Genomic DNA, 57,671 nt, shown 5'->3' with positions numbered 1-57,671 from the left:
ACGTCCGCGACGCTTCGGCCGCCGCACCCGGTGTCCTTCTGGAAGGCGGGCTTCACCTGCTCGGTGGCGCAGCCGGAGCCCGGACCGTAGGAGTCCCGCTGCCAGACGGTCTCGGACCAGCCGCGCGCCGTGGCGGGGTCGGCGACCAGGTTCGTACCGCCGACCGCGGTGACGGTGGGCAGGGTGGAGGGGAAGGAGACCCCGTAGCGGTAGTCGCCGCTGGCCGCGACCACGGCGACACCGGGATGGTCGTAGGAGGCGCCGTACAGCGGCTCGTCGGTGTCGGAGTCGCCCGGTCTGCCGTAGGAGTTGGAGACGTACCGGGCGCCCAGGGCGACGGCTCTGTCCACTCCGGCCGCGAGCCGGTCGAGACCGTCGTTGTCCGTCTCCACGAGCAGGATGTGTGCCTGCGGGGCGGCCGCCGACACCATGTCGAGGTCGAGGGCTATCTCACCGGCCCAACCCTCGTTGGACGTGGGGTAGTCCGTGCCGCCCCGCTGGTCCACCTTGCTGAAGCAGCCGTTCTCGGTGGTGCAGGGCGGCAGACCGTACTGCGCGCGGTAGACGGCGAGATCCTCCTCGGCGTTCGGGTTGTCGTACGCGTCCACGATCGCGACGGTCTGCCCCGCGCCGCCGTCGGCCGGCAGGTTGTAGGCACTCTGGATGTCCTGGGGGCTCAGCCCGGCGGGCTGCTCGGCGGCACCGACACGCGCCGTCGGAGCCGGGCCGGCCGCACGCAGGGCGTAACAGGCCGCGTGCCCCGGGGCGGGATCGCCGCACATGGGGGAGAGGTGAGTGTCCGGAGAGGTGGCACCGGTTCCGGTCGTACGGAGCTTCGTCGGGGAGGACGCGCTCGAAGCCGCGACCGGGTGCGGGGACTCGGCGGTCTGCGCCTGCGCCGAGGACTGGGAGCCGAGCAGTACGGCCACGGTGATGCCCAGGGCCACGACGCCGCGGCGGAGGAGGTGAGGAGTGGGCGGCCCGTTGGTCGCGCTCTTGGATATGGTCACGTAACACCCGTCAAGACATGGCCCGGTAAAGGGCCGGTAATAGGGGACATGTGAATGCGCATGCACAGCGCCCTATTAGCTGTCGCGGATAGTGCGGCTGTCAACGCATTCCTTGTTACGTGTTGGTTATCCCGGTGCCGCGGCTTCAGAAAAAACGGGTGGAGTCCTGGGAGGTGCACACCATGACACCCGTCTAGCTGCGGTTTCGACTGTTTTATAGCTCTTCCGTCGACCTGCGCGAGGTGCGCGCCGGGGGGTTCTCACTTGTGCAGCAGCACTAATTCCCACCACCTCGATCGTTGCCATGCCTGTCTAATCGACTGCATGATCAGCAACGCCTGGCGAATATGCTGGGCGCCGCGAAAATCGTTCGGAATTGGCGCGGGGCTGTTTTGCGGAGTCCCGGCCCGCATGACGCGGAAAGCCGCGGGATCGGGTCGGCGGTGTGGCGCATCGCATCACCCCGGGCACCGCAGCGGGGCACGCCGGGAAGGCCCGTCCGTCGCGGTCGACCTGGGGCGGGCAGGGCTGCGACGAGTGGGTTCCGCCGATCGCGGTAGCGCCTACGGACCGCACGTACGTGGCAACCAAAAGCAGGACGGGCGCGCGGCGGCTGGCCGGCCGGCTCAGGTGACGGTCGCCACGGGATCAGGTGGTCGTGGCCGGGAGGGTGGCGATGAAGTCGGCCTGTTCGCCGGTGACGAGGTAGACCACACGACGGGCGAGGGAGACGGCGTGGTCGGCGAAGCGTTCGTAGTAACGGCCGAGCAGGGTGACGTCGACGGCGGTCTCGACGCCGTGGTGCCAGCGGTCGTCGAGGAGGTGCTGGAAGATGCCGCGGTGCAGCTCGTCGATCCGGTCGTCGTCCTGTTCCATCCGCAGTGCCGCGTCGACGTCGTGCGTGACCAGGACGTCGGCCGCCTGCGCCATCAGACGCTGGGCGAGCTGGCTCATCTCCAGGATCGTGCTGCGCAGGTCCTGCGGGACGGCAGGCCGGGGATGGCGCAGCCGGGCCACCTTGGCGACGTGCTGGGCGAGGACGGAGCAGCGCTCCAGGTCCGCGCTCATCCGCAGTGAGGTGACGACCAGGCGCAGGTCGGTGGCGACGGGCTGCTGGCGGGCCAGGACCGCGATCGCGCGGTCCTCCAGGTCGCGTTGGAGGTCCTCGATGCGTCCGTGGGTGCCGATCACGCTCTCCGCGAGCGCGAGATCGGCGTCCAGGAGGGCGCTGGTGGCCCTGCCCATGGCCGAACCGGTCAGGTTCGCCATGTCGACCAGGCCTTCGCCGATCGAGTCCAGTTCCGCGTGATAGGCGTCCCGCATGTCGGCCCCACCCTCTCCAGCTGTCCGTCGTCCTGCATCCGCCACGATCCCACACCGCCTGAACGGCAGACGCCCCGGGCGCGGGACGGAAGCCGCCCGCGCCCGTGTGACCGGGTCAGTCTCGGCGGCCCCAGTCCAGGCGGTCGGCCAGACCCGCGGCGGCGAAGGCCGCCGCGAGGTCGTCGCGGCCCTCGGTGAAGTGGGCCCAGCTGTCGTAGTGGACGGGTACCACGCGGCGGGCGCCGAGGAGGTGGGCGGCCTCGGCGGCCTGGGCGCTGTCGAGGACGAGCACCTGGTTGTCGAAGAGTGCGGCGAAGCGGGGGGCGCCGGCGAAGAGGAGGGCGGTGTCGACGGGGGCGAAGCGCTCGGCGATCTCCCTGACCGCGCCGAGGGAGGCGTTGTCGCCGCTGACGTAGACGGTGGGCAGACCCTCTCCGGTCAGGACGAAGCCGACGACCTGGCCGGTGATGGGCTCGACCTGCTCGCGCGGGCCGGGACCGTGGACGGCGGGGACGCCGGTCACGGTGATCGTGCCGCCGTCGGGTCGGTTCAGCTCGACCGACTCCCAGTCCGCCAGGCCCTTGGCCTGCCCCGCGAGGCGCCGGGCGCCACCGGGAGTGGTGAGGGTGAGCGGGACGTCGGCGAGCAGCGCGCGGCCGGAGGTATCGAGGTTGTCGGGGTGCTCGTCGTGCGAGAGCAGGACGACGTCGACGGGACCGAGGTCGGCGCGGGTGCCGCTGGAAGGGGCGGTCTTGGTCAGGAACCGGCCGTCGGGACGGCCGTAGTCGCCAGGGGCGTCGAAGGTGGGGTCGGTCAGGAAGCGCAGGCCGCCGTAGTCGAAGAGGGCGGTCGGGCCGCCGAAGACACGGACGGGGAACTGGATCGGGGGCAGAGCGGACACCGGGCACCTCACGGATAGGCAGCGTCTAAACGTGAGACGAACGTAACTGCTTCTCACGGATACCTGCAACCCGTACCATGAGGAACATGAAGGTGCCCGTGATCGGACAGCCCGGACCGCCGCCCGCGCGGGGCGAGGAAGCACACCCGTCCCTCGCACTCGCCAACAGCGCGATCACGCTGCCGGGCGGGCACACGGTCGACCTTCTGGGCGCTCCCGCGCAGGCGAACGGCTGGCTGGCGGAGCGCGGTCTCGCTCCGGTCGACGCCGGCATGCGGGAGATGTGCGCGGCACAACTGCGCGCGCTGCGTGAACAGATCCGCTCGCTGTTCGCCGCCCGCGCCGAAGGGCTGGCCGCCCTGCCCGCCGCGGTCAGCGCCGTCAACGACGCGATGACCCGCGTTCCCACCGCCCCGCTGCTGCGGTGGGACGACGAGACAGGCCCCCACCGCGCCACCGTCCACCCGACCACCGCGATCGTGGACCACGCCCTGGCGTCACTCGCGGCTGACGCCGCCGACCTGCTCACGGGCCCCGACGCGGACCGCCTCACCGCCTGCGGCTCCGCGCCCTGCAACCGCTACCTGCTCCGCCACGGCCGCCGGCACTGGTGCTCCACGCGCTGCGGCGACCGGGCCCGCGCCGCCCGCGCCTACGCCCGCCGCACCGCCGCTCACTGACACTCGGCCGACCAGGGGGGCACCCCCGGTGCCGTCGCGGACTCGGCGACCGCACCGGACTGCTGACACCCGCGGAAAGGTCTCAGGCGCGGCGCCCGGCCTCCGCGAGGGCGTCGCGGACCTGCCGGGCCACGCGGGCCGCGTCCTCCGGGCTGTTCACCACGTCGGTGTCGTCCATGTCGATGATCAGGACGTCACTGGCCGAGTAGTGCTCGTGCACCCAGTCGTCGTAGCCGGACCACAGCGCCCGGTAGTACTCCACGAGGGCGGCGTCCTGCTCGAAGTCACGGCCGCGCAGCCCGATGCGGCTCATCACCGTCTCGAAGCTCGCCTTGAGATAGACCATGAGATCGGGTGCCTTGCGGTAGGGCAGGCCGTCGATCTCGCGCATCATCTCGTCCAGCAGCCCCTCGTACACCTGCATCTCCAGGGCGCTGATCCTGCCCAGGTCGTGATTGACCTTGGCGAAGTACCAGTCCTCGTAGATCGACCGGTCCAGAACGTTGTCGTTCTGCCGGTACGCCTCCTTGATCGAGGCGAACCGGGTCCGCAGGAAGTAGAGCTGAAGGAGGAAGGGGTAGCGCTTGGCCCGGATCTCCTCGGGGCTCGCCGTGTAGAACAGCGGAAGGATCGGGTTGTCGTCCACGCTCTCGTAGAAGACCTTGCTGCCGAATTCCTCGGCGAGCAGTTCGGCGACGCTCGTCTTGCCGATCCCGATCATGCCTCCGACGACGATCACCGACATGCCTCACTTCTCCAGGGGTCTCATGGTCGTGAGCGAGGTCCGCCGACGACCCTCAACAAAACCACGAGGCGCCACACGCTCACAAAGCCACCCCCGGGTACGCGACCGGATCAGCGAGAACGAGAGGACGGAGAGGCCGGTGCGGCGCGGGTCGGGCCGCACCGCACCGGCGGTCAGGAGGCCGCCTCGGCGGAGCGGGGGCGGGCGTCGGTGCCGGTGACCGCGGCATCGAGGTGGTCACCGCCTGAACCGTCCCCTCGCGTGCGGTGGCCGCCACCTGCGGGTGCGCGACGCTCGGGAGGACGTCGGGAACGTCGGGAGCGACCGGGGGTCGGGTCCACCGCCGTACGCCGGGGGCGGATATCGGCCCGGCACGCGTGGCGAGGGTCCTCGCCACGCCCGTGGCCGCGATCGTCACCGGCGCCGCGAGCATCAGGGCGGGCCCGTCACCCGGTTCGAGCAGGTGCAGTTGGAAGCCGGGCGTCGCGGCCGTCATGGGAGCGCCCAGCTGCGCCGCCTGCCTCCCCCCGGGACCCGGTCGCCGGGCGGACGCCACAGAAACGGCTGGCCCGGTGCGCGACACAGCCGTCGTACGAGCCGGCGCTCGGCAGTCTTGCGACGGCCGGGTGGGGGATCGCGCAGCTGCGGCGGGCCACTGCCCGGCCGACCGTCTGCGCGTCGGCCCGGCAGCGGGACGCGGTCCTCGTCAGATCGGACCGGCGACTCGCCTGCTTGCGGAGGGGGCGGAACGGCGGCGCGGGCCGGCGAGTTCGCAGTCCACCGCGACCACTCCGTCGAGGCTGCGTACCCATCCGACGGCCACCGGGATCAGCCGGACGTCCTCGACCTGCCCGGCCAGAGTCACGACGCCGTCACGGACGCTCACGCGGAGGGGTTCGGACGGGTCGCCGAAGAGGCGGGGAGCGATGGTGCTCCGGATCTCGCCTGCGATGTCCTCGTCCGTCCGCAGGAACACCTTCAGCAGATCGGAGCGGCTGACGATGCCCTTCAGCTTCCCGTCCGGGCCGACCACCGGCAGCCGTCTGACCCCATGCCGCGCCATCGCGCGCGCGGCCTCGGGCAGAGTGGCGTCAGGGCCTACGGTGACGGCCGGAGCCGTCATCAGCCCGTTCACGGTGACCGCGGCGGCCTTGCTGGTGGCGGGCTCCGGGCGGATACGGCCGTACCGGACCGGGGCGCCGTCGTACGCCTGCTCCTTGCGGAGCAGATCCGCCTCGGAGACCATTCCGACCACACGGCCCTCGTCGTCCAGGACAGGGGCCGCGCTCACCCGCCACTGGTGCAGGGCCTTCACGATTTCCTTGAAGGCCGCACTGTGGCGCAGGGCGAGGACGGTCGGGGTCATCACGTCACGCACGAGATGCGGGCTGCCGGTCATGGCGACCTCCAGGGCTCTGCTGTCGTGGTCCGACACACCCAGACTCGGTCACCCGCCCCCGCCGGTCTTGGGCCGAACGGTCCCGTTCTGGGGCCGGTCTTCCCTCAGGCCGGAGTGCCGGGGCCGTGTCGTCGGCTCACCATGGGCATGGCCGGCGGGACGGCCGGGCCGCGACCGGGGTTGACCGGCGCCTCCTCCCGCGACGGCGCGGCGCCGCCTGCCGCGCCGCGCCCGAGGTCCCGTCGAAGGCGTGGTCGCCGTGCACTGCTGCCTGGTCCGGGCACCGCGCGGAGCGAGCCGTGACGACCGGCTCGGGGCCGGTCGGCCGCGGGGGACCGGACGCGGCGCCTTCCGCGAGGCCGGGTGGACGAGCACGGGCTCGGTGACCGCGGGTACGAGCCGAAGAGCCCGCGCCCGGCCCGGGTGGCCCATGGTGCGTGCTGCCGAAGCGGCGCACGCTGGAATCCACAGCCCAGGAAAGGGAGCCGGGGCGATGACCCCCACCACCATGAGCGCGGCGTTCGAGCCCGCGCACCGCGAGCGGTTGATGAGCCTCGCCCGCGAAGCCTCCTTCGACGGCGGGACCCGTCTCTTCGAGGAGGGCCGCCGCGCCGACCGGTTCTGGATCGTACGCACCGGGACCATCGACCTCGACATGCGCGTCCCCGGTCGCCGATCGCCCGTCGTGGAGTCGCTCGGGCACGGTGAACTGGTGGGCTGGTCCTGGCACTTCCCGCCGTATCTCTGGCATCTGGGGGCCGAGGCGGTGACCCCGGTTCGGGCCTGGGAGTTCGACGCCGATTCTGTCCGCGCGCTGTGCGCCGCCGACCCCGTGTTCGGAAGGGCCGTCGCGGTGTGGGTGGGACGAGTGGTCACGCAGCGGCTGCACGCCACCCGGGTCCGGCTGCTGGACCTGTACGCCCCCTACGGCAGCGGCGACCTGTGGTGACCCGGCCCCGTCCGACGTCCTGGACGTGGTCTTCCCGGCCCCGCATGAGCCTGTGCATGGGGTGGTCAGTGACCGCCGCGACCCTGACGAGCGCGACGCCTACGCCTCGCTCGTTCCGCTGGCCGTACGCCTGGTCCAGGGCGTGGAAGGGGTCGTCCGGGTGGACTGTCCGGTCGCCTCTTGGAGTGCGACCAGCCTGGCACAGGTCACCGACGGCCTCGGCCGCCCGCCGGACAGCGGCTCGTCAACCGGGTCCCGGTGTCGGCACCGGAAGGCGCGGGGACGCGGGTCCCTCCGGGCCGCATCCGGCACGTATCACCATCTGTGCGTGTCGGGGCCCACCGCCGACCGGCGGGACCAGCCGCTTCCGCAGATCGGGCCATTCCAGGGCCTGGTGGAGCAGCGACGCCCGTACCCCGTGCACGGTGACGACCAGCAGGACGTGTTCGAGTGCCTGCCCCGCCCGCAGCCAGTCGGCCCGGTGGTCGTGGTCGGTCGACAGGACGAGGAGATGCGGATGGCTCTCGAACGGTACGGCGGTCGGTGCGCCCGGACGTCGGCGGGCGGAGAAGTCCCGCATCGGGATGCGTCCAAGGGAGTCCTGGGGACCGACGACGTCGGGGAGGAGACCGTCGGCCGCGGGGTAGGTCGCGCGAACCCAGCGGCGGCTTTCCGCCGCTCGGTCTGTGTCGGCGTCGTTGCGGTGTTCGGCCTCGCCGATCAGTCGGAGCAGAGCACCCGCGTCCGTGGGCGGTACGAGGTGGAGATCGACGCCGTCGGCACGGGCGGCGTCCTGGAGTTCCGTGACCACGGTCGTCGGCAGCGCACGGTCCGAGAAGGGCAAACGGCTGCTGTGGCGCCGCCAGAGCGCTTCGTACAGGGCCATGGGTGCCGGCGTCCTCACCGCACCGGCCAGACGCACCGTGGCCAGCAGGTCCGGTTGGTCAGGCCGGGGCAGCAGCCGGGGCACCGGCTCCCAGCCGAAGTGCGCGGCCGCGACCCGGAGGTTGAAGAGAGCGCAGCCGACCGAGACGTGCAGGGCTCTGCCGGTGGGGTCGGTGTGCCGCAGGGCTCTGTCGGTGGCGGCGCGCATCTGGAGGGTGAGGGTGCCGAGGTCCAGGCGGAAGCGCCACGGCTGCGTGTTGTGGATCGACGGCGCGGCCACGGCGGCGCCGATCAGCTTCTCCAGGGTGAACGCGTCGAGAGCCGTGGCGGGCATGGTGACTCCTTCCCCGGCCGCTCGCGGCTCACCTCGCCGTTCGGTCCCCGGTCTCGGGCTGGTCGAGGTGGGAGGCGAGGACGGCGGCCTGGACGCGGCGCTGGACGCCGAGCTTGGCGAGGAGCCGGGAGATGTGGTTCTTGATGGTCTTCTCGGAGAGGTAGAGCTTCTTGCCGATCTCACGATTGGTGAGGCCGTCGCCGATGAGGGCGAGGATGTCCCGCTCGCGAGGCGAGAGGCTCGCGAGCTCGGGCGGCACGGACGGCATGTCGGCGGGGTCCGCGCGCAGGGTGCGCATGAGGCGGGCCGTCGTCGCCGGGTCCAGCATCGACTGGCCCGAGGCGACCGTGCGGACCGCGGAGACCAGGTCGGAGCCCTTGATCTGCTTGAGGACGTAACCGGAGGCCCCGGCCATGATCGCGTCGAGGAGGGCGTCCTCGTCGTCGAAGGAGGTGAGCATCAGGCAGGCGAGATCTGGCATCTGGTCGCGCAGTTCCCGGCAGACCGTGATGCCGTCGCCGTCGGGCAGGCGGACATCCAGGACGGCGACGTGCGGGCGCAGGGCCGGGCCGCGGGCGAGTGCGTGCTGGACGGTGCCGGCGTCGCCGACGACCGCGATGTCGGGTTCGGCGTCCAGGAGGTCGGTGATGCCACGCCGGACCACCTCGTGGTCGTCCAGCAGGAACACACGGATGGGGTACTGCTCCGAGAAGCTGCGCGGCTCTGTCATTGAGGTCCCCTTGTTCCCCGAACGAAAGGCGGGCGGCGTGGCGCCCGGGACGATCATCGCTGTCCGGGGGGCGGCCGCACTAGGGCCGACCGGCCCCACTTGCCTCCTCCGGACGGTCACCCGTCAGCTCGAACTCCACGTCCACCACTCCTTCCACGGCACGGACCAGCCGCGCCGCGACGGGAACGAGAGCGGTGTCCCGGATCCGGCCGACCAGCTTCACCGCTCCCTCCCGCACGTCGACGCTCAGCAGGGAGGAGGGCGGCGGGAAGAGGTACGAGACGATCTCGCGCCGTACCTCCTCGGCGATCTCCTCGTCATCGCGCAGGAAGACCTTGAGCAGGTCGGCCCGGCTCACGACGCCCTGGAGCAGACCGAGGCCGTCCACCACGGGGAGCCGCTTGACCTTGGCGTGAGCCATCGTGCGGGCGGCTTCGGCGAGGGTGGCGTCCGGGCGGGTGGTGAGGGCGGGGGCCGTCATCAGCTGTTCCGCCGTCGCCGCACCGGCCTTCGTCAGGTCGGCGATCCGGCTCGGCCTGGCGTACGGGTCCGTGTCGCCGTCCCGGACCTCCTCCTTGTGCAGGAGGTCCGCCTCGGAGACGACGCCGACGACGCGGCCCTCGCCCTCGACGACCGGCAGGGCGCTGACCTGCCAGTCCCGCATGAGCCGCACGAGTTCCTTGAACGGTGCCCGCCGTCCGACGCTGACGACGGTCTGGGTCATGACGTCGCTCACGATGTGCGGTGTGCCGTGCATGGTCACTCCCGAGAGAACCGAGGGTGCCGGATCAGGCCGTCAGACGCCGGCGCCGTGATCCTGAACCCGTGCGCGCCGGCCGTTCCCGGTGTCCGCCGGGAAGCGTGCGCGGCACGGGTGGGCGTCGGTGTGGTGATCATGGTCTGCTCGCCGGCCGGGTGACTGACTCCTACCGTCCAGCATGCGGCGTGTGCCCGGGGCCGGAGAGGGGCCGACGGTCCCGGCAACCGGGGACCTTCAGCCCGTCCGTGAGCCCCGTACGGCCGCTCCCAAAACCCCGTCGTGGGGCGAACGATCGATCCCGCACGGCCCGTCCGCTGCGCCACGCACGAGGAGCACCGCCATGTCGAGGACCCCGGAGAGCGGCAGGGGAGCCGCGCGCGTGCCGCCTCCGCCCGCGTCCGTGCACGGCCGTCCGCCGCCCGTGCCGTGCGAGCCGCCCGCACCGCCCGCGTTCGGTCCCGTCACCCTCGCCGCCGGTTCTCGGTTCTCGGTTCTCGGTTCTCGGTTCTCGGTTGTCGGTTCGCGGGCCGGGCGGACCACCGCGAGGAAGAACCGGCTGTACCCGTTCGGAGCCTGCCCGTCGCCACCGTGAAGGACTGAGCCATGCGTATCGTCGTCGCCCTCGGCGGCAATGCCCTGCTGCGCCGCGGTGACCGCCCCGACGCGGCAGTCCAGCGAGAGAACGCCGAGCGGGTCGTCACCGCGCTCGCCGCGCTCGCCCATGACCACGAACTGGTCATCACGCACGGCAACGGCCCGCAGATCGGCCTGCTGGCCGTGGAGAGCGCGGCCGACCCGGCCCTCAGCACGCCCTATCCGCTCGACGTACTGGGCGCCGGGACCCAGGGCATGATCGGTGCCCTGCTGGCCCGAGCCCTGCACAACGCCCTGCCCGGCCGCCCTGTGGTCACCCTGGTCACCCACACCGTCGTCCGGGCCGACGACCCGGCCTTCGCACATCCCACCAAGGACGTCGGGAGGGCCCTGGCACGGCACCGCGGCCGACGCACGGGAGTGGACGCCACACCACCGCGTCGTGTCGTGCCCTCCCCGTCCCCGCGGGGCATCGTGGAGATCGCGACCGTCCGTGAACTCCTCGACGGCGGCTCGCTGGTGATCTGCGCCGGTGGCGGGGGAGTCCCCGTCACCGTCGACCAGGGCACCGGGGCACTGACCGGCGTCGAGGCGATCGTCGACAAGGACCTCACGGCCGCCCTGCTCGCCGAGGAGCTGAAGGCCGACTTCCTGCTCGTCCTCACCGACGTGCCCTGTGTGTACGAGCGCTTCGGCACCGCGGACCAGAAGCCCTTGCCGGACGCCGGGCCGGCACGGCTGCGCCGCGCCCGCCTGCCCGAGGACACCATGGGGCCCAAGGCGGAGGCGGCCGCGCGCTTCGTGGAGCGGACCGGGGGACTGGCCGCCATCGGGGCTCTGGACGCGGCGTACGAGATCGTCCACGGCCGCTCGGGCACGCTGGTCCGCCCGGACCTCGACGGCGGGTGACGGCCCCGGCAGGGTCGCTCGGCCCTGCCGGAACGGACCGACCGGCACTTCCACGACGCGAGCTGAGCTGCGAGCATCTCAGGTGAGAAGGGGTCCGAGGTCCATCACGACGCGCGGGGCCGCGGGCCCGCACCGTCGGGGCCCCGTGACTTCGGCACCCACCGCGGGACCCGGCCCCGGACCGACCTGGGACCGCCTCGCGGGACCTCCGACGGTGTCCCCGGGACCTCCCGCAGCGCGTGCTGGGGCTCGAACCGGCGGACGTGGACGTGGACGTGGAGGTGCGTGAAGGGTCCTGAGTACCTGTCACGAAGGAGGTCGGTCATGACAGTCGACGCCGACGCCTCCACGGCCACCGCCTCCGACGGCCTTGTCATGGGCAAGGACGGCATGGCAGCGCTGGTCGCCGAACTGACCGGACGCGGGTTCACGGTGGTGGGGCCGACGGTCCGGGACGGTGCGATCGTACTCGCGGAGCTGCGGTCGGCCGACGAGCTGCCGTACGGCTGGGGCGTCGAGCTGGAGGCGGGGCGGTACCGGTTGCGTGAGCGGTCCGACGGCGCGGCCTTCGCGCATGCCGCGGGCCCGCAGGCCTGGAAACCGTTCCTGCACCCGCCACGGGTGCGGGAGTGGAGTGCCGATCGGACGCCAGACGGACTGGTTCTCACGGCCGACCGGCCCGCGCCGCCGCGCTACGCCTTCCTGGGGGTGCGCCCCTGCGACCTGCGGGCCGTCGCCGTCCAGGACCGGGTGCTCACGGGTGGGACATACGCGGACGCCGGTTACGCGGAGCGGCGCACCGGGGCACTGCTGATCGTGGTCGAGTGCACGGAGCCCGGCGCCACCTGCTTCTGCGTCTCCATGGGTACCGGACCCGCGACCGGCCCCGGCTACGACCTGGTCATGACCGAGGTGGTGGACGACGCCGGGCACCGGTTCTGGATCCGCGACGGCAGCGCGGAGGGAGCCGAGATCCTGGCCGAACTGCCCACCCGGCCCGCCGGCGCGGACACCCGTGAGAGGGCCCGCGACGGTGTCACCGCGGCGGCGGGCCGCATGGGACGGACCATGCCTGAGGCCGACCTTCGTGAACTGATGGCCGGAACGCTTGACGCGCCCCGCTGGGACGACGTCGCCGGGCGCTGCCTGACCTGCGGCAACTGCACCATGGTGTGCCCCACTTGCTTCTGCACCACCACCGAGGACGTCACCGACCTCACCGGCGACCACGCGGAGCGCTGGCGGCTGTGGGACTCGTGCTTCGACCTGGACTTCTCCCAGCTGCACGGCGGCCCGGTCCGCACCTCCCCGCGCAGCCGCTACCGGCAGTGGATGACCCACAAACTCGGCACCTGGTACGACCAGTTCGGCTCGTCCGGCTGCGTGGGCTGCGGCCGCTGCATCGTCTGGTGCCCGGTCGGCATCGACATCACGGAGGAGGCCGCCGCTCTCCATGACTGGACCCGGTCCGAAGAAGCGGGACCGCCGTGACCACCGTGGCGCCTCCGCTGCCGTATCGGGTCGCCGGCTCGTGGGCCGAGACCGCCGACACCCGGTCGATCGAGCTGGTGCCGACCGGACGCGGGCTCCCGCCTTTCGCGCCGGGGCAGTTCGCGATGATCTACGCCTTCGGGACCGGCGAGATACCCGTATCGGTCAGCGCCCTTCGCGGACCCGGGGGCGGCCTCGTGTACACCGTGCGCGCGGTGGGCGCCGTCTCGGCGGCACTGTACCGGCTGCGCCCGGGTGACGCCGTAGGGCTACGCGGGCCGTTCGGCGTCGGCTGGAACCTCGCGGCGGCCGGGCAGGATCTGCTGGTGATCGCCGGAGGCATCGGGCTGGCGCCGCTGCGGCCGGTCGCGCATGCCGTCCTGGAGCGGTCGGCCGGCTACGGCCGGCTCACCGTCCTGGTGGGCGCCCGTACCCCGGCCGACCTGGTCTACCGGGACGAGATCGAGAGCTGGCGCGGCGCGGCCGAGGTCGCGGTGACCGTGGATCGTCCCGGCCCCGGCCCGCACGCGGCGGTCGGCGTGGTCACGAGCCTCCTCAACCGTCTCGACCTGCGCCCCGAACGGACCCTCGCGCTGGTGTGCGGGCCCGAGGTGATGATCCGTCACACCGCCCGCGAACTCGTCGTCGTCCGCGGCTTGGCCCCGGACCGTGTCCAGGTGTCCCTGGAACGGACCATGCGCTGTGCCACCGGCCATTGCGGCCACTGCCAGCTCGGCCCGCTCCTGCTGTGCCGGGACGGTCCGGTCGTCGGCTACGACCGCGCGGCGCACCTGCTCATGGTGAGGGAGTTGTGACATGACCACCGGACCCGCATCCGGCTTCGGACCGGCCCGCCGTCCCCGGCCCACGCTGGCCGTGTGGAAGTTCGCCTCCTGCGACGGCTGTCAGCTGACCCTGCTCGACTGCGAGGACGAACTGCTCGCCCTCGCGGACCGGGTACGGATCGACCACTTCGTGGAGATGACCTCGGCCGAGGGCGGCTCTGGCGGGGAGCCCGTGCGCCACGCTGGCCGGGGGCCGTACGACCTCTCCCTGGTGGAAGGGTCCGTCACCACCGCGGAGGACGCCGAGCGGATCCGGCACGTCCGGCGCGTCTCCCGGTACCTGGTGACCATCGGCGCCTGCGCCACCGCCGGGGGCATCCAGGCGCTGCGCGACTTCGCGGACGTCGACGAGTTCCGCGCGGCCGTCTACGCCCGCCCCGAGTACATCTCCACGCTCGGGACCTCCACACCCATATCGGCCCACGTCGCGGTCGATTTCGAGCTGCGCGGCTGTCCCGTCGACCGCCGTCAGCTCCTGGAAGTCATCACCGCACACCTTGTCGGACGCAGACCCCGGATTCCGAGCCACAGCGTCTGCTTCGAATGCAAGAGGCGCGGCACCACCTGCGTCACGGTGGCCCACGGCACCCCCTGTCTCGGCCCGGTCACCCATGCCGGATGCGGCGCGATCTGCCCCGCGTACGGACGCGGCTGCTACGGCTGCTTCGGACCCGCGACCCAGCCCAATCTGCGGTCCATGGTCGACCAGCTGCACCGCGACGGGATGACCGAGCGGGACATCCAGCGTGTCTTCCACACCTTCAACGCCACGGCCCCGGAACATGCCTCCGTACCCGAACTCGCGGCCGAGAAGCGGCACAGCTCGCCGACCGCCTCGGAAAACCGCCCTGAAAGGCCCGCATGAACCGTCGCGGAACCCGTGTCCTGCGTCTGGACGCGCTGGCAAGGGTGGAGGGCGAGGCAGCCCTCCACCTGCACGTCCGGGACGGTTCGGTCATCGCGACCAGGCTGCGCATCTACGAACCCCCGCGCTTCTTCGAGGCCCTGCTGACCGGACGCGGGCACGCCGAGCCGCCCGACATCACCTCCCGCATCTGCGGCATCTGCCCTGTCGCCTACCAGATGAGCGCCTGCCGGGCGATCGAGGACGCCTGCGGAGTCACGGTGGACGGCCCCCTCGCCGACCTGCGGCGCCTGCTGTACTGCGGCGAGTGGATCGAGAGCCACGCCCTGCACATCCACCTCCTGCACGCGCCGGACTTCTTCGGTCTCTCGGACGTGGTGGAACTCGCCCGCGACCACCGTGCGGCCGTCGAGCGTGGACTGCGGATCAAACAGACCGGCAACGCGATCGTCGAACAACTCGGCGGCAGGCCCGTCCACCCGGTGAACGTCCGGATCGGCGGCTTCTACCGGACCCCCGCGCCCGAGGAACTCCGGTCCCTGGCCGACCGGCTGCGGCGGGCCCAGGAGGACGCGCTGGAGACCGTCCGCTGGGTGGGGGCCTTCGAATTCCCCGACGCCGTGTGCGACCACGCCCTGTTCGCGCTGCGCGCTCCCGGCCGCTACGCCATCGACTCCGGGACGCCCACGGTGATGGACCCGGTGCCCCGCGAGATTCCGCTGTCCGCCTTCGAGGAGCACGTCAAGGAGGAGCAGGTCCCCCACTCGACGGCGCTCACCGCCTCCCTGGACGGCCGCCGCTTCCTGACCGGCCCGCTGGCCCGCTACGCGATCAACGGCCGATGGCTGCATCCGGTGGCGGCCGACGCGGCCCGGGACGCCGGGCTGGGCGACCCGGCCACGGGAGCGGTCTGCGACAACCCCTTCCGGAGTGTCGTCGTACGCGCCGTGGAGATCGTGCACGCCGTCGCGGAAGCCCTGCGGATCATCGACGGATACGAGCGGCCGCACCTGCCCGCCGTCGAGGTCCCGCCGCGCGAGGGGACCGGCGTGGGAGCCACCGAGGCGCCGCGCGGTCTGCTGTACCACCGCTACGCGCTCACCGGCGAGGGCACGCTCACCGGAGCCCGCATCGTCCCGCCCACCGCCCAGAACCAGACGGCCATCGAGGAGGACGTCCGCAGAGCGGTCCAGGCCCGTCTGGACCGGGGCGGACCCCCGGCCGACGACGACGAACTCACCCGCCTGTGCGAGCGGATCGTCCGCAACCACGACCCCTGCATCTCCTGCGCCGCCCACTTCCTCGACGTGACCCTGGACCGCGCGTGAGCGGCCGGATCGTGGTGACCGGTGTCGGCAACCCCCTGCGCGGTGACGACGGGATCGGCCCGGCCGTGGTGGAGGCACTCCGGGGCCGGGTTCCCGGCGGCACCGAGCTGGCTGTCAGCGACGGCGAGCCCGCGAGACTGCTCGACCTGTGGCGGGACGCGGACGCCGTGATCATCGTGGAAGCCCTTCGTGCCGACCCGGCCAGGCCCGGTGCGCTGCACACGCTGACCTCGGCGCAGGCTGCTGTCCGCGCGCGGGGCGGAGCGAGCACGCACGCCTTCGGCCTGGGGGAGTGCCTGGCCCTCGCGGAGGCCCTCGGCCGCATGCCGCCGAGGCTCGTGGTGCACGCCGTGGAGGTCGCGGACATCGGACTGGGCGATCGGCTGAGCGCACCCGTGCGCTCAGCCCTCCCGGCCCTGACCGACCGCGTGATGGCTTCCGTTCGCGAGGCGTTCGGGAGCATCCGCGAGTCGTAGGGCCGTCGGTCGCTGCGCGCGGTCGGCTCCTCCGGACCTCTCGTCGGCCGCGATCGTCTCCCATGACGTTCTTGCGTTCAGGGCCGATCGGCCCCTCCTCAGGCCCCGGTCAGCCCATGGGACAGGGCCCCGCCGCGCTCGATGCTTGTGGTGCCGACCGGTCTGTGAGGTGAACCGAGATGACCCTGCTCGAACGCTCCGGCACCCACGCGTTGCTCGCGGACGGGACCACCGTGTGCATCCGGCCCGTGGCTCCCGGCGACCGCGACCGGCTGAAGGGACTCTACGACGAGATGTCCGCGGAGAACCTCCGCCTGAGGTTCTTCTCGGCAGGCCGGCGCTCGGGCGCGATGGCCGCGGACCGGGCATGCGGCCCGGCCCGCGCCGGCCACCGGGCGCTGCTGGCCGAGGCCCAGGGCCGGGTGCTCGGGCTCGCCGAGTACGCGACGGGAGACGAGAAGGACTCCGCGGAGATCTCCGTCGCCGTGGCCGACGGACTGCACCACCGCGGCATCGGCACCCTCCTCGTCGAGCACCTGGTCTCGGCGGCCCGTGCCGAAGGCATCGCCGTCTTCACCGCCGACGCCCTGAGCGAGAACCGCGAGGTTCTCCGCCTCTTCGCCGACCTGGGCCTGCGCACCTCCCGCCGATTCGAGGGCCCGGAGACCCGCTGCACCATCCACCTCGACGAAGACGACACCTACCTCACCGCCGTCGATCACCGGGGTCGCGCCGCCGACGTGGCGAGCCTGCGCCCGCTGCTGTGTCCGGAGACGGTCGCCGTCGTCGGGGCCGGACGCACACCGGGCTCGGTCGGCCGAGCGGTCCTCCACCACATCCACACCGGCGGCTACACCCACCGCCTCTTCGCCGTGAACCCCCACGTGAGCTCGGTCCTCGGCGTGCCCTGTCACCCGTCCGTCAGCGCCCTTCCCAGGACCCCGGACCTGGTGGTCGTGGCGATTCCCGCGGAGAAGGTCCCGGCCACCGCCGAGGAGTGCGGCAAGGCCGGCGTCCGCGCCCTCGTCGTCCTCACCTCCGGCCTCGACCCCGACCAGGCCCGGGCGCTCCGCACCGCCTGCCGCACCTACGGCATGCGCCTGGTGGGCCCCAACTGCCTCGGCATCTCCCACACCGATCCCGCCCTGCGCCTCGACGCCACTTTCGCCGCCACTCACCCCCGCCCCGGCAGTGCCGGCGTCGCCGTCCAGTCCGGAGGCATCGGCATCGCCCTGCTCGAAGGCCTGTCCAGGCTCGGCATCGGCGTGTCCTCCTTCGTCTCGCTCGGCGACAAGTACGACGTGAGCGGCAACGACCTGCTTCAGTGGTGGGAGGCCGACGGCCGTACCGACCTCGCTCTGCTGCACCTGGAGTCCTTCGGCAACCCGCGCGCGTTCTCACGGACCGCCCGCCGGGTGGCCCGCAGGATGCCGGTGCTGACCGTGGACGCCGGCCGGTCCACGGCCGGCCGCCGGGCCGCCGCCTCGCACACGGCGGCCGCCGCCACGCCGACCATGACCCGCAGTGCCCTGTTCACACAGGCCGGCATCACCGCCACCGGCTCGGTGGGCGAACTCCTCGAAGCGGCCGCCCTGCTGTACTCCCAGACACTGCCGGAGGGCAGGCGAGTCGCCGTCGTCACCAACGCGGGCGGCGCCGGGGTCCTGGCCGCCGACGCCTGTGCCGAGGCCGGTCTCGACCTGCCGCCCTTCGCTCCCTCGACGGCCGACGCCCTGCTCGCGCTACTGCCAGAAGGGGCCGCCGTCGGCAATCCGGTCGACGCCACGGCCGCCGTGTCCGAGAAACAGCTCACGGACTGCGTGAACGCGCTCATGGTCTACCCGGGCGTCGACGCGATTCTGGTGGCCCTGGTCCCGACGGCCCTCGCCGTCGCGACCGGCGACCACCTGACACGCGCCCTCACCGGGGCGCCTGGCCGCAGGCCCAAGCCCGTCCTGACGGCATGCCTGGAGCAGGACCTGCCGGTGCGGCTCCTGCCCGCGGCCGACGAGGGCGGCACGATCCCGTCCTACGCCGATCCGCAGGCGGCCGCACGGGCGTTGGCCCACGCGGCTGACCGCGCGGCCTGGCTGGCCCGCCCGGCCGGTACGGTACCGGCCCTGGCCGATGTCGAAACCGAGCGCGCCCACACCATCGCCGACGCCTATCTGGTCGCTCATCCGGACGGCGGCCGACTCGACCCGCACACGTGTGCCGACCTGCTCGCCTGCTACGGCGTCCCGCGGATCCCATGGGCCTGGGCCGAGACCGAGGACGAGGCCGTCCGCGCCGCCGAGCGGCTCGGCGGCGTCGACGGCCGGGTGGTCATGGAGGCGCACGGACCGGCCCCGGTCCACGGGAGCGAGGAGCAGGCGGTTCCTCTCGACCTGCGCGGTGAGCCGCAGGTCCGCGCCGCCTTCCGGGAGTTGCAGAGCCGTTTCGGCGACCTGCTGACCGGAGTGGTCGTCCAGCCGCTCGCCCGGCGCGGCACCGAGCTGTTCGCCGGTGTGGTCCAGGACGAGGTGTTCGGTCCGCTCGTGCTGTTCGGGCCCGGCGGCAGGGCCACCGACGTGCTCGCCGACCACGCCGCCCGGCTGGCACCGCTCACCGACCATGACGTACACGACCTGATCACGTCCCCGCGGTGCGCGCCCGTGCTGCTCGGCGCGCCCGGCAGCGGACCCGTCGACCTCGGGGCCGTCGAGCAGCTGATCCAACGGCTGTCCCGGATGGCCACGGACCTGCCGCAGCTCGTCGAGGCCGAGTTCAACCCCGTCCTGGCAGCCGCGGACGGCGTGAGCGTCCTCGACGCACGGGTGCGACTGGTGCCGCGCCGGCCCCAGGACCCCTATCTGCGCAGGCTCCGCTGAGCGGCGAGGAGGGCACCACGGCGCCCGACGATCTGGCCGGGCGGCCCGTGTGGTTGTTCAGCAGGATCCCACGCCCTGGATGTTTCGCTTCACCATCGGCCGGCCTCGGACCCCCTTCACAGGGCCGAAGGTCCCTTCCGTGGCGCCGCCCGGCCCGGTCCCGGCGGCTCCTGGAGCACGCTCCATGCGACGGGACCGAGCAGGTCGCCCAGCTGCCGGAAGACGTCCAGGAAGAGGTCGTCGATCGTGAGCACTCCGACCAGCCGGCCCAGGTCGAGGACCGGCAACCGGCGCACCCCCGCGCGCCCGAAGGCGCGGTAGGCCGCCCGGAGATCGTCGTCGGCGTCGACGGTGACGACGTCGGCCGACATCACCGCGTGCACGGGGCAGTCTGGAGTCAGGCCGCCGCCGAGGCCTCGGAGCGCGATGTCGCGGTCGGTCACGATGCCGCGCAGCTCGCCGTCCTCCACGACGAGGACGCAGCCCACGCCGCGTTCGGCCATCCATCGGGTCGCCTCTTCCAGGGAGGTACCGGGGGTCACGTGCACGGGAGGCGCGGTCATCGCCTGGGACACCTTCATGCGCATGCTCCTTGTCGTCGTTCGTCCGTCGTCGGGTCGTGCCGCGGGCGCGGTCGGGCCGGGGCGCCGGCTTCACACGATGTCGAGAACGTCGTCAAGGGGCCGCCGGGCGCTGCGCTGTCCTTCGGGGCCGTGGCCGAGCCGGAGCACCATCTGTACGTGACCCATCGCGGAGCGGGGGTCGCGGGCCGCCCACCGCAGGTCCGGCCACTCGAGGGGCTGGGAGGTCACGGAGGCGACCAACCCGTCCGCCGTCGCCCGCAACAGCACGCGCTCCAGCGCCTGCCCGGCGCGCAGCCAGTCCACGGGGCCGTCACCGGTGGTGCCGAGCAGGGCGACGTTCGGCGTCTTCTCGAACGACGCCCGCGGACGGTCGGGCATCGGGCGTCCGGCGGCGAAGTCGCGCACGGGAGCGTTGCCGTCACGGCGTACGGGACCGAAGGCCTCGGCGGGAATCCCGTCGGACGGTGCCACGGCACCCGTCGGTTCCACATGCGTCCACCGTGCGGTCTCCTCGCGTACCCCCGGGGCCTGCGCCTCCCACTGCTCGGCGTCCCACACCAGATCCAGGACCTCCCGCACGTGCCAACGACCGGGGAACAGCAACTGGGCGCCTTCGACGTCGGCGGCTCGGCACAGGCCCTCACGTGTCGCGGCGGCTATCTCTTCGTCGCGGAACGGGTGGCGACTGGAGTGACGGCGGGCGACCGCGGGACGCAGCAGAGCCAGCTCGGCGTCCGGCGGCCCCGTGCCGCACAGCCGCACCTCGGCGAGGAGATCCGGGCGGTCCGGTTCCGGCAGCAGCCGCACGACCGGCGCCAGCATCGAGGCGGCGGCGGCCACGCGGAGGTTGAGCAGTGCGGCCCCACAGCTCACGTGCAGACCGCGCCGCTGCGGATCGGTGTGCGGCAGGGCGCGTGTCAGGTCCGCGTACACGCGCAGGACACCGCTGTCGCGGAGATAGCGGAACCTCCAGGGCTGGGCGTTGTGCTGCGAGGGCGCGGCGACGGCGTCCGCCACCAGCGTCTCGACGGTGTGCGTGTCGACCGGTTCCGCGGTCATGGCGACTTCCCTCTCCTTGGCTTCGGCCGGGGATCACCGGGCCCGGTCATGACGGCCCTCCGCGCCGACGGGCCGCCGGGTCCGGGGGCCGCGGACGCCTGTCGCCCGAGGCCGGATTCGCCGGGGGGGGCGGACATCGCCCTCGCCTCCTCCGTGCGGCGGTCCGGGCGGCGGCGCCGGGGAGTGACGCCGCCGCTTCCTTCCCATGGCAGAACGCGGGGCGGCCGGCGGCCAGGGGCCATTGGTCCCTGGGTCAGGTCCGATGATCCCCTGGTGAGCCGGGCTCGACTTCCCCTGCGCGGCAGCGCGGGCACCCCACGGATGGTCCTCCGTGAGACAGCGGATCGGTCTCGGAGACGACGCCGACGACCGGCCCGGCGCGCGTCGGCACCCGTACGGCGCGTGGGCCGGTCGGTCCGTTCGGGGGACGGACGGCCCCTACCGAGCCGGGAGTGTGCCGTCACGCTGGAGAGGAACGCTCCCCGGAGGTGGAGATCATGTCCCGAACCGTCACCGTGGGTCTCGACGGGTCGCCCGAGAGCCGGGCCGCCGCCGAGTGGGCGGCGCGCGAAGCCCTGCTGCGCGGCCTGCCGCTGAAGATCGTGCACGTCACCGAGCCCGCCCCCGTGCTCTTGGCGCAGGCGCCGCAGGTGGGACCCGAGACCAGCCAGCGCTGGATCCGGCCGGTGGCCCCCGGGGCCGCGGAGGGCATTCGCCTGCGGCACCCGGGTCTTGAGGTGCTCACCGAGCAGCTGACGGGACCGGTGACCGAGGCGCTCTGTGAGGCGGCGGACGCCGCCGAGCTGCTCGTGCTGGGCTCGCGGGGTCTCGGCGGCATCGGCGGGTTCGTGGCCGGTTCGGTGAGCCTGGCCGTCGTATCCCGTGCGGCGCGTCCCGTGGTGCTGGTGCGTGAGGGTGAACAGGCCGCGGACGAGCACAGGACGGACCCGGCGGGTGTGCCGTCCACCGCCACGCCGTACCGGCCGGTCGTGCTCGGACTCGACGCCGATCATCCGGACGACACCCTGCTGGAGTTCGCCTTCGACGCCGCGGTCCGCCGGGGGACCCCCCTTCGGGTCGTGTCCGCCTGGCCGGAGACGGCCGCGTCCTGCTACCGCTTCCCGGGGGACGCGGAACTCCAGGACGACCTCGAACGGAGCCACCGGACCGCTCTGGCCGAGGCACTGCGCCCCTGGCGGCAGAAGTTCCCGGGCGCCGACGTGATCGAGGCGAGCCGTTGCGGCAGCGCCGCGCGGGCCGTCGTCGACGCCTCCCACGACGCCTCCCTGGCCGTCGTCGGCCGGCGTATCCGTACGGGTTCGCTCGGCGCGCACATCGGTCATGTCACCCATGCTGCCCTGCATCACATCGGTGCGCCGGTCGCCGTCGTGGCTCACCTCTGATCCGGCAGGCCCGGGTTCGCGCGTCCGCCGGTACCCCGTCCCGGAGTCCCTGGCCGGTTCGGTACGGCTCCTCTTCAGACGTCCGTCGCGTTCAGACGTCCGTCGCGGTCAGCCGGCAGTCGACGCCCACCACGCCCTCGACGCCTCGGACCAGGCGTACGGCGAGCGGGATCCGGGTGGCGTCGGTGACCCGGCCGGTGAGGGTGGCGATGCCCTCGGTGACCACGATGTGCACCGGCTCCACCGGTGCCGGGAAGAGCGGGTCGACCACCTCACGCCGGATCTCGTCGGCGAGTTCGTTGTCGGATCGGAGGAACACCTTGAGCAGATCTCCACGGCTGACGACCCCTTCGAGGACGCCCTCGGCGTTCACGACGGGCAGCCGCTTCACATGCCGTACCGCCATGATGCGGGCGGCCTCCGGCAGCGTGGCGTCGGCGTGGACCGTGACGGCCGGGGCGCTCATCAGCTCCTCCGCGCGCACGGCCCCGGCCTTGGCCAGGTCGGACAGCCGGCGCATCTGGGTCAGGCGGTCCGGGTCGCTGTCCCGGAACTCCTCCTTGGGCAGCAGATCGGCCTCGGAGACGACACCGACCACCCGTCCGTCGCCCTCCAGGACGGGCAGGGCGCTGACCCTCCCTTCGTCCATGCGTTCCACGATGTGCTTGAACAGGGTCTCGCGGCCCACCGCGACGACGGCACGCGTCATCACGTCGCCCACCTGGTGCGGGCTGCCGGTCATGGTCTTCTCCTCACCGCTGCGGGGAGCCGGGCCTCACAGGGCCTCGCGGGTTCTGCCACCAGCCTGAACGCGTTCTCACGTCCGCACCACCGGTCGGTCCGGTCGGTTCCGGCAGGGGCCTCCCGCCGCCGCGGTGCCGCCACGGCCGCGCGGGGACCGCCGTAGGGCCGCCCAGGGTCCGGTGGCCCGTCCGGCAGGTGACGAGGGCCGGCCGGCCCAAGCGGGGCCTTCCGGGCAAGGACAGTCTGGACCCGTGAGGTCATACCGACGGTGCCCCCAGGCCCGTCGGGCACCAGCCGCCGACGTCCCGAGGGGGCCCGACCCAGGAGAGGAGGAACGGCCATGGTCGAACAGTCAGGGCCGCGCATGGCCGGAGGACAGGTCCAGGGCGACCTGGGGAGGCGCGTGGCCGCTCGCCGCAGGGAACTCGGTCTCACGCGCGAGCAGACGGCCGAACGGTCCGGTATCGCGGTCGGCTATCTGCGGTATCTGGAGGAACGCCCCGAGGCCGCGCCGGGCACGGGTTCTCTGCTCAGGCTCGCCGACGTCCTGCACACCACCATGTCCCACCTCACGGGAGGCGACCCGGACACCCCGCCCGGACCCGGCCGTGCGGGCCCCCGGCCCGAGTTCACCGAGTTGGGTCCGGCCGAATGCGCTGCGCTCCTCGGCTCCCACGGCGTCGGACGCCTCGGCCTGGACACCGCTTCGGGTCCGGTCGTCCTGCCGGTCAACTACAGCGTCGTCGACGGAGCGATCGTCTTCAGGACCGCGGGCGACGGCATGCCGTCCCTGGCCGTGGGGCGCCGGGTGGCCTTCGAGGTCGACCGCATCGACGACGCCTTCTGCGAGGGCTGGAGTGTGCTGGTACGCGGACGCGCCGTCCGGGTGACCGATGACGAGGAGGTCCGCCGGCTCGTCCCGGCGGCCCACGGTGCCCCATGGGCGGGCGGAGACCGCGATCTGTGGGTCCGGATCGAGCCCCGCTCGGTGACCGGGCGCCGTATCACCGTCGGATCGGCGCCGGGCCGGACCGGGCCGGACGCCGGCACGCCCCGGCCAGGCCGGGAAACGGCGGACGGGACCGCCGGCGCGGACAGGGGGCGGTGAGAGCCGCGCGCCCCGGCCTCGGCGCCGGAACAGGACGCCGAAGGGGAAGACCGTCCCCCCTCACGTGCTCGACGTGGTGGGGCCCGTGTGGGGCGGTGTCATGCGTGGGCCCGGTCCAGGGCGCTCTGCAGGGACTGGGTGTACCCCTGGCTGGTGTAGCTGGCTCCGGAGACGGCGTCGATGTGCGCGCTCTGGGCTCCCAGTGCCTCCTGAGTGAGGCGGGGCAGCGCGTAGGAGGCGATCTGCTGGTCGCGGCCGTTCTCATCCGGAGCCCGCAGCACCTTGACCGCGGTGATCCTCCCCTTGGCGAGGGTGACGGCGATCTGCACCGTTCCGTACCGGGTCTGGACGGCGTCGCCGGTGAAGGTGCCTGTCCTCACGGATGATCCGGACGTTCCGGACGCGGGCGTGGGGGTGCTCGGTGCGGGCGAGCTGGTCTGGAGGGCGGGGGGCTGGTGGGGTTTGAGGGCGAGGAGCGTGACGATGAGGGCGCCGGCTCCGCCGGTGACGAGAACGGCTCGCCGCATGATGGATCTCCCTAGAAGGCGAAGGACTCGTGATGGATGCGCCGGGACGGGACACCGGCGTCGCGAAGCGCTGTGACCGCCGCCTCGGTCATGCCGGGAGGGCCGCAGAGATAGACGTCGTGCGCCGCCAGGTCGGGCACCAGGGCAGTCAGGGCGGGGGCGGTGAGGGGTGAGGACCAGGCGGCGGGTTCGTCGACGACGTAGCGCACGGTGCCCCCTCTGTGAGCCGCTATCGCGTCGAGTTCCGCCCGCAGCGCCAGGTCCTCGGCGCGCCGCGCGCGGTACACGAGGGTGACCTGCCCGGGGAGGGTCTCGAAGAGAGCGCGCAGGGGAGTGATGCCGACGCCCCCGGCCAACAGCAGCACCTTGGGCGCGGTGCGACGGTTCGCGGTGAGGCCGCCGTAGGGGCCTTCTGCCCAGACCCGGGTGCCGGGACGCAGCCGGGACAGGGCGGAGCTGTGACCGCCGGCGCTCTTGACGGTGATCCGCAGGTGCCCGTTCTGGGCGGGGGCCGACAGGGAGTAGGGGTTGGCCGCCCACCACAGGCCGGGAGCCAGGAAGCGCCAGCGCAGGAACTGGCCGGGCTCGCCGCCCAGCTCATGGAGGTGCGCACCCGTCACGTACACGGACACCACGTCCAGCGCCTCGGGCCGGACGGCGGCTACGCGGAGGCGGTGCCGCAGTCCGCGCCGCAGAGGAACGGCGAAGCGATACCAGCCCACGAGAGCGGCGACCGTTACGAACAACGCGTACCAGGCCGCCTGGGCGGGACGGTTGCCGACGAAGTCGGCACCGTTGGACAGCTGATGGCCGAAGGCGAGAAAGACGGCCAGGTAGGTGGCGAAGTGCAGGTAGTGCCAGGTCTCGTAGCTCATCCGGCGGCGGGCGGCACGTGCGGAGAGGACGGCGGTGAGCAGGAACAGCAGGAATCCAGCCGTGCCTTTGAGCAGATCGGGATAGTGCAGGACGAGGATGGAGGTCTGGCTCACCACGTCGGTGTGTGAGGTCAGGCTGTAGCCCCAGATGATCAGCAGGGTGTGGGCGAGCGCCAGCGACACGGTGCAGCGGCCGCCGAACGCGTGCCAGCGCGCCAGTCGGTCACTGCCGATCGTGTGGTCGAGCAGGGGTACGCGGGCCATCAGAGCGAGCAGGACGGCGCAGGCATAGCCGGCGAGCAGGCCGGTGATGCGCCCCGCGCCGGTGAGCCAGCCCGCCGGGCCGACCACCGACGTGGTGTCGCCCCACCACAGGGCGATCACGCCGACCGCCCCCGCCCAGATCACCGCCTGCGCCAGTAGGGGCACACTGCTGGTGCGCGAGCGCGAGCGCGGGCGCCGGTGACGCATCTTGCGGTCCGCGTGCGCGGGCGTCGTGCTCATCGTGGTGGTCATGTGGTTCCTCCGGATCACTGCTTCCGGTGAGCGGGCGGCCAGCCTGGCAGCCGATCCTCTGCGTACCCTCTGAGAAGACGGAGGCAGGCCGCCGGAACAGGGGATTCAGAGGAAACTCAGAGCCATGAGGTGTCCCCGGGGGTGCGGTACCGAGGGATGCTGGACGGACCATGGACAAGCCGTTCGCCTCAGCACCTTCGCACCGTCCCGATGATCAACCCGTCCGGGTCCTGGTCGTGGACGACGAGCCCGATGTCACCGATGTCCTCTCCGCGGTCATGAGCGGCGAGGGGTGGCAGGTCCGCACGGCCGCGGACGGCGCGGGCGCACTCGAGGCCGCCCGCGAGTTCCGGCCGGACGCGGTGATCCTCGACTGGATGCTCCCGGACCAGGACGGACTTCAGGTGCTGCGGGCCCTTCGACGTGAGTCGCCCCGGGTGTGCGTGCTCTTCCTGACCGCGCGCGACGCGGTCGAGGACCGCATCGCCGGGATCACCGCGGGCGGTGACGACTACGTCACCAAGCCCTACAGCCTGGAAGAGGTCCTGGCTCGGCTCCGGGGACTGCTGCGCCGCGCCGGTCTGACGGCGCGACCCGAGACGGAGGGCCTCGTCGTCGGAGACCTCACGATGGACGAGGAGGCAAGGGAAGTCAGACGCGGAGGGGTCGGCATCGACCTGTCGCGGACCGAGTTCGAACTGCTGCGCTTCCTCATGCGCAACCCACGCCGGGTCCTGTCCAAGCAGCAGATCCTCGACCGGGTCTGGGCGTACGACTTCGGAGGCCGCGCCCACGTCGTCGAGCTCTACATCAGTTACCTGCGCAAGAAGATCGACGCCGGGCGCACTCCCATGATCCACACGGTCCGTGGTGTCGGCTACGTCCTCAAACCGGATCCGTCGTGAAGCGCCCCGCCCCCCGCACCCTGCGCGGCCAGCTCACGGCGGGACTCGTCGTCCTGCTCGCCCTCGCCTGCCTGTCCGTCGGCGTCGTCACCGCCCTGGCCCTGCGCGGCTTCCTCATGGGACGTCTCGACGAACAGCTCGCGGCCTCCGGCGGCCGCTTCGCGGCCAGCCTGGAGCACGAGGCCACACCCGACGCCGACAACCGGCCCGACACCCGCGGCCAGGCCAACGCCACCTTCGGCGCCCGCCTGCTGAACGGCCAGGTCACCCAAGCGGCCGTCATCGACGCCGACACCGACCGCGCCGTCCCCCTGACCGCCGAGGACCGTCACACGCTGACGGAAATCCCGGTGGACGGCAACGGGCACAGCATCCGCCTGTCCGACCTCGGGAGATATCGCGTGACTGCCGTCGCGGGCGACGACGGGGACAGTCTGATCACGGGCCTGCCGCTGCATCCGGTCGAGGAGACCGTCCATCGCCTCGAAGCCGTCGAAGCGGTGCTCTTCACCGCCGCGGTGCTCGTCACCGGCTTCGCGGGTGCGCTGTGGGTACGAGCTTCCCTGCGTCCCCTCCAGCGCGTCACCGCACGGGCGGCCGAGGTCGCCGACCTCCCTCTGGCCAGCGGCGAGGTCGCCATGCCGGGCCCGCTGCCCGACACGGACCCGCGCACCGAGGTCGGTCAGGTCGGCAGCGCCCTCAACCACATGCTCGGTCACGTCGAGGACGCGCTCGTCCGCCGCCAGGCGAGCGAGGAACGCCTGCGCCATTTCGCCGCCGACGCCAGCCACGAACTGCGCACCCCCGTCGCCAACATTCGCGGTCACGCGGAACTCGCCCTGTGCCACTCCGGCCCCGTCCCCGCACCCGTTCACCACGCTCTGGAGCGCATCGGCGCCGAGACCCGGCGCATGACCCGCATCGTCGACGACCTCCTTCTCCTGGCACGTCTCGATGCCGGAAGGCCGTTGGAGCAGGCGCCCGTCGACCTCACCCTGCTGATCCTCGACGCGGCCCAGGACGCCAGAGCCGCCGGCCCTGCCCATCACTGGATTCTGGACCTGCCCGAGGAACCCGTCACCGTCCCCGGCGACGCACACCGCCTCCAGCAGGCCATCGGCAACCTTCTGGGCAACGCCCGCGTCCACACCCCGCCCGGTACCGACGTCACCATCACCCTCGCCACGGAACACGACGGTGCCCGCGTGGAGGTGAGCGACAACGGCCCCGGGATTCCCGACGACATCCGGCCCGAAGTCTTCGGCCGCTTCGTCCGCGCCGACAGCGCCCGCTCCCGGAGCACCGGCAGCACCGGCCTCGGACTGGCCATCGTCCAGGCCGTCGTCACCGCCCACGGCGGCACCGTCTCCCTCGACAGCGGCGACGGGCGCACCGTCGTTCGCCTGACACTCCCGTTCGACGCCGCGCACGCGGCCTGACATCGACCGTGTCCCTCTCCCTGACGCAACCTGCGTCGCCGAGGCCGACGACCCGGCCCGATCCCGATGTGCACGCCGGAGGAGGAGGGAACGCCGAGGAAGGTGTTCATCGGTGGATGGCTCGGCGGCGGTGGAGATCGCGGTCGGCATGGACGCGGACGCGTACCGGGGGCTGGTACTGCCGCTCGACCGGACCCTCATGGGACTGCCGTTCTCCGCGGGCGCTCTGGTGACCAGCGCGGACGTCGTCCGCGACGAGCGGATCTCACCCGAGCCGCCGCGCTTCAACGGGCTGGGGCCCGCGGTGGCCGCGCACACCGCTGCGTCCGCCCGGATCGGCCCCGGAGACCGGGCCGGCCATCAAAAGCGGCTGACCCGGTACTCCTCCAGGAGCCGAGCCCGAACTTCTCGCCCGGGACGCCCTGCCCGCGTCGGGCGTCCGGCGCGCCGCTCGCCCAGCCAGGGCTGACCGGGTACACGAACGGGCCGAGTGGCCCCTGCGCCCGGTCGCCTGAAGGTGGCACGTTTGCGTCGGAGCCCCCTGCCGCGCGAAGCGGCAGTCCGACGAAAAGCGGTGAGGACGATGTCGTTGCCCCTGGTCGTAGGTGTCGACGGATCCGACGGAAGCCTGCTCGCGGTCGACTGGGCCGTGGACGAGGCCGCGCGCCACGACGTTCCACTCCGGCTGGTGTACGCCTCCCGCTGGGAGCGGTACGAGGCCGGAGTGCCGTCGGAGGGCACGGAACGCCCCTCGGAGCGCGTGCTGGCGGAGCACATCGTCGCCTCCGCGGCCGAGCGGGCCGAAACACGCTGCCCGGACGTGAAGGTCACCACCGACATCCTCCCCGAGGACCCGGTGTACGCCCTGCTGCGTGAGGCTGACAACGCCCACGCCGTGGTCACCGGGTCGCGTGGCAGGGGGGAGCTGGCCGGGCTGCTGCTCGGCTCGGTCGGTCTCACCGTGGCGGGCAGGGCACACTGCCCGGTGATCGTGGTCCGGGGTGACGGGACCGCCCTGGCCGGCGGACATGGGCGGATCCTGCTGGGCGCGGGGGATCCCGCGCACACGAGTGAGGCCGTGCGGTTCGCCTTCGAGGAGGCAGTGGCCCGTGAATGCGCCCTGGACGTCGTCCGGGCCTGGCCTTGTCCCCGGCGCGAGGCCGACGGCCCCGCCGAACCCGGGGAGGGCGCCCGGACGCACGAGGCCATGGCCTCGGCGCTGCTCGACTCGCTGGTCGGTGACGCCGTGGCCGCTCATCCGCGGGTCGAGGTTCGCAGCGTGACGGTCGAAGGGCCCGCGCACCGGATCCTGGTCGACCGCTCGGCGGGCGCCGACCTTGTCGTCGTGGGCGGGAGGCGCCGCAACGGGCACGTCGGGCTGCAGCTCGGTCGGGTCGCGCACGCCGTTCTGCACCATGCCCGGTGTCCGGTGGCGATCGTCCCGCAGACGGTGTGACTCGCCAACCGAGGCCGGGGGCGGACGTGGCGAGCGGACCGTTCGGCGGCCGCTCCGCACCCTCGTGTCCGATCAACTGGGCCTGACGGAAAAGGAGTTAGCGGGACGTGTCGGAATGTCGCCTCGCTGTCTTCGGTAGGTGATCGAGTCCGGAGCCGACTTCGACCCCAGCATGTCACGGACTCGGAAACCGTCCGGTTCCTCGCGGAGCGGTCCGGCGGCGAGCCGTGGGCGGGCGGTACGAGAAATCCGACGCTCCGCCTGGTGCCAGCGGAGATCACCGGACGCCGGATCCGGGCCCTGTGACCGCTGCGGTCACCCTTCCCGCAGGTTGAAGGTGCGGGTCTCGCCCGGCCTGATGATCACCGGCCGCCCCGAGAGGACCACGCGGATCGGCGACCTCTCCGAGTCGGGGACGGCGATCTCCAGACGCCCGCCGAGACGCCGTACACGCACGCCCCAATGACCCCGGTAGCACACCGAGAATCCGTACTCGGACAGCGCGGGCAGCGGGACGGGATCCAGCCACAGGGAGTCCTCGCGGGTCTCCAGCCCCGTCAAGCCACGCTGGACCAGACCGAGGGTGCCGGCCATGGCGCCCAGGTGGATGCCCTCTCCGGTCGTACCGCCCTGTACATCGGCGATGTCCGACTCCAGGGCCTCGCGAACGTAGTGCCATGCGTCGGCCCGCCTGGCCCTGGCGAGGACCAGCCCGTGGACGAGGCCGCTCAGGGTGGAGCCGTGGCTGGTGCGCCGCAGGTAGTGGTCGACGGTCCTGCGCCAGACGTCATCGTCCACGTCGTATCCCAGACGCCCGAACAGCCCCCGGAGCTCGGCGGGCGAGAACAGATAGCCGAGCATGAGGACGTCGGCCTGCTTGGAGGCCTGGTAGCGGTTGACGGTGTCGCCCTCCGCCTCCAGGATCCGGTCCAGCCGCCGTATCGTGCCGTACCGCGCGCGGTAGGCGTCCCAGTCGAGTTCGGCGAGCCTGTGGTAGCCCTCGAACTGGCTGATGAGGCCCTGGTGGAACGGCACCCGCAGCCGGCGGGAGATCTCCTCCCACCGCGGCGGTTCGTCGGCGCCGAGCCCGAGTTGCTCGAAGAGTTCGTCGCGACGCCAGGCCGGCAGCCGTCCGAGGAGTTCGAGGGAGCGGGCGAGCACCCAGGCGGCCGTGACGTTGGTGTACGCGTTGTCGTCCAGTCCCGGCCGGCCGGCGCCGGGGTAGGCGTCGTGATACTCGTCGGGGCCGACGACGCCCAGGATCCGGTAGCGGCCCGTGCCGGGGTCGAGGACGGCGAGATCCGCCCAGAAGCGGCTGATCTGCAGCAGCATCTCCGCGCCCCGGGCGTACAGGTACGCGGTGTCTCCGGTGGCCTCGCAGTACTGCCACACGTTGTAGGCGACCGCGGAGCCCACGTGGTGCTGGAGCCGGGAGTGGTCCGGCAGCCAGTGACCGGATCCGGGGTTGAGGTGCCACTCCTGGGCCTCCTCACGGCCGTCGCTGCCACTCTGCCACGGGTACATCGCGCCGGTCCGGCCGGTCTCGGCCGCGGCCCTGAGGGCGCGCGGGAGGCGCCGGTACCGGTAGTCGAGCAGCGCCCGGGACACCTCCGGGAGATGCAGGTCCAGATAGGGCAGTACGAAGAGTTCGTCCCAGAAGACATGACCTCGGTACGCCTCGCCGTGCAGGCCCCGCGCGGGCACCCCCACGTCGAGGTCCGCGGTGTGCGGGGACAGCGTCTGCAGGACATGGAAGAGGTGGAGGCGCAGGATCCGGCCCGCCTCGCCGGGCACCTGGACGTCCGCGTGCCGCCACAGCCGCCCCCACGCCGCGGTGTGGGACCTCAGGAGAGCCGGGAAGTCCGCCGCGGCGGACACCCGGTCCACGGCCGCGTCCAGCGGATCGCTGATCGCGGTGTCCCGCGAGGTGTGCAGCGCGACGGTCTTGTCCACGGTGATCGGCCGGCCGTGAGAGATCGGGACCACCAGGCGGTGAACCGCGCGGTGGCGGGTCGGACGGAACTCCGATGCCGCGGAGGGCCGGTCGGCGACGACCGCGGTGCGGGCAGCGAGGGCCACCACGACCCCGGACGTCCGGGTCCGACAGGTCAGCCAGATCCGGTCCCGCTCCCGCGTGCCCGTTCGCACGCCGGTCAGGTGATGGCGGTCAAGAGCCCTGTAACGATGCACGTTGCCGTTGATCACTGAGCCGTCGAGGCAGCTTTCGATCTCGATCTCTCCCGACCAGTCGACGGCCGTGAAGACCGTCCGCAGCGCGGCCAGATGAGGGTCCGCCATGTGCACCAGGCGGGTCTGCTCCACGGCGAGCATTCCGGCCGAGGCGGCGCTGTGCCGGAAGGTGCGGGTGAGCGTCGCGCTTCGTAGATCCAGGGTGTGCCTGTGGTCGAGGAGCGTGTGGGGGTGTGGGGAGAACCAGGGACCCCAGGATTCCCCGTCGCGCCGCCCCCGGAACCGGAGGAGCAGCCAGTTCGGCAGGTTCACCAGGTCCTCGTTCGTCACTCGGCGCCCCGCCACCGCCGACTCCAACCGGTTGTAGCAGCCGGCCGCGTAGGTTCCCGGGTAGTGGACCAGACCGGCCCGGCATTCGGGCAGCGCGCCCCGCGTGGCGAAGTAACCGTTCCCGAGTGTGCACAGGGATTCGCGCAGCCGCTCGCCGGCGGGATCGTAGCCCGTCCACTCCCATGTCCACTCCGACATCCGCCACGCTCCCTCTCCCCGGAGGCTCGGTCCTGCCGACGGCGGTGCCGGTCGGCCGTGCCGTCCTGCGGGCGTGTGGCCGTCCTCGGGACAGCGGCGACCGGGCGACCGCGTGGGGGAGCAGGGCAGGACCCCGACGCGGGGCCGCGGTGGGGTCCTGCCGGTGCGGCCGGAGGCTCACGGCTACCGATCGGCGGGGCCGATCCGACGGCCCGTCAGGCTCGCGGGCCGGATCGACACCCACATCTCGCGTTCGCCCCCCGCCCAGGGCGTCGTGTGGGCATGCCGGGAAAACCGCCGCACTGCGTCGGGGTCCGTCACCACGCTCGCCCGTCCGACGGCGAGGACGCTCCAGCCCTGGCTCAACGCGTCGTCCACACGGTCGACCTCGAACGCGACCTCGGTCTCCGCCGCCCTGGCGGCGACCGTGTGCGGCGCGGTCCGGAAGACGATCGTCTCGTCGACGACCTCGTAGTTGACCGGGACGACCACGGGGCGGCCGTCGGCTCCCGACACCGCGACCCGCCCCACACCATGCGTGGACAGCAGGACACGGCACTCCTCCGGGCTGAGTTCCCGGAATCCCGGGTGCCACAGCGCGTGCCCCTGACCGGGCGGAAGGTCGGCGTCGCCGCCCAGGAGCGACGTCACCGTGGTGCCGAGCGCGTCGGCGAGCCTGGCGAGGGTCCCCAGGCCCGGGTCCGCGGGGTTCTCCTCGAGGTAGGCGAGATAGTCGGGGGACATCCGGGCGCGGCGCGCGGCCTCCACCGTGCTGATCCCCTGCCTGCGCCGCTCGTCGGCCACGCGGCGGCCGATGTCGCCGGGGCCGGACCTTCCGCTGCGTGCGGTGGCCGGGGACGCGGATTCCTCCCGTGCCTCATGCTCGTCCGGGAGAGGGTGTCCTTCGAGGTGGCGGATGTGTGCGTCGGGTCCGGGGAACACGAGCGTCACGTCGTCCGTGTCCGACCAGCGCACGTCGTAGGGAGGCGTGCCGTCCTCGTGGTGCAGACCGACGATCTCGCCGTCACGCCGGGCGGCTCCGGTCGCCGTGCTCTCGATCACGAGTTGGTCGCCGAGGTGAGCTTCCATGATCGCCGCCCTTTTCTCGCAGTGCCGCTGACTCCAACGTGCCACGAGGGGCACATCTCCGCACGCTACGCACACCGGACGAAGCGTTCGTGGTGCGGACCGGGCTGCCCCGGGCGGCGTCGCGGCTCGCACGCGTCGAGGGGACACGATCCGATGCGGACCGCCGTGCCGCACCCTCTGTGAGCGGTTCGGTGCGATCCGTCGGCATGGCCTACGTCCGTCTCCTCTCTGACGGTGCCTTTGTGGTCCGCCGGGCTCAGAGGTGACTGAGAGGTTCCTGTGCCACGCTGACGCGCGTTCGTACCCCCTTGCTCGCGACCCCCACATCTGAGGACCCTTCATGACCTTGATCAACGGCTTGCCGGCGCATGTTCTCCTCGTGCACGTCGTCGTGGTGCTCGTCCCGCTGACAGCGGTGGCCCTCGTGGTCGCGGCGATATCCCGGCGAGCCGCCCGGCGCATGGGCGTCGTGCTGCCGCTCCTGGCCCTGATGTCGCTGGTCAGCGTTCCGCTCACGACGAGTGCCGGGGAATGGCTGGAGCGGCACGTCTCGGACAGTGCTCTGGTGGAACGGCACGCCGAGCTCGGAGACGGTCTCCTTCCGTGGGCCGGCGGCCTGTTCGTCCTGGCGTCGCTGGTCTGGTGGGTTTCCCGCGCCGCCTCCGAGCCCCGGCCGGAGGGCACGGGCAGGGCCATGTGGTCCGCGATGCCGGTCCGGGCGACGGCTGTGGTGCTCTCGCTGATCGTCGCGGCGGGCGCCGTGGTGGATGTGTACCGCATCGGCGACTCGGGTGCGAAGGCGGCATGGCACGACGGCTTCTCCCGGACGGCCTCCCACGCCACTGACGAGGGCTGACCTTCCTCGTCGAGATACTCCGGGTGGCGAGCCTGGCAGGTCTGAGCGGTCGGTCCGTCGGGCGATGACGCCTCTGCGCGGCATCTGCCTCTGCGGCGACCGACCGCACGGATCCAGTCGGGCTCGCCCGGGAGCCGGACCCCGGATGAACGCGTCGGCGTCCCGTCGGGTGGGGCGGTGTGGTGGCGGGAGCAACCCTCCATTCTCCGGCTGTACGCCTGGCTGTCGGACGGCAATCTCCCTCCCGTACGCGGAGACCGCTGTCCTTGGGGCGCCCCTCGACTCCCCTCCACCCGCAGAGGTCGTCACGCCATGGCAGAACTCAACCGCCGCAGGTTTCTCCAGATCGCCGGCGGCACCGCCGCCACCACGATCCTGAACGAGAGCATCGCGCGAGCCGCCTCCGTCAAGGCGCAGGTCTTCACCGGCACGATCCAGGACATCGAGCACATCGTCGTCCTCATGCAGGAGAACCGTTCCTTCGACCAGTACTTCGGAACGATGAAGGGTGTGCGGGGCTTCGGCGACCCGCGGCCGGTTCTCCAGGACAACGGCAAGCCGGTCTTCTACCAGTCCAACGGGACGAAGGACATCCTTCCGTTCAACCCGCAGGTCAACAACCTGGGCATGCAGTTCGTCGAGGGCCTCGACCACGACTGGGCCGGCGGCCACCAGGCGTACAACAACGGGAAGTACGACAAGTGGGTGCCGGCGAAGACCGCCACGACCATGTCGTACATGACGCGCAAGGACATACCGTTCCACTACGCCCTCGCCGACGCGTTCACCGTGTGCGACGCGTACCACTGCTCCTTGATCGGCGCGACGGACCCCAACCGCTACTACCTGTGGTCCGGTTACACCGGCAACGACGGCGTCGGCGGCGGACCGGTCCTGGGCAACCAGGAGGCCGGGTACGGCTGGAAGACCTACCCCGAGCGCCTCGAAGCCGCCGGAATCTCCTGGAAGGTGTACCAGGACATCGGCGACGGCCTGAACGCCGCAGGCTCCTGGGGCTGGATCAGCGACCCCTTCCGCGGCAACTACGGTGACAACTCGCTGCTCTACTTCAACACCTACCGCAACGCCCAGCCCGGCAGCGCCCTGTACGAGAAAGCCCGTACCGGCACCAACGCCAAGGCGGGCGACGGCTACTTCGACCGGCTGCGCGCGGACGTGGTGAACGGCTCGCTGCCCCAGGTCTCGTGGATCGCCGCGCCGGAAGCCTTCAGCGAGCACCCGAACTGGCCCGTCAACTTCGGTGCCTGGTACGTCTCGCAGGTCCTGGACGCGCTGACCGCGAACCCGGCGGTCTGGGCGAAGACGGCGCTCTTCATCACCTACGACGAGAACGACGGCTTCTTCGACCACGTGGTTCCGCCGTACCCGCCCACCTCGTCGGCGTGGGGCCTGTCCACCGCGGACGTCTCGAAGGACCTGTACGCGGGCGGCGGTGGCTACGCGGCCGGACCGTACGGCCTCGGACCGCGCGTGCCGATGATCGTCGTGTCTCCGTGGAGCAAGGGCGGTTACGTCTGCTCCGAGACCTTCGACCACACCTCGGTGATCCGTTTCATCGAGAAACGCTTCGGCGTGCAGGAGCCCAACATCTCTCCCTGGCGCCGCGCCGTCTGCGGAGACCTGACCTCCGCCTTCGACTTCACCCGCGCGGACGCCTCCCCGGCCGCCCTCCCGTCGACGTCCGGCTACGTCCCGCCGGACCACAACACCCACCCGTCCTACCACCCGGTGCCGCCGGCCACGGGCACCCTGCCGAAGCAGGAGACCGGCACCAAGCCCACCCGCCCCCTCGGCTACAGCCCCTACGCGGACGGCAAGGCCACCGTCTCCACCGGCCAGTTCACCCTGTCCTTCTCCAGCGGAGCGGTGCTCGGCGCGCACTTCCACCTCACCTCGGGCAACCGCACGGACGGCCCCTGGCCCTACACGGTCGAGGCCGGCAAGACCCTGTCGGACACCTGGAGCACCAGCAGCTCCACCGGCAACCAGATCAACCTCACGGCGTGGGGCCCGAACGGTTTCCTGCGGACCTGGAAGGGCCCGGCGAAGACAGCCGGCCCGGAGGCCACGGCCCGCCACGTCGCGGCCACCGGCAACCTGTCCCTCACCCTGACCAACTCGGGTGCGGCCGCGGTCACCCTCACCGTGACCAACGCCTACGGCGGCACGGCCCAGACCTTCCAGGTCGGTCCCGGCGCGACCGTCCCCTGCACGGTGGACCTGTCCACCACGGGCCACTGGTACGACGTCAAGGTCGTCTCCAGCGCCGACAGCACCTTCCTGCGTCGATTCGCCGGTCACGTGGAGACGGGCACCCCGGGCGTCTCCGACCCGGCGATCAAGACCGCCTGACCCGGTCGTCACGCTTGACGCGGCCCCCGCCGCACACCGCCGGTGCACCGTACGCCGTCGGCGACGGGGGCCGCGTCGCGTTCGGCAGAGACAACCTCGACAGCCAGCCGGAGGTTGCTGATCATCGGGTTCGGGTCGCCCCTGCGGCTGACGAGGACGACCTGGCTGGGAGGCGCACCTTCGAGGGGAACGGTGACGAGTCCGGGACGCAGCGAGCTGCGCCGATCGCCGACGGGCAGCACCGCGATCGCCTTGCCGCTCGCGACGAGTTCGAGCTTGTCCTCGTAGCTCTCGATCGGCGGCACACCGGCCCCGAGGATCCGGTACGAAGCCCAGTCCTTCGTCTCGAACGCGCAGGGAGCCACCTCCTCGCCGGCCAGTTCGTCCGCGGTCACCGACGTGCGCCCCGCCAGGAGATGGCCGCGCGGCACCACGAGCATCCGCGGCTCGTCGTACAGCGGGGTGGTGACCACGTCGTCGGCGGGGAGCGGCACCGGGGCCCGGGCGATGAGGGCGTCGACGCGCAGGTCGGACAGCGCGGCGACGTCGCGGCAGCTCAGGTAGCGGGTGGAGATCTCGGCGTCCGGGTGACGGCGGCGCAGTTCCTGCACCACGTCAGTGATCACCAGGTCTTCGACGTAGCCGATGGCGAGGCGTTCCACCGCTGCTCGTTCCCTTGCGGTCAGCTCCGCCTGGCGGGCCGCCCGCAGCAGGGCTTGGGCCTGGGGGAGGAACCTCTGACCGGCCGCGGTGAGCTGGGTTCCTCGGGGCACGCGATCCAGCAGCCGTACTCCGAGATACTTCTCGAGCCGTTGGATCTGGCGGCTCAGCGCCGGCTGGGCGACGTGCAGCTCGGCGGCCGCCCTGCCGAAGTGCTCGTGCGCCGCCACCACGGTGAAGTAGCGCACCAGTCGCAGTTCCAGATCCTGCCCGAGATCGTTCACCCTGCCAGCGTAATGCGCCATGCCTTTTCGGAATGATCAGGTTGCCGAACCGGTCTTGGACGGTCGTGCCGTCGCGGCCCTTGACTGAAGGAGCAGCGTTCTTCCAGGAAAGAGAGACAGGCGTGATGAAGGCGATCCAGTTCCGCGCACCGGGCGGGCCGGAGGTTCTGCGGTACGACGAGGTTCCGGTTCCGGCGATCGGCCCGGGAGAGGTGCTGGTCCGGGTGCACGCGGTGGGGATCAACCCGCCGGACTGGTATCTGCGTGAGGGGATGAAGGTCATGCCGGCCGAGATGAGGCCGAAACTGGAATATCCCCTGATCCCCGGATCGGACATGTCGGGCGTGGTCGAGGCGGTCGCTCCCGACGTGCGGGGGTTCGCCCCCGGCGACGAGGTCTTCGGCATGCTGAGGTTCCCGGGATTCGACGGCCGGACCTACGCCGAGTACGTGGCCGCACCGGCTTCGGACCTGGCGCACAAGCCGGCCGGTATCGACCACGTGGAGGCGGCCGGCGCGCCGATGGCGGCCCTCACGGCCTGGCAGTACCTGGTCGATCTCGGCCACACCGTGCCGTCCCCCTTCACCGGCCAGGTGCACCGACCGGTACCGCTCACGCCGGGCATGACCGTGGTGGTCAACGGGGCCGCCGGGGGAGTGGGCCACTTCGCCGTCCAGCTGGCGAAAGGGAGGGGTGCGCACGTCATCGCAGTGGCCTCGGGCCGGCACGAGCAGTTCCTGCGCGCACTCGGCGCCGACGAGTTTGTCGACTACACCAGGACCCGAGCCGAGGACGTGGTCAGGGACGTCGACCTGGTGATCGACACCGTCGGTGGCCCGGACAGCGCACGCTTCCTCGGCATGATCAAGCATGGCGGCACCATGCTTCCGGTGTTCTTCGCCCAGTACGACCCGGAGGAGACGGGACGTAGGAGCATCACCGTCTCGAACATCCAGGTGCGTTCCAACGGTTCCCAGCTCGCCGAGATCGGGCGCCTGCTCGACGACGGCGCACTCCAGGTCGGAGTGGACAGCACCTACCCGCTCCCCGAGGCACACAGCGCCCACAGGCGAGCCGCACAGGGACACATCCAGGGAAAGATCGTGCTGACGGTGGCCCCGTAACAGCAGGGCTCCCGTAAAACGCCGCGCGCGGCGCGAGCCCGGCGGTGGCGGCGGGCGTGGCCGGGGTGGGTCGTATTTCAGCTATGCACGGCCGACAAGATGGACCGGCATGAATCTGTGCCGGCTGGTGTGGGCCGTCGTCGACGTCGACCACTTCTGACGCGTAGGGCGCGGGTGGGCCGGTCCGCGGGGACCGGCCCACCCTCCCCCAGCCATGCCACGCCGACGGCGATGCCGTGGTGCGGCGCTGCGCGCTGTCGGCGTGCGGCAGGCTATTTGCGCTTCAGGGTGAAGTTGCTCGTGACCGTCGCTCCCTTCTGGATCTTCACCGTGGCCACCGTCGGCTGGTAGCCGTCCTTGGCGACGATCACGGTCAGCGGGTTGTTGCGGGCGTCGAGCCAGAGGGCGTACGTGCCGTCGGCCGCGGTGGTCAGGGTGTACGTCGAGGCCCAGCTGTCGATCTGCACGGTCGCTCCGGCCAGCGGCGCGGCGCCGCCGGAGGTCGTGGCGCCGAGGACGGTCCCGGTGATCTTGCCCCAGGTCTTGGGCGGGTTGACGTGCAGGCTGACCGGCACGCGGGGCACGGCGTACGGCGTGTCGGTGCCCACGGTGAGCGCGGCGGTGAAGTCACCGGGCTGGGTCACCTCGGGAACCGAGGCGTCCAGGGTGACGGTGACGGTCGCCTTCGCACCGGGCTGCAGGGTGAGTTTCTGGGTGCTCTCGCTCAGCCAGGTGATGTCTCCGGACCCGGTCTGGTCGTACCCGGGCAGCAGCTCGGCCTTCGACGTCGGCGTGCTGGGTGCGGTGCCGCCGCCGATCTTGTAGAAGCCGGGCGCGCCACCACCGCGGTAGGTGGGGACGGCGGGATTGGGCAGGGCGCTCCAGGTGCCGGTCTTCGGGTCGAAGGCCTGGCTGCGGTTGGTGAGCGCGTTGTTGCCGACGCCACCGGCCAGCAGCAGCGCGCCGTTGGCCGCGGTGTATGCCGAACCCCACTGCGGGGCGGGCATGTCCGGGAGCTGGGACCAGCTGTCGGCGTCCGGGTCGTAGACGTAGCCGTGGATCACGTCGCTGTTGCCGGAGCCGAGGCCGCCCGCGCAGTAGAGCAGGTCGTCGAGGGCGCCGCAGGCCTGCCAGGCGATCGGCTCGGGGTAGGCGGCGACCGCGGACCACGTGTCGGTCTTGGGGTCGTAGACACTGGCGTCGGTGGTGCCGCAGGAGTCGGCGCCACAACCGCCGATCATGTACAGCTTGCCGTCGAGGACGGCCGTGCCGGAGCCCGCGTACGGCTTGGGTGCGGACGCGCCCGTGGTCCAGCTGTCCGAACTCGGGTCGTAGATCTCCAGTTTGGCGTCCGGGTCGCCGCTCGCGCCCCAGCCGCCGGCGGCGTAGAACTTGCCGTCGATGAACCCGTGCGCGGGTGCCTCACGGGTGTCGGACGCACTCGCCAGCTTCGTCCAGCTGCCGGCGACCGGATCCAGGACGTACATGGCCTTGCTGTCGCCCGTCCCGTCGAACCCGTAGGCCGAATACACCTTGCCGTCGTCCGTGGCGACGGCGTTGTCCATGATGGCGCCGGGGAAGTCCGGCGCCGCCTGCCAGGGGCCGTCCGCCGGCACGGCGGCGGACGTGGCCGAGCCGCTCTTGGCGTGGGCCCTGCTGGACAGCGCGCTGTAGTCGCCCTTGACGGTCCGCAGCGCGGCGCCCTTGCCCTGCTGGCTGAAAGTACCTGACTGTTCGCCGAGTTCGACCGTGGCGGGCGCGCCACCGGTGTTCTTCACCGTGAGGTTCTGCGCCTTGGACCCGCCCCAGGCGACGGTGGCGGCGACGGACGCGGGGGTGACGGTGATGGTCCCGGCCTTGAGGGTGAAGTCGGCCTCCACCGCGCTGTCGGCGCCGACCCTCACGTTCTTCGACAGCGAGGAGTACTTGGACTTGGCAGCAGTGAAGGGGTGGCTGCCGAAGACGGTCGAGAAGAGGGAGTAGTACCCGTCGGAGAGGTTCGGGTCGTCGGGGGTGGCGACCGAGACGGCCTTCTCGGCAGGCTTGTCCTGGCTGGTGACGGTGGCGCCGACCACGCCCGTGCCGGTGTTCGCGTCGCCCACGGTGCCCACGACGAGTGCGCCGGGGGTGGGAGTGACCGTGCGGTCGCCGATGAAGACGTCGTCCACGGACCACCACCAGCCGAAGTGCGAGGCGAAGTGGAAGCGCAGCTGCACCGCGGACTTGTCCGCGAAGTCGGCGAGTGGGACGGTGATCCGCTGGCCGGGGAAGATGGACGAGCCGGCGCTCCAGACCTTGGTCCAGGTCTTTCCGCCGTCGTCGGTCGCCTCGACCTCGGCGGTCTGGTTGTTGAACTGCTGGTACTGGGTGTCGAAGGCCAGCTCGGGGTTGTCCCTGCCGGTGAAGTCGTAGACCGGGGTCACCAGCGAGGTGTCCTGGGTCGCCGCGCCGCCGAAGTGGTCGCTGTCGGCGATGGCGAACGCCCCGTCACCACCGGTGCCGTTGCCGCGGCCGGACGGGTCGTCGAACTCCCAGCCGCCTTCCGTGCCGTCCGCGTTGACCACGCTCCAGCCGCTCGGCGGGGCGTCGGTGGCGTCGAACGGCTCGGTGTCACCGCTGTCGTGGACCTGGTACCCGGGCGTGGTGGTGGCCCAGGAGTCGACCGGGACCGAGAAGCCCACGGTCTGGTCGGCGGAGCCGACGTCGACCTTCTTGGTGACGGCCCGGTAGCCGGTGGCGGCCGTGGCGACGTGCAGGGTGTAGATGTGTCCCTCGGGCAGGTCGAGGCTGTAGGAGCCGGTGACCGGGTCGGTCCACACGGAGCCGGGCACACCGTCGGCGGTGATCTTGGCGTAGAGCGGCCATCCGTGGCCGGAGCCGTCGACGACCTTGCCGGCGACGGTCCGGCTGGGTACGGGGGCCAGGGAGAAGTTCTTCGTGAGGTCGGCGCCGTCGTCGACAACGATGTCGTGAGCCGTGCCGTCGGCGTATCCGTACGCCTGGACGCTGACGTCGTAGGTACCGGTCGGCACGGTCAGGGAGTACGCCCCGGCGGAGTCGGTGCGGGCCACGTTGGTGCCCGCGCTGACGGTGGCCGAGCCGACCGGCTTTCCGCTCGCGCTGTCGGTCACGGTCCCGGAGATCACCCCGTGCGGACCGCTGCGGAACGCGGCGAGACCGGCGGGGGTGCCCAGACCGGTGGGACCGTCGTAGCCGGCGGTGCCGTTGCACAGGTACGCGGGGGAGCAGCCGCCGTTGCTGCCGCTGGTGATGTCGTTGATCCCGGCGCTCGCCGCGTACGGGTAGGAGTTCGGGTAGGTGCCGGGGACGGGCGTACCGGCGTCGGCGTACACCGACGCGACGATGGGCGACGACACGCTCGTGCCGCCGTACACCGCCCAGCCGCCGTTGCCGTAGGTCTGGTAGACCGCCACGTCCTCCGCGACGGCCGAGACGTCGGCGAGGGACCGGTGGCCACAGCCGGTGTCGTGCTGGAAGGCGGGCTTGGGCTCGTACAGGGAGCACCCGGAGCCGGCGAGGTTCCAGGCGGACTCGGTCCAGCCGCGCGGCGTGGAGGGCGCCCGGGTCAGCGTGGTGCCTCCGACGGCGGTCACGTACTGGGAGGCCGCCGGGTAGCCGACACCGTAACCGTAGTCGCCCGTGGAGACGGTGATCGCGACACCCGGGTGGTTGTAGTGGGCGTCCAGCGTGGTGGTCTCGGAGGGGTCTTCGCCGTTGCCGCCGCGGTAGTCGGAGCCGTAGGAGTTGGAGACGAACTTCGCACCGAGCGCGACCGCTTCGTCGACCGAGGCGGACAGGCTGTCGAAGCTGTTGTCGTCGGCTTCGACGAGCAGGATGTGGGCGTTGGGAGCGATCGCGGAGACCATGTCGAGGTCGAGCGATATCTCACCGGCCCAGCCCGGGTCCGGGGTGGGGTAGTGGGTGCCGCCGCGCTGGTCGACCTTGTGGAAGCAGCCGTTGTCCGTCGTGCAGGCGGGCAGTCCGTACTGCTCACGGTAGACGGCCAGGTCCGCCTCGGCGGTCGGGTCGTCGAAGGCGTCGACGATGGCGACGGTCTGCCCGCTGCCGCCGTCCGCGCCCAGGTCGTACGCGCTCTGCAGGTCGGTGGCGCCGTAGCCCTCGGGGGTGTCGGCCGCCCGCATCACGCCCTTGACCGACTTGACGTCGGAGCGGCGCAGGGCGAAGCACGAGAAGTGACGGGCTTCGGCGACCGCACACGTCGGCTCGAAGAGCGGGCGTGTGCCCTTCGCGGACGCGGAGGCGGACGTGTGCGCGGCGCTCGACGCCGATGCCGGGGCCTGCAGTCCGAGCAGCGCCATCGTGGTGGCGCCGAGGACGGTCAGAGTGGCGGAGAGGGTTCGACGGAGAGGGGATCTGTGTCTCGCGGTGCTGCCTGTGGTGCGCAACGTGTGACTCCCATGCGTGGTTGCCGGGGTCGACCCGTACACGGCTCTCGGGCGACGGCGAATGGGTTGGCATTCACCGGGGGCAATTAGCGGGGTCGGTAATTCCACTGTCAATCATGCGCGTTGAGTGACCACGGTGACCGACCGTCAGCTGTGGTCGGCCGTCGGAGGCGACGGTGGCCACGATTCATGGGCGTTTCACAGAGAATGCACGGTTCCGGGTGTCCGCTGACCGAACGTGCGGCGTGGGCCGAGGAGGCGTACCAGAGCGTATGTGTCGAAGGCGTGAATACGACACGGCGTCAAGCCGCCAGGTGACCGCGCCGGCAGGCCGGCGTGAAGGGTCGGACCTTTGTGCAGGTCATCACGTCTGCTTCGCAAGAAATCCCCGAGTCGGACGCCGCCGGGACCTCACTCGGCCTTGAGCGGTAACCGGCCAGGTGACGCTCGACCGGCCGCGAGGCGTTTCCCAGGGCTAGGAACCGATGGGTCGGGCCTGACCGCGCGGACCTGGCGGGCCGCCCAGCCGTTCCCTGTCCGGCTGCCACCAACCGCGGCTGGCCGCCAGCACCCCGGCCTGGAACCGGCTCGCCGCCCCGAGCCGGCCGAGGAGCGCCTGCACCCGGCGCTGAACCGTGCGATGGCCTATGCCCAGTTGGCGTGCGATGGCCTCGTCCGACATCCCCATGGCGAGCAGGGAGATGATCCGCCGTTCCTCGTCGTTGACGAATTCGTTGGCGCTCACCGACGCCTGCTCGCCCGGCAGATAGGGCTGCGCCTGTTCCCACAGCGACTCGAAGAGCGTGGACAACGCGTCGAGCAGCGCCGAGGGATGGACCAGAATGCACGCGTCCAGAACCTGCGGCGTGGCAAGCAGGGGGATCAGCGCCGCCTGATCGTCCGCGATGATCAGCTTCATCGGTGCCTCGGGCAGGAAACGGACCTCTTCGCCTGCCGAGATGTCGGCCTCCACCCTCGCCACCACACCGGGCCTGCCGAGGGTGTCGCGAGCATGGATGAAGCGGCTGCGCACGGCGCGCCCGACCACCGCGGTGGCGGCGTTGACGCGTTGGCCGTCGATCGCCTGAGCATAGGGAGGCGCGTCAATGCCGCGGATCTCCCGCTCCGCGCGCTTGAACAACTGCTGTCCGCACCGGGCCACGGCGTCACGGCCGGTCACCACCTCGATCAGTGCCTTCGAGTCCCGGCTGCGACGAGCCTCGCGATGCCGTTCCGTCAGCCGCTCGGTCAGGGCCCGCGCCCGGTGGATGTCACGTTCGCGGGCCAGTATCAGCACTTCCAGCGCGTGGTCGGGCGGCAGCGCGGTGTAGGAGGGGACGGGGCCGGGCAGCCGGGAGATCAGACCACCCTCCTCCAGCCGCGTCAGAGCGTGCAGGGCGAGCTCGACATCGATGTCGACGCCCTGGCACAACTCGTCCACGGACAGCGGGGGATTGTCGACCAGGACCAGATACAGGGCTTCCGCGGGCTGGTCCAGTCCGAGAACTTCTAACACCGCCACCTCCGACGACCCACCGGTCTGCGCGTCACCCTAATGATCACCCCATCGCCGGATGTTCAAGCGGGTGCCGCCCGTTCCGCGTCAGCGGACTTCGACGGAGGCGGACCGGCGGGTCGTCACAGGGCGACGTCGGTGAGGATCAGCACGCGTTCGTAGGTGTAGTCGTCCATGGCGAACTTCACTCCCTCGCGGCCGACACCGGACTGCTTGACGCCGCCGTAGGGCATCTGGTCGGCCCGGTAGGAGGGCACGTCACCGATCACGACACCGCCGACCTCCAGAGCCCGGTGAGCCCGGAACGCTGCCCGCAGGTCGTGCGTGAACACCCCTGTCTGCAGGCCGTACTTGGAGTCGTTGACCGCCGCGAAGGCCTCGGTCTCGCCGGAGACCTTGAGCACCGTGAGAACCGGTCCGAAGACCTCCTCGCAGGCCAGTGTCGTGTCAGCCGGAACATCCGCGAGGACCGTCGGCGCGTACGAGGCGCCCTCGCGCTTGCCACCGGTGTACAGGGTGGCGCCCGCGCCGACGGCTTCGTCGACCCAGGACTCGACGCGGCACGCGGCGTCCTCGCTGACGAGCGGGCCCACATCGGTCCTGTCGTCCGCGGGGTCCCCGGTCACCTGTGCTTCGACCGCCGCCACGATGCGGGGCAGCAGCCGGTCGTACACCGCGGCGTCGGCTATCACGCGCTGCACGGAGATGCAGGACTGTCCGCCCTGGTAGTTGGAGAACGTGGCGATCCGGTCGGCGGCCCGGTCGAGGTCCTCGTCGCTGGTGAAGTCGCCCAGTACGACGGCCGCGCCGTTCCCGCCGAGCTCCAGCGTGCAGTGCTTCCTGGGGACCGAGTCCATGATCGCGTAGCCGACCCGCTCGGAACCGGTGAACGAGATGACGGGCAGGCGCTCGTCCTGGACCAGTGCGGGCATCCGGTCGTTGGCGACCGGCAGGACGCTCCACGCACCGTCCGGCAGGTCGGTCTCGGCGAGCAGGTCCCCGAGGACCAAGGCGGAGAGCGGCGTGTTCGGCGCCGGCTTCAGGATGATCGGGGCGCCGGCCGCGATGGCCGGGGCGAGCTTGTGGGCGCACTGGTTGAGCGGGAAGTTGAAGGGCGTGATGCCCAGCACGACACCTTTCGGGAAGCGGCGGGTGAGGGCGAGACGGCCCTGGCCCGCCACGTCCGTGTCGAGGCGCTGAGCCTCGCCGCTGTTGAAGCGGCGGGCTTCCTCGGCGGCGAACCGGAACACGGACACCGAGCGGCGTACCTCGCCGCGGGCCCACTTGATCGGTTTGCCGTTCTCCGCGGAGATGAGCTGTGCGATCTCCTCGGCGCGCTCCACGAGTCGCTTGCTCACGTGGTCCAGAGCGGCGGCACGCAGGTGCGCGGGCGTCGCGGAGAACTCCTCGCGGACGGCGTGTGCGGCGGCGACCGCCTCCTCGACCTGGTCGTCGGTCGGCACGCTGACCTGGTCGACGAGTCGGCCGGTCCAGGGCGAGGTCACGGTCAGTGTGGTCTCGCCGGTGGCCTTGCGGCCGGCGAGCCAGAAGGAGCGGGGGGAAGTCATGTCCGGTCACGGCCCTAACGTTCGGGATGGGCCGACGCGTCCGCGTCGGCGGATCCCACCGTAGGACCGCCCTGGCCAGGGACCACTTGTACAAAATGTAGCGACCTCGCACCACTGGACGCCGGAAGGCCGGTTCCCTTCCGGGCACATGTGGTGGTGGACCCCCAAGGCGTGTCTCCCGGCGGAGTTCAGCGAGGCCCTGGTCGTCGCGGGCACGACTCGCCCGCTCCGTGGGAGCGTCGCCTCGCGAAGGCGGCCCGCGGAAGACATGATCGCCGGGAAGGCGTCACGGCAGCACCCCGCCCGGGGTGGTCACGGAACGGAGCACTTCTTTGGCCGGCCGCACATATCTGGTGGCTCCCAATCTGTTCGGCATCAGCTTCGGTGTGGCGGGGCTGGCTCAGGCGTGGACAGCGGCGCACAACGTGGCACACGCACCGGAGTGGCCGGGAATCGTTCTGTGGTGGGGTGCGGGCCTGCTATGGCTCCTGACTTTGGTGGCCTATGCGGTGAACGTCGCTTCCCGGGGATCCCTGGGGAAAGAATTCACGCATCCGGTCACCGGCCCTTTCATTTCCCTGGTGCCGATCGTTCCCATGCTCATCGGAGTCGCGCTGAGGCCGTACGCGGACACGGCCGGGAAATGCCTCTACCTCGTCGCCTTCGTCGTCACGGTCGTTCTGGGCGGGCTGCTGACCGGGGCGTGGATTCGCGTCGACATGAAACTCGTCGACTGGCATCCTGCCTATTTCCTGCCCACCGTGGCCGGTGGTCTGTTGGCGGCGGGCGGGGCGGCGTCGTTCGGCTGGGTCAGACTCTCCGAGCTGATGTTCGGGTTCGGCTTCATCTGCTGGGTCGTCCTCGGCTCGATTCTTCTCCTGAGACTGTTCACGCAGCCGGCACTGCCGAACCGGCTGCTGCCGGTCATCGCCATCGAGCTGGCCCCACCCGTCGTGGCCGGCAACGTCTGGTTCGCGATGAACGGAGGGAAGGCGGACTTCGTGGCGAGCGGGCTCGCCGGCTACGCGCTGCTCATGGCGCTCGTGCAGATCTCCATGGTTCCTGCATATCGGACGGCTCCATTCGGGCCGCCCTTCTGGGCGTTCGCCTTCACCTACGTCGCCGTCGCCACCGATGTGATCGTCTGGCTGAGAGCCGAGGCCGTCGGGCACGCGGACGTCATCACGTACGTTCTCCTCGCGCTCTCCACCCTTGGCTTCGCCGCACTTGCGGCACGCACGGTCAAGGGCCTGGTCCAGGGCACGTTTCTTCCCGCATATCCTGCCGCGCGCTGACGCGGCCGGGCTCCGGTCGAACCAGGGCGTCACGCGAACGGAGCCCTGTTTCCCGGGCTCGCCGGCTGTGCGCCGCACCAGTCCGCCAGAGCTTCGCGGGTCGCGTCGATGCGGCGTTCGGGCGACTCGTCCGAGACGGCCCACGCGATGTAGGCGTCCGGCCGGACCAGCACACTCTTGTTCGTCGAGCCCTGCGCGGACACGATCTCCACCTCGTCGGACCACTCGTCGACCAGCGAGGCGAGCCGAGCGGAGTCGTCGGGGACGACGAGCACGAACCGACGTCCGCGAAGTGCCTCGTAGAGCCGACGCCCGTCGCTCAGAGGGACATCGGGTGCCCGCTTGCCGGCCAGGGGATGCGCGCCGGCCGCGGAGGCGTAGGAGATGTCGAGCCCCGAGATCGCCATGGCCAGCCGCCTGGCCAGCCAAGGAGTCTTCAGCACCGTACGCGCCGAGAGATCACGGATCCCGCACAGCGCTCGGGGCGTGGTGAGGACTCCGCGCAGCAGCGCACCGCTCATCCGCAGGACCCGGCGTCCCACCGGGTGCCGTTCCCTCTCGTAGCTGTCGAGCAGCGCGTCCGGCGCGCGGCCGCGCTGCACCGCGGCCAGCTTCCAACTGAGATTGGCGGAGTCCTGGAGGCTGGTGTTGAGACCCATACCGCCGGCGGGGGAGTGGACATGGGCGGCGTCGCCCACGAGGAACACCCGGCCCACGCGGTAGCGCGGCGACTGGCGCTCGTCGCTGTGGAAGCGTGAGATCCAGCGGGGGTCGTGCATGGAGAAGTCACTGCCCAGCGCCCGTCGGGCGACGTCGCGGATCTCGTCCAGCTCGACCGGCGCGTCGTCCGGCATCGGGCGTTGGCGATTCCACGCCATGACCCTGAACCAGGTGTCACCGAAGGGCACCACGATGGCGAAGGCGTCTCCGATCGCTCCCACCGTGGGTGGTTTCCTCGGCGGGTCGGCCAGGCGCACGTCCGCGAGCATCATCGAGCGCACGGCGGATCGGCCCGGGAACGGGAGGCCGAGCGAGCGGCGCACGCAACTGTTGCGCCCGTCGGCGCCGACCACGAAGTCCGCACGGAGGCTCCGCTCGGTTCCGTCCGCAGCCCGCACCGCCACGTCGACTCCGGTCTCGTCCTGCTGGAGACCGGTCGCTTCGTGACCCCGCATGATGGTCACTCCGCGCTGCTGGGCACGGGCCAGGAGCAGGCGTTCGGTGTTGTACTGCGGTGTCACCAGCACATGGGGATAGCGGCTCGGCAGCCGCGACAGATCGATGTGCAGGAACTGCAGGACCGGGTTGCGGATTCCGGTCAGCAACAGGTCGTCGGCGAGCCCGCGGGCGTCCAACTGCTCCATCGTCCGGGCGTGCACGGCAAAGGCACGCGTCAGCGCGGATTCGCCCTCCCGCCGCTCCACGACGGTGCACCGAAGCCCTGCTTCGGCCAGGTCACCCGCGAGCAGCAGCCCCGCCGGCCCGGCTCCGACAACGAGTACGTCCATGTCCGACCCCATGCTCTGTCCTCCGCGTGACCCCGAGCAAGTAGGACGCCAGGCGATCATCCGGCCGACTGTGCAGGTCAGCTGATCCCTCCAGTGCACCACGCGCATCGTGCCTCTGCATCGCGTCGGGCCTCGCCGGGCCGCTCGCTCTCAGCGCGGTGCTCTCCGGCGTGCCGAAACGATGGCGCGTGGTTAGCGTGATCTCTACGCCTTCTCCTGTCACGGCCCTGGCGGCGTGAAAGCAGGGAGCGGCGAGCGAACTGCGAGAGGAACGCACACCATGCCCTTCGCCACTGCCAAGGACGGAACCCAGATCTTCTACAAGGACTGGGGCTCCGGCCAACCCGTCGTCTTCTCCCACGGCTGGCCCCTCACGGCCGACGCCTGGGACCCCCAGATGAAACTCATGGCGGACAACGGATTCCGCGCCATCGCCCACGACCGGCGTGGCGGTGGCCGCTCAGGACAGCCCTGGGACGGCAACAACCTCGACACGTACGCCGACGACCTGGCCGCCGTGATCGAGGCCGAAGACCTTCACGACGTCATCCTGGTCGGCCATTCCACCGGCGGCGGCGAAGTCACCCGGTACATCGGCCGGCACGGCACGGGTCGCGTCGCCAAGCTGGTTCTGGTCGGCGCCATTCCGCCGCTGATGCTCAAGACGGACGCCAACCCCGAAGGTCTGCCGATCGAGGTGTTCGACGAGATCCGTCAGGGGGTGCTCACGGACCGCTCCCAGTACTACAAGGACCTCAGCGCGCCGTTCTACGGTGCGAACCGAGAGGGGTCGACCGTCACCCAGGGAACGCGTGACGAGTTCTGGCTGTGGAGCATGACGGTCGGAATCAAGGGCGCCTACGACTGCGTCAAGGCGTTTTCCGAGACGGACACGACCGAGGACCTGAAGAAGGTCGACGTGCCGACCCTGATCGTGCACGGCGACGACGACCAGATCGTGCCCATCGTCTCCGCGGGCGACAAATCATCCAAGATCGTCAAGGGTGCGCAGTACAAGGTCTACCAGGGTGCGCCGCACGGCCTCGCGATGGTGCCCGAGTACGCCGAGATCTTCAACAAGGACCTGCTTGAGTTCGCGCGCGGCTAGCGCCGCCAGCGTGGGTCGTCTGCTGCCGGTGGTGCTCACCGGACCGGGTGGAGGACGGCGTCCCGTGCCCTGCCGCTGACGCCGGCGACCGGCCCGCACCGCGGGCACCGCCGGCGTCTTCCGGCGTCTCTCCACGATCCGGCGCCCGGAGCTGGAGCGGCCACTGCGCGCCGGTTGCCGCATGCGCACACCCGGAACGTCAGACGAGGGCCTTGAGGGCCGAGCGGGCGATCTGCAGCAGTGCGGCGTCGTCCATGTCGGTCTTGGCGAGGAACTCGATGCCCTGGATCACGGCGAGGAGCAGGCGTCCCAGTTCCTGGGGGTCGGCGTCCGACGTGACGGACCCGTCCTGCTGGGCTTCCCTCACGCACGCGATCAGAAGGTCCTCGACCGTCTGGTACGTGGTTCTGGCCCGTGAGACGACGTCCGGCTCGCTGCTGTGCAGCTCGGACGTGCTGTTGACCATGAGGCACCCGCGCCGGCGCGGGTCACCCGCGAATCCGCCGGCCACCCCCTCCACGAGGTTGGTCAGGCGCTCGAGAGCGGTCCCGGGGCCGGTGAGCATCGCCCGCACGCCGTCCAGCTGCTCGGCGCGGTAGCTGTCGAGCACGTGCAGGAACAGCTGCCGCTTGTCCCCGAAGGCGCCGTACAGGCTTCCCTTCCCCAGCCCGGTGGCATCCGTCAGATCCTGCAGTGACGTAGCCCCGTAGCCCTGATTCCAGAACTGCTCGCGTACGGACTCCAGGACCTGCTTCTCGTCGAAATTCCGAGGGCGTCCCATGAGGAGAGTGTACGTCCTTCTTGACCTGTCGGTACAGATCGATCCTCCGCCTGACCATCGCTCGGCGGCGGTGTCGCAGGTGACGTACCTCGCACCTTCGTTTTTGTCCGAGCGGTCCATAACAAGGTTCTTTACCGTACAGTCCATAACAGGGCCCGCTTCACCTGCGGGCCGTGACTCACCAGTGACGCCGGACAGGAGCAGGGATCATGGGGCAGCTGGACGGAAAGACGGCCGTCATCACCGGGGGCAACAGCGGAATCGGCCTGGCCACCGCCAAGCGATTCGCGCGCGAAGGCGCTCACGTGTTCATCACCGGCCGCCGACAGGAAGCGCTCGACGCCGCCCTGGCCGAGATCGGTCACGGGGCCACCGCGGTGCGCGGCGATGTCGCCGACCTGGGCGACATCGACCGCCTCTACGCGGCCGTCGCCGAGCGGGGAAATCCGATCGATGTGCTGTTCGCCAATGCGGGCGGCGGTGAATTCGCCTCCCTCGAACAGGTCACCGAGGAGCACTTCGACGCGACGTTCGGCATCAACGTCAGGGGAATGCTCTTCACCGTCCAGAAGGCCGTTCCCTTCCTCAACGACGGCGCGTCGGTGATCCTGACCGGCTCGACCGCGGCCACATCGGGCGAAGCCGCCTTCGGGGTGTACGCCGCCTCCAAGGCCGCCGTGCGTTCCTTCTCCCGCACCTGGGCCAACGAACTCAGGGACCGGGCCATCCGGGTGAACACCCTGGTACCCGGGCCGATCGCCACCCCCGGAATCAACGGACTGGCCGCCGACGCCGCCGAAGCCGCAAAACTGCGGGACGTGTTCGCCGGGCAGGTGCCCCTGGGCCGGATGGGCCACCCCGACGAGGCCGCTGCCGCCGCTCTTTTCCTCGCCGGTGATGACAGCAGCTTCGTCACCGGATCAGAGCTGTTCGTGGACGGCGGACTCAACCAGATCTGACCGATTCACGGCCCGTATCAATAGCAAGTCAAAGAGAGAGTGCTGAAATGAGTAGCAACATCCATGCCATGGTCGCCAATGTAGAGGTGGACGACCTGGACGCCGCGATCCCGCTCTACCAGGAACTGACCGGGGAAACGGAAGTCCGCCGATTCCCGTACCGCGAGCTCGAACTGGCACTGGTAGGGCCATTCCTGCTCTACTCCGGCCCCGTTGAGAAGTACGTCTCGCAGAACGGAACCGTCATCGTCGGCTCCCTGGCCCCCGTTCTCGAGGCTCTCGGCAAAGCGAACGCCGAAATCCTCGAAGCCCCCAACGAAGTGCCCAACGGCACCAGGATCGTCGCCCGTCACCCGGACGGCTCCGTCTTCGAGTACATGCAGCTCCGCGCCTGAGTCCCGCGCGCGCCGGCCCATCTCGCGGCGTACAGGGGGGGGCATGACGGCGATCCAGCCGCGCCGCACGCGGGCGTACGCTCGCAGGCATGAGGATCGGCGAGTTGTCCAAGCGCACGGGGGTGAGTCCGCGCTCGCTGCGGTACTACGAAGCTCAGGGACTGTTGGCCAGCACACGTTCCGACACCGGCCAGCGTCACTACTCCGATGCCGAGATCGAGCGGGTCTCGCTCATCAGGCAGTTGTTCGACGCGGGCATGTCCAGCCGGCTGATCGCGACGGTCCTGCCGTGCGTGGAGACCCCCGCCGACCCGCGCACCGTGCAGCTGGCGTTCGCCGTGATGACCCGCGAGCGGGAGCGGATCGACGCGGACATCGTGCGCCTGGTCGAGACGCGGAATGCGCTCGACGTGCTCATCGCGGCCAACGCCCGGCACCAGGCGGAGTTCTCGACGACTCCAGGAACGGCCGCCCGGTCGGCCTGAGTCTGTGACCTGCGTCTCAACCCGTTGCCCCTGACATTGGTGTCAAAGGTCAGGATGGCCGTACGGCCCGGGAATCACCGGGATCGGTCACACGGAAGGCGGCGGACCATGGGGCAGGCGTGGGGTTACGGCAGGCATGGCGGGCCCGAGGTGCAGGAGTTCTTCGATCGTCCCGACCCCGTCCCTGGTCGCGGCGAGGTGCTGATCCGGGTCGAGGTCGCGGGCGTGAACCCCCTCGACCACCTGCTGCGCTCGGGGTTGGTCCCCGGACTCGACGGCGGTCGCCCGTTCCCTCGCGTGCTGGGCATGGAGGCGGCAGGGACCGTCCTCGCCCTGGGCGAGGACGTCGACGGGTTCGAGGTGGGTGACGGGGTCTTCGGCTTCGCACTGACCGGGGGCGGGACGTACGCCGAGACGACCGTGCTGTCCGCGCCGAACACCGCGCGCATCCCGGCGGGCCTGTCCATGCCCTCCGCGGCGACGCTGCCGGTGGCCGGGACGACCGCGGTGGACGCCCTCGACCAACTCGGCCTTCCCGCCGGTGCGACCGTCCTGGTCAACGGGGTCGGCGGCGGTGTCGGCCTCGCCGTCGCCCGGCTGGCGGCCGCACGCGAGCTGCGCGTGATCGGTACGGGAAGCGGCGCGAAGCGCGCACACGCCGAAGCCGCCGGGGTGCGGTTCATCGACTACACCGCGGGAGACGTCGTCGCGGCGGCCCGCGACCTGGCCCCGGACGGCTTCGACGGGATCGTCGACATGGTCGGAGGCACCTCGCTGCGGACGGTGGCTCCGCTGGCGAAGGAGCTCCGCAACGTCGTCGCCGTGGGCGACCTGACCGTGCCCGAAATCGGCGGGCGCTTCGTCGAGCGTCGCCTCGACCGTGCGAACCTGGAGCGGGCGGCCCGGCTGGCCCTCGACGGGGTCCTCGCGCCCGTGGTCACGGCGGTCCACCCGCTCTCCGACGCTCCGGCCGCCCTCGCCGCCGTCGAGAACGGTCACACGTCGGGCAAGGGCGTCATCAAGGTGACATGAGCAGGCTTCCGCCAAGTCAGCTGTCATCCGGCGCCCGGTGACCGGTCGTCGGGGGTCACCCGTGAGACCTCCTGCGAGTCGGTCAGCGCCGGGGCCGCGACGACCCTGCCCTCACCTCCGTCACCTTCTGTCTCGCACGCCACGGCAGGCTCACGTGGCGCGGAGACGTCTCACGGACCCTCAGGAATCCGACGCATCCCTCTGGATGCCGCCTGGGGCGGTGTGCTGTGATTCCCCTGTGTTTTTGCAACGTTGAAATCAGCGGAGTGCCGCACCCGTGCGCGGGTGCGGCGGGGGCCCGTCACTGGTCACCGAGAACGGAGACACTCATGAGGTTCCTTCAGAGGAGACGGCGGTCGAGATCTCTGCGTCGATGGGCGGGGATCTCCGCCGCTCTGGGCACGGTCGCCGCCGTCGCCCTCTCCGGCGCGTCGGCCGCGTCGGCACAAGACACCACGGGCGCGGCCGGCAGCCCCCGGCTGCGGATCCCGTCCGTCACCGCCGGGAACGCCCGCTTCGAAATACTCTCGCCGACACTGATCCGCACCGAGTACGCGGGCGACGGCAAGTTCACCGACGCACCGACCTTCAACGCCATCGGGCGCGCCGGATTCACCCCCACCGCCTACACGGCCGACAGATCCGGCGGCTGGCTCACCGTCCGGACCAGCGCCATGACCGTGCGCTACCGGATCGACTCGGGCCAGTTCGACACCGGCAACCTCTCCGTCGCGACGACGGCGGGCGGCACCCCGGTGACCGCCACGCCCTGGCAGCATCTCACCTGCGACGTCGGTGAGTTGTGCGAGGCGGAGAACCTTCGGCTCGACGGGGTCTCGGTGGCCACCGACCACACCGGCTACACGGGGACGGGCTTCGCCGCCGGATTCCAGAGCACCGGCAGCTCCCTCACCTCTGACATCGATGTCAGCACCGCGGGCGATTACCAGTTCGGCCTGCGGTACGCCAACTCCCGTGGCGGCGACGGGCAGACGCAGACCCGGACGCTGTCCGTCACCGTGGACGGAGGCAGCCCGCAGACGGTCAGCCTGCCGGCCACGGCCGACTGGGACACCTGGAAGCTCGCGACCGTGCCCCTGCACCTCGGCGCCGGACACCACACACTCGCCCTGACCCGGACCGCCACGGACTCCGGGAACGTCAACGTCGACAGCGTCGCCGTCGAACGCCCCGGCGACCCGTACCCGCCCGTCTCCAGCACGGCCGCCGCCGACTGCGGGTTCGCCGTGAGCTGCGAGGCGGAGGGAGCCCGCACCGGCGGCACGGCCGTCAGGGCCACCGACCACAAGGGGTACGCCGGCAGCGGGTTCGTCGCCGAGCTGAACCAGGGTTCCACCCTGACCACCCACGTGGTGGGCGTCCCCTCTGACGGCGACTACACCCTGCACGTGCGCTACGCCAACGGCACCGGCAGCGACGGCCTGCACCGGACACGCACCGCCACGGTGTCCGCGGGCGGCACCAGCGACACGCTGTCGCTGCCCGCCACCGCGGACTGGGACACCTGGGCCACCGCCTCCGTGCCCGTCACCCTGAAGGCCGGGACCGACGACATCACGCTCAACTGCCCCGAGGCCACGAGCTGCCACGTCAACGCGGACACCCTCGCGGTCACCAAGCCCACCGGCGCCGCGCCGCCCCCGCACATCGCCCTCGGCGGCTACCGTCGCGGACTCGACGGCGTGACCGGCAACGGCGGGCCGCTCGTCACCACGCCGGGACTGCTCAACCGCGACGGCTGGTACCTGCTCGACGACACGTCCTCGGCCCTCTACGACACCGGCACGCAGAAGGTCACGCCGCGCCCCGGCCACGGCGGCACCCCCTACCAGGACGGCTACCTGTTCGGGTACGGGCACGACTACAAGCAGGGCCTCGCCGACCTGGCCACCCTCACCGGGCCGCCCGCGCTCCTGCCCCAATGGGCCTACGGTGTCTGGTACTCGGAGTACATCGACCGCACCGCGGCGGACTACCGGAACACGATCCTGCCGGCGTTCCGCGCCGAGGGAGTCCCGCTCGACGTGCTGGTCACCGACACGGACTTCAAGGCCGTCAACAGCTGGAGCGGCTGGGAGATGGATCCGGTGAAGTTCCCTGATCCTAAGGGCTTCTTCGACTGGTCCGCGGCCGAGGGCCTGCACAACACGCTCAACGTGCACCCCAGCATCCTCGCGTCCGACCCGCAGTTCGCCCAGGCGCAGGCCACGGCCAAGGGCAAGCTGACGAAGGGCGGTTGCGCCTCGGGCGCCGGGGACGACTGCTACACCTTCGACTTCGGCGACCCCGACCAGCTCAAGGCCTACCTGAACCTGCACCGCACCATGGACGACCAGGGCAACGACTTCTGGTGGCTCGACTGGTGCTGTGACGCCGCCCGTTCGACCCTTCCCGGGGTCACCCCGGACGCCTGGATCAACCAGCAGTACGCCACCGCCACCGCGCAGCGGATCGGGCGCGGGTTCGTCCTCTCCCGAGCGTACGGATCGCTCCAGGCCGGCGGCTACAGCGGCCAGCAGGGACTGCCGACCGGCCCGTGGGCGGACAAGCGCTCGACGGTCCACTTCACCGGCGACACCTCGTCCACCTGGGGCACGCTGAAGCTCGAAGTCGGTTACACCCCGGGGGAGTCGGCGGCGACCGGCATGGCGGCCATCACCCACGACATCGGTGGCCACAACGACACCACGGGCCTGACCGGTTCGGAGACCTACACCTCGGACGGCAAGACCTACACCACGCACAAGCTGCCCGACGACCTGTACGCCCGCTGGGTCCAGCTGGGCACCTTCCAGCCGGTCGACCGCCTGCACAGCAACCACAGCGACCGGCTGCCCTGGCAGTACGGCACGGCGGCGCGGAAGTCGGCGGACAAGTTCCTCAACCTCCGTGAGGCGCTGGTCCCGTACACGTACACGCTCGCGGAGGAGGCGAACAGCACCGGCCTGCCGATCGTCCGTCCCATGTACCTGGAGTACCCGGACGAGGAGAAGGCGTACACGACGGCCGACAGCGAGTACTTCTACGGCTCCGACATGCTGGTCGCCCCCGTCACCACCGGCGGCACCTCGGCCACCACCTCGGTCTGGTTCCCGCCGGGCCGGTGGACCGACTACTTCACCGGCAAGACCTACGACGGCGGTACGACCCAGGACGTCACCACCGGGCTCGACACGATGCCCGTCTTCGTCAGGGCCGGCGGCATCGTGCCCACCCGGACCCATGACGTCGCCGCGGACGATCTCAGCCCGCTGACCGACGTCACCCTCACCGTCGCCGCCGGGGCCTCTGGCTCCACCAGCCTCTACGAGGACGACGGCAAGGCGGTGGGCCGGCTCCGCAGCGCCACCACGCCCATCCACTACAAGGAGTCCCGCGGCGTCCACACCCTGACGATCGGACCGGCCCGCGGCACGTTCCACGGCCAGCCCCGGCAACGCACCTGGACGGTGTCGGTCCGCGGCACGAAGGCACCGGCCCGCGTCACGGCCGCCGGCACGACCCTGTCCGCGCACGCCTACACCTGGGACGACACCACGGACACACTGACGATCACCGTCCCCCGCCATTCCGTCCGTACCCCCCTCACGATCGCGTTCCACTAGAGGCCGTCCCGCACGGGGCCCATGGCGTCCCGTGCGGGACAGGACGTGGGGGGGGGGGGCCCCGGGCCCCCCCGGGGGGGGGCCCCCCCCCCCGGGGGCCGCCCCGCGGGCGGCCGGCCGGGGGGGGGGGGGGGCCGGGGGGGGGGCGGGCGCGGGG

Annotated in this window: 45 protein-coding genes and 1 pseudogene (1 of these 46 running past the window's edge); 25 read left to right on the top strand and 21 right to left on the bottom strand. The window is 71.4% G+C overall.

All coding sequences use genetic code 11. The features are described from left to right. The 3 genes from ACIRQ9_RS07985 to ACIRQ9_RS07975 form a co-directional block, all read right to left on the bottom strand. Positions 1-1,010: the beginning of a carboxypeptidase regulatory-like domain-containing protein gene (locus tag ACIRQ9_RS07985; protein WP_404168323.1), read on the bottom strand. Its footprint begins 1,633 nt before the window's first position; only the first 1,010 of its 2,643 coding nucleotides appear in the window; it begins with the start codon at positions 1,008-1,010; its stop codon lies beyond the left edge, outside the window. 648 nt (positions 1,011-1,658) lie between these two features. Next, complete coding sequence (gene phoU / locus ACIRQ9_RS07980) at positions 1,659-2,333, bottom strand: phosphate signaling complex protein PhoU (protein ID WP_404168321.1); 675 nt, start codon at positions 2,331-2,333, stop codon at positions 1,659-1,661. A 115-nt stretch (positions 2,334-2,448) separates the two neighbouring features. Beyond that, positions 2,449-3,234: an MBL fold metallo-hydrolase gene (locus ACIRQ9_RS07975; RefSeq protein WP_404168319.1), complete on the bottom strand. Its 786-nt coding sequence runs from the start codon at positions 3,232-3,234 to the stop codon at positions 2,449-2,451. Between the two features lie 77 nt (positions 3,235-3,311). Here ACIRQ9_RS07975 and ACIRQ9_RS07970 point away from each other — a divergent pair, with 77 nt between their 5' ends. Continuing rightward, entirely contained in the window at positions 3,312-3,914 is a 603-nt protein-coding gene (locus ACIRQ9_RS07970) for a CGNR zinc finger domain-containing protein (protein WP_404168317.1), read from the top strand. A gap of 82 nt (positions 3,915-3,996) precedes the next feature. Here ACIRQ9_RS07970 and ACIRQ9_RS07965 read toward each other — a convergent pair whose 3' ends face one another. Then, the gene (locus ACIRQ9_RS07965; protein ID WP_404168315.1) at positions 3,997-4,659 is read right to left on the bottom strand and encodes a deoxynucleoside kinase; all 663 of its coding nucleotides are present in this window, start codon (positions 4,657-4,659) and stop codon (positions 3,997-3,999) included. Between the two features lie 706 nt (positions 4,660-5,365). Next, positions 5,366-6,094 carry a CBS domain-containing protein gene (locus ACIRQ9_RS07960; RefSeq protein ID WP_404168313.1) on the bottom strand — a complete coding sequence of 243 codons (729 nt, stop codon included), beginning with the start codon at positions 6,092-6,094 and terminating at the stop codon, positions 5,366-5,368. Positions 6,095-6,551: 457 nt separating this feature from the next. Between ACIRQ9_RS07960 and ACIRQ9_RS07955 the strand changes: the two genes are divergently transcribed. After that, positions 6,552-7,007 carry a cyclic nucleotide-binding domain-containing protein gene (locus ACIRQ9_RS07955; RefSeq protein WP_404168311.1) on the top strand — a complete coding sequence of 152 codons (456 nt, stop codon included), beginning with the start codon at positions 6,552-6,554 and terminating at the stop codon, positions 7,005-7,007. 244 nt (positions 7,008-7,251) lie between these two features. Here ACIRQ9_RS07955 and ACIRQ9_RS07950 read toward each other — a convergent pair whose 3' ends face one another. From ACIRQ9_RS07950 to ACIRQ9_RS07940, 3 genes are all read right to left on the bottom strand, one after another. Then, positions 7,252-8,226: an Acg family FMN-binding oxidoreductase gene (locus tag ACIRQ9_RS07950; protein WP_404168309.1), complete on the bottom strand. Its 975-nt coding sequence runs from the start codon at positions 8,224-8,226 to the stop codon at positions 7,252-7,254. Between the two features lie 28 nt (positions 8,227-8,254). After that, complete coding sequence (locus ACIRQ9_RS07945; RefSeq protein WP_404168307.1) at positions 8,255-8,956, bottom strand: response regulator; 702 nt, start codon at positions 8,954-8,956, stop codon at positions 8,255-8,257. 79 nt (positions 8,957-9,035) lie between these two features. Further along, positions 9,036-9,713, bottom strand: coding sequence for a CBS domain-containing protein (locus ACIRQ9_RS07940; RefSeq protein ID WP_404168305.1), 678 nt, complete (start codon positions 9,711-9,713; stop codon positions 9,036-9,038). 606 nt (positions 9,714-10,319) lie between these two features. Here ACIRQ9_RS07940 and ACIRQ9_RS07935 point away from each other — a divergent pair. The 7 genes from ACIRQ9_RS07935 (at position 10,320) to ACIRQ9_RS07905 (ending at position 19,094) form a co-directional block, all read left to right on the top strand. Next, entirely contained in the window at positions 10,320-11,219 is a 900-nt protein-coding gene (locus tag ACIRQ9_RS07935) for a carbamate kinase (protein ID WP_404168303.1), read from the top strand. Between the two features lie 324 nt (positions 11,220-11,543). Further along, complete coding sequence (locus ACIRQ9_RS07930; protein ID WP_404168301.1) at positions 11,544-12,710, top strand: 4Fe-4S dicluster domain-containing protein; 1,167 nt, start codon at positions 11,544-11,546, stop codon at positions 12,708-12,710. Continuing rightward, positions 12,707-13,525 carry an FAD/NAD(P)-binding protein gene (locus ACIRQ9_RS07925; RefSeq protein WP_404168299.1) on the top strand — a complete coding sequence of 273 codons (819 nt, stop codon included), beginning with the start codon at positions 12,707-12,709 and terminating at the stop codon, positions 13,523-13,525. Before ACIRQ9_RS07930 ends, ACIRQ9_RS07925 begins: the two co-directional genes overlap by 4 nt. Position 13,526: 1 nt before the next feature. Next, positions 13,527-14,420 (top strand): oxidoreductase, encoded by an 894-nt coding sequence (locus ACIRQ9_RS07920; protein WP_404168297.1) that lies wholly within the window; start codon positions 13,527-13,529, stop codon positions 14,418-14,420. Further along, positions 14,417-15,748: a Ni/Fe hydrogenase subunit alpha gene (locus ACIRQ9_RS07915; RefSeq protein ID WP_404168295.1), complete on the top strand. Its 1,332-nt coding sequence runs from the start codon at positions 14,417-14,419 to the stop codon at positions 15,746-15,748. Before ACIRQ9_RS07920 ends, ACIRQ9_RS07915 begins: the two co-directional genes overlap by 4 nt. Continuing rightward, positions 15,745-16,224: a hydrogenase maturation protease gene (locus tag ACIRQ9_RS07910; protein ID WP_404168293.1), complete on the top strand. Its 480-nt coding sequence runs from the start codon at positions 15,745-15,747 to the stop codon at positions 16,222-16,224. The genes ACIRQ9_RS07915 and ACIRQ9_RS07910 overlap by 4 nt, the downstream gene beginning before the upstream one ends. Before the next feature lie 179 nt (positions 16,225-16,403). After that, positions 16,404-19,094: a GNAT family N-acetyltransferase gene (locus tag ACIRQ9_RS07905; RefSeq protein ID WP_404168291.1), complete on the top strand. Its 2,691-nt coding sequence runs from the start codon at positions 16,404-16,406 to the stop codon at positions 19,092-19,094. 116 nt (positions 19,095-19,210) lie between these two features. Here the strand turns inward: ACIRQ9_RS07905 and ACIRQ9_RS07900 are convergent, their stop codons facing one another. Then, positions 19,211-19,675 (bottom strand): CBS domain-containing protein, encoded by a 465-nt coding sequence (locus ACIRQ9_RS07900; protein ID WP_404168289.1) that lies wholly within the window; start codon positions 19,673-19,675, stop codon positions 19,211-19,213. A gap of 72 nt (positions 19,676-19,747) precedes the next feature. Further along, on the bottom strand, positions 19,748-20,737 hold the full coding sequence (locus ACIRQ9_RS07895; RefSeq protein ID WP_404168287.1) for an Acg family FMN-binding oxidoreductase: 990 nt from the start codon (positions 20,735-20,737) through the stop codon (positions 19,748-19,750). 497 nt (positions 20,738-21,234) lie between these two features. Here ACIRQ9_RS07895 and ACIRQ9_RS07890 point away from each other — a divergent pair, with 497 nt between their 5' ends. Continuing rightward, positions 21,235-22,140, top strand: coding sequence for a universal stress protein (locus ACIRQ9_RS07890; protein WP_404168285.1), 906 nt, complete (start codon positions 21,235-21,237; stop codon positions 22,138-22,140). 91 nt (positions 22,141-22,231) lie between these two features. Here ACIRQ9_RS07890 and ACIRQ9_RS07885 read toward each other — a convergent pair whose 3' ends face one another. Next, positions 22,232-22,882: a CBS domain-containing protein gene (locus tag ACIRQ9_RS07885; protein WP_404168283.1), complete on the bottom strand. Its 651-nt coding sequence runs from the start codon at positions 22,880-22,882 to the stop codon at positions 22,232-22,234. Positions 22,883-23,224: 342 nt separating this feature from the next. On the opposite strand from ACIRQ9_RS07885, the gene ACIRQ9_RS07880 reads away from it, so the two are divergent. Then, the gene (locus tag ACIRQ9_RS07880) at positions 23,225-23,992 is read left to right on the top strand and encodes a helix-turn-helix domain-containing protein (RefSeq protein WP_404168281.1); all 768 of its coding nucleotides are present in this window, start codon (positions 23,225-23,227) and stop codon (positions 23,990-23,992) included. Positions 23,993-24,090: 98 nt separating this feature from the next. Here the strand turns inward: ACIRQ9_RS07880 and ACIRQ9_RS07875 are convergent, their stop codons facing one another. Further along, positions 24,091-24,519 carry an FMN-binding protein gene (locus ACIRQ9_RS07875; protein ID WP_404168279.1) on the bottom strand — a complete coding sequence of 143 codons (429 nt, stop codon included), beginning with the start codon at positions 24,517-24,519 and terminating at the stop codon, positions 24,091-24,093. 11 nt (positions 24,520-24,530) lie between these two features. Beyond that, the gene (locus ACIRQ9_RS07870; protein WP_404168277.1) at positions 24,531-25,910 is read right to left on the bottom strand and encodes a ferric reductase-like transmembrane domain-containing protein; all 1,380 of its coding nucleotides are present in this window, start codon (positions 25,908-25,910) and stop codon (positions 24,531-24,533) included. A 170-nt stretch (positions 25,911-26,080) separates the two neighbouring features. On the opposite strand from ACIRQ9_RS07870, the gene ACIRQ9_RS07865 reads away from it, so the two are divergent. From ACIRQ9_RS07865 to ACIRQ9_RS07850, 4 genes and pseudogenes are all read left to right on the top strand, one after another. After that, on the top strand, positions 26,081-26,815 hold the full coding sequence (locus ACIRQ9_RS07865) for a response regulator transcription factor (RefSeq protein ID WP_404168275.1): 735 nt from the start codon (positions 26,081-26,083) through the stop codon (positions 26,813-26,815). Continuing rightward, complete coding sequence (locus tag ACIRQ9_RS07860; protein WP_404168273.1) at positions 26,812-28,254, top strand: ATP-binding protein; 1,443 nt, start codon at positions 26,812-26,814, stop codon at positions 28,252-28,254. Before ACIRQ9_RS07865 ends, ACIRQ9_RS07860 begins: the two co-directional genes overlap by 4 nt. A 121-nt stretch (positions 28,255-28,375) precedes the next feature. Further along, positions 28,376-28,564: pseudogene (locus ACIRQ9_RS07855) on the top strand (histidine kinase); the annotation flags it as partial. Between the two features lie 273 nt (positions 28,565-28,837). After that, on the top strand, positions 28,838-29,710 hold the full coding sequence (locus ACIRQ9_RS07850) for a universal stress protein (RefSeq protein ID WP_404168271.1): 873 nt from the start codon (positions 28,838-28,840) through the stop codon (positions 29,708-29,710). Between the two features lie 315 nt (positions 29,711-30,025). On the opposite strand, the gene ACIRQ9_RS07845 is transcribed toward ACIRQ9_RS07850, so the two are convergent. Then, positions 30,026-32,428, bottom strand: coding sequence for a glycoside hydrolase family 65 protein (locus ACIRQ9_RS07845; RefSeq protein WP_404168269.1), 2,403 nt, complete (start codon positions 32,426-32,428; stop codon positions 30,026-30,028). Between the two features lie 183 nt (positions 32,429-32,611). After that, entirely contained in the window at positions 32,612-33,517 is a 906-nt protein-coding gene (locus tag ACIRQ9_RS07840; RefSeq protein ID WP_404168267.1) for a pyridoxamine 5'-phosphate oxidase family protein, read from the bottom strand. Between the two features lie 340 nt (positions 33,518-33,857). Here ACIRQ9_RS07840 and ACIRQ9_RS07835 point away from each other — a divergent pair, with 340 nt between their 5' ends. Together ACIRQ9_RS07835 and ACIRQ9_RS07830 are read left to right on the top strand one after the other, a co-directional pair. Next, a complete protein-coding gene (locus ACIRQ9_RS07835) occupies positions 33,858-34,373 on the top strand; it encodes a DUF2231 domain-containing protein (protein ID WP_404168265.1) in 516 nt (171 codons plus the stop codon). A gap of 312 nt (positions 34,374-34,685) precedes the next feature. Further along, positions 34,686-36,746 carry a phosphocholine-specific phospholipase C gene (locus tag ACIRQ9_RS07830; RefSeq protein WP_404168263.1) on the top strand — a complete coding sequence of 687 codons (2,061 nt, stop codon included), beginning with the start codon at positions 34,686-34,688 and terminating at the stop codon, positions 36,744-36,746. Between the two features lie 8 nt (positions 36,747-36,754). Here ACIRQ9_RS07830 and ACIRQ9_RS07825 read toward each other — a convergent pair whose 3' ends face one another. After that, a complete protein-coding gene (locus tag ACIRQ9_RS07825; protein ID WP_404168261.1) occupies positions 36,755-37,690 on the bottom strand; it encodes a LysR family transcriptional regulator in 936 nt (311 codons plus the stop codon). A gap of 125 nt (positions 37,691-37,815) precedes the next feature. On the opposite strand from ACIRQ9_RS07825, the gene ACIRQ9_RS07820 reads away from it, so the two are divergent. After that, positions 37,816-38,814, top strand: coding sequence for an NADP-dependent oxidoreductase (locus ACIRQ9_RS07820; RefSeq protein WP_404168973.1), 999 nt, complete (start codon positions 37,816-37,818; stop codon positions 38,812-38,814). A gap of 272 nt (positions 38,815-39,086) precedes the next feature. Here ACIRQ9_RS07820 and ACIRQ9_RS07815 read toward each other — a convergent pair whose 3' ends face one another. The 3 genes from ACIRQ9_RS07815 to ACIRQ9_RS07805 all read right to left on the bottom strand — a co-directional run bounded on the left by ACIRQ9_RS07815 (position 39,087) and on the right by ACIRQ9_RS07805 (position 46,325). Further along, a complete protein-coding gene (locus ACIRQ9_RS07815; RefSeq protein ID WP_404168259.1) occupies positions 39,087-43,241 on the bottom strand; it encodes a carboxypeptidase regulatory-like domain-containing protein in 4,155 nt (1,384 codons plus the stop codon). A 475-nt stretch (positions 43,242-43,716) separates the two neighbouring features. Further along, entirely contained in the window at positions 43,717-44,757 is a 1,041-nt protein-coding gene (locus tag ACIRQ9_RS07810) for a LuxR C-terminal-related transcriptional regulator (protein WP_404168257.1), read from the bottom strand. Between the two features lie 122 nt (positions 44,758-44,879). Continuing rightward, complete coding sequence (locus ACIRQ9_RS07805; RefSeq protein WP_404168255.1) at positions 44,880-46,325, bottom strand: aldehyde dehydrogenase family protein; 1,446 nt, start codon at positions 46,323-46,325, stop codon at positions 44,880-44,882. Positions 46,326-46,678: 353 nt separating this feature from the next. Between ACIRQ9_RS07805 and ACIRQ9_RS07800 the strand changes: the two genes are divergently transcribed. Beyond that, positions 46,679-47,620, top strand: coding sequence for a TDT family transporter (locus ACIRQ9_RS07800; protein WP_404168253.1), 942 nt, complete (start codon positions 46,679-46,681; stop codon positions 47,618-47,620). Positions 47,621-47,649: 29 nt separating this feature from the next. Here ACIRQ9_RS07800 and ACIRQ9_RS07795 read toward each other — a convergent pair whose 3' ends face one another. Continuing rightward, positions 47,650-49,128 carry an FAD-dependent monooxygenase gene (locus tag ACIRQ9_RS07795; RefSeq protein WP_404168251.1) on the bottom strand — a complete coding sequence of 493 codons (1,479 nt, stop codon included), beginning with the start codon at positions 49,126-49,128 and terminating at the stop codon, positions 47,650-47,652. Between the two features lie 280 nt (positions 49,129-49,408). On the opposite strand from ACIRQ9_RS07795, the gene ACIRQ9_RS07790 reads away from it, so the two are divergent. After that, positions 49,409-50,236 carry an alpha/beta fold hydrolase gene (locus tag ACIRQ9_RS07790; RefSeq protein WP_404168249.1) on the top strand — a complete coding sequence of 276 codons (828 nt, stop codon included), beginning with the start codon at positions 49,409-49,411 and terminating at the stop codon, positions 50,234-50,236. Positions 50,237-50,435: 199 nt separating this feature from the next. On the opposite strand, the gene ACIRQ9_RS07785 is transcribed toward ACIRQ9_RS07790, so the two are convergent. Next, entirely contained in the window at positions 50,436-51,017 is a 582-nt protein-coding gene (locus ACIRQ9_RS07785; RefSeq protein ID WP_404168247.1) for a TetR/AcrR family transcriptional regulator, read from the bottom strand. 209 nt (positions 51,018-51,226) lie between these two features. Between ACIRQ9_RS07785 and ACIRQ9_RS07780 the strand changes: the two genes are divergently transcribed. The 5 genes from ACIRQ9_RS07780 (at position 51,227) to ACIRQ9_RS07760 (ending at position 57,514) form a co-directional block, all read left to right on the top strand. Further along, complete coding sequence (locus ACIRQ9_RS07780) at positions 51,227-51,976, top strand: SDR family oxidoreductase (RefSeq protein WP_404168245.1); 750 nt, start codon at positions 51,227-51,229, stop codon at positions 51,974-51,976. 47 nt (positions 51,977-52,023) lie between these two features. After that, a complete protein-coding gene (locus ACIRQ9_RS07775; RefSeq protein ID WP_404168243.1) occupies positions 52,024-52,371 on the top strand; it encodes a VOC family protein in 348 nt (115 codons plus the stop codon). An 89-nt stretch (positions 52,372-52,460) separates the two neighbouring features. After that, positions 52,461-52,856 (top strand): MerR family transcriptional regulator, encoded by a 396-nt coding sequence (locus ACIRQ9_RS07770; RefSeq protein WP_404168241.1) that lies wholly within the window; start codon positions 52,461-52,463, stop codon positions 52,854-52,856. A 108-nt stretch (positions 52,857-52,964) separates the two neighbouring features. Continuing rightward, a complete protein-coding gene (locus tag ACIRQ9_RS07765; protein ID WP_404168239.1) occupies positions 52,965-53,888 on the top strand; it encodes a zinc-binding alcohol dehydrogenase family protein in 924 nt (307 codons plus the stop codon). A gap of 329 nt (positions 53,889-54,217) precedes the next feature. Then, complete coding sequence (locus ACIRQ9_RS07760; protein WP_404168237.1) at positions 54,218-57,514, top strand: TIM-barrel domain-containing protein; 3,297 nt, start codon at positions 54,218-54,220, stop codon at positions 57,512-57,514. The last annotated feature ends 157 nt before the right edge of the window (positions 57,515-57,671 follow it).

The organism is Streptomyces sp. NPDC101237 (assembly GCF_044767465.1).
Classification (GTDB): domain Bacteria; phylum Actinomycetota; class Actinomycetes; order Streptomycetales; family Streptomycetaceae; genus Streptomyces; species Streptomyces gramineus.
This window is presented reverse-complemented; position numbering and strand designations above follow the sequence as displayed.

Bases quoted from the DNA above. Each gene is read 5' to 3' on its own strand.
- ACIRQ9_RS07870 (WP_404168277.1), bottom strand. From the start codon at position 25,910: ATGACCACCACGATGAGCACGACGCCCGCGCACGCGGACCGCAAGATG.
- ACIRQ9_RS07900 (WP_404168289.1), bottom strand. From the start codon at position 19,675: ATGAAGGTGTCCCAGGCGATGACCGCGCCTCCCGTGCACGTGACCCCC.
- ACIRQ9_RS07965 (WP_404168315.1), bottom strand. From the start codon at position 4,659: ATGTCGGTGATCGTCGTCGGAGGCATGATCGGGATCGGCAAGACGAGC.
- ACIRQ9_RS07775 (WP_404168243.1), top strand. From the start codon at position 52,024: ATGAGTAGCAACATCCATGCCATGGTCGCCAATGTAGAGGTGGACGAC.
- ACIRQ9_RS07805 (WP_404168255.1), bottom strand. From the start codon at position 46,325: ATGACTTCCCCCCGCTCCTTCTGGCTCGCCGGCCGCAAGGCCACCGGC.
- ACIRQ9_RS07950 (WP_404168309.1), bottom strand. From the start codon at position 8,226: ATGCCCGCCACGGCTCTCGACGCGTTCACCCTGGAGAAGCTGATCGGC.
- ACIRQ9_RS07890 (WP_404168285.1), top strand. From the start codon at position 21,235: ATGTCCCGAACCGTCACCGTGGGTCTCGACGGGTCGCCCGAGAGCCGG.
- ACIRQ9_RS07880 (WP_404168281.1), top strand. From the start codon at position 23,225: ATGGTCGAACAGTCAGGGCCGCGCATGGCCGGAGGACAGGTCCAGGGC.
- ACIRQ9_RS07795 (WP_404168251.1), bottom strand. From the start codon at position 49,128: ATGGACGTACTCGTTGTCGGAGCCGGGCCGGCGGGGCTGCTGCTCGCG.
- ACIRQ9_RS07970 (WP_404168317.1), top strand. From the start codon at position 3,312: ATGAGGAACATGAAGGTGCCCGTGATCGGACAGCCCGGACCGCCGCCC.
- ACIRQ9_RS07830 (WP_404168263.1), top strand. From the start codon at position 34,686: ATGGCAGAACTCAACCGCCGCAGGTTTCTCCAGATCGCCGGCGGCACC.
- ACIRQ9_RS07930 (WP_404168301.1), top strand. From the start codon at position 11,544: ATGACAGTCGACGCCGACGCCTCCACGGCCACCGCCTCCGACGGCCTT.
- ACIRQ9_RS07790 (WP_404168249.1), top strand. From the start codon at position 49,409: ATGCCCTTCGCCACTGCCAAGGACGGAACCCAGATCTTCTACAAGGAC.
- ACIRQ9_RS07840 (WP_404168267.1), bottom strand. From the start codon at position 33,517: ATGGAAGCTCACCTCGGCGACCAACTCGTGATCGAGAGCACGGCGACC.
- ACIRQ9_RS07865 (WP_404168275.1), top strand. From the start codon at position 26,081: ATGGACAAGCCGTTCGCCTCAGCACCTTCGCACCGTCCCGATGATCAA.
- ACIRQ9_RS07835 (WP_404168265.1), top strand. From the start codon at position 33,858: ATGACCTTGATCAACGGCTTGCCGGCGCATGTTCTCCTCGTGCACGTC.
- ACIRQ9_RS07760 (WP_404168237.1), top strand. From the start codon at position 54,218: ATGAGGTTCCTTCAGAGGAGACGGCGGTCGAGATCTCTGCGTCGATGG.
- ACIRQ9_RS07875 (WP_404168279.1), bottom strand. From the start codon at position 24,519: ATGCGGCGAGCCGTTCTCGTCACCGGCGGAGCCGGCGCCCTCATCGTC.
- ACIRQ9_RS07770 (WP_404168241.1), top strand. From the start codon at position 52,461: ATGAGGATCGGCGAGTTGTCCAAGCGCACGGGGGTGAGTCCGCGCTCG.
- ACIRQ9_RS07780 (WP_404168245.1), top strand. From the start codon at position 51,227: ATGGGGCAGCTGGACGGAAAGACGGCCGTCATCACCGGGGGCAACAGC.
- ACIRQ9_RS07920 (WP_404168297.1), top strand. From the start codon at position 13,527: ATGACCACCGGACCCGCATCCGGCTTCGGACCGGCCCGCCGTCCCCGG.
- phoU (WP_404168321.1), bottom strand. From the start codon at position 2,333: ATGCGGGACGCCTATCACGCGGAACTGGACTCGATCGGCGAAGGCCTG.
- ACIRQ9_RS07905 (WP_404168291.1), top strand. From the start codon at position 16,404: ATGACCCTGCTCGAACGCTCCGGCACCCACGCGTTGCTCGCGGACGGG.
- ACIRQ9_RS07940 (WP_404168305.1), bottom strand. From the start codon at position 9,713: ATGCACGGCACACCGCACATCGTGAGCGACGTCATGACCCAGACCGTC.
- ACIRQ9_RS07785 (WP_404168247.1), bottom strand. From the start codon at position 51,017: ATGGGACGCCCTCGGAATTTCGACGAGAAGCAGGTCCTGGAGTCCGTA.
- ACIRQ9_RS07915 (WP_404168295.1), top strand. From the start codon at position 14,417: ATGAACCGTCGCGGAACCCGTGTCCTGCGTCTGGACGCGCTGGCAAGG.
- ACIRQ9_RS07945 (WP_404168307.1), bottom strand. From the start codon at position 8,956: ATGACAGAGCCGCGCAGCTTCTCGGAGCAGTACCCCATCCGTGTGTTC.
- ACIRQ9_RS07885 (WP_404168283.1), bottom strand. From the start codon at position 22,882: ATGACCGGCAGCCCGCACCAGGTGGGCGACGTGATGACGCGTGCCGTC.
- ACIRQ9_RS07935 (WP_404168303.1), top strand. From the start codon at position 10,320: ATGCGTATCGTCGTCGCCCTCGGCGGCAATGCCCTGCTGCGCCGCGGT.
- ACIRQ9_RS07765 (WP_404168239.1), top strand. From the start codon at position 52,965: ATGGGGCAGGCGTGGGGTTACGGCAGGCATGGCGGGCCCGAGGTGCAG.
- ACIRQ9_RS07955 (WP_404168311.1), top strand. From the start codon at position 6,552: ATGACCCCCACCACCATGAGCGCGGCGTTCGAGCCCGCGCACCGCGAG.
- ACIRQ9_RS07850 (WP_404168271.1), top strand. From the start codon at position 28,838: ATGTCGTTGCCCCTGGTCGTAGGTGTCGACGGATCCGACGGAAGCCTG.
- ACIRQ9_RS07845 (WP_404168269.1), bottom strand. From the start codon at position 32,428: ATGTCGGAGTGGACATGGGAGTGGACGGGCTACGATCCCGCCGGCGAG.
- ACIRQ9_RS07820 (WP_404168973.1), top strand. From the start codon at position 37,816: ATGAAGGCGATCCAGTTCCGCGCACCGGGCGGGCCGGAGGTTCTGCGG.
- ACIRQ9_RS07895 (WP_404168287.1), bottom strand. From the start codon at position 20,737: ATGACCGCGGAACCGGTCGACACGCACACCGTCGAGACGCTGGTGGCG.